Genomic DNA, 57,671 nt, shown 5'->3' with positions numbered 1-57,671 from the left:
AATAGAATTCATAGGTACCACACCCCTGTCGTCATCGGATAAAGCTATAAACGCTCTCGGTGTGAGCGAATCCACCTGATACTCATTACTAAATTCCTTTTTCAATTCCTCCGTTGCTCTTTCACCTAGAAACTGTCTGCACGATCCACCATGCCCGTATTTAGGTTCCATCGAAATTACCGGATAAAAAAGAATCTGAAAAGCAGGACGAAGTTCTTCGGAAGCATGCGTAGCCACTGTAGAGGCCAAATGCCCCCCTGCCGAAAATCCCATGATACCAATGCAATCAGGATTAATATTCCATTCAGAAGCATGTTCTTTCGCATAACAAATAGCTTCGTATGCATCCGACATGGGAACTTCCCGGTTACCATTAGGCATACGGTACTTCAAGACAATAGCAGCTATTCCCTGTTCATTGAAAAACGGTGCCCAGTCATAACCCTCGTGAGCCATTGCCAAATGCCCGTATCCACCTCCCGGACATATAATAACAGCTTTCGCCGGCTGTTGAGAGGCTTCCGGCAGATACACCCGGATACTAGGTTTGAAATTATTCTTTTTATCATCATATCCCTGAGCTTCCATCCCATTCGTATTGGGCAATCCGTTTTGCCACAAATCTATATCAATAGGTGAGTTCTGTTTTTTCATCACTTTATCTTGTGCATTTATAGAAGTACAAGCAGTTGTAAAGCAACTGCTCAAAAGTAATATTTTACAAAAAGAAATCAGTTTCATACTATGCTATTTTAGTTAATCTTATTCTTGTGAATCCTGCGGAGAATCACTATTATTATTCACACCACGCTGATAAACAGACGGTGCTACTCCGAATTGAGCTTTGAAACATTTACTGAAATAGAAAGGATCGCTGATACCCACCTTATAGGAGACTTCTGCAACCGTCAGATTATCTTCCGACAGTAACAACTCGGCTGCTTTCTTCATGCGCACAACACGTAAATATTCATTAGGCGAATATCCCGTTACTCCACGTAGTTTCCGATAAAATACCGTTCGTCCCAACTTCATCATCTGTGCAAACTCATCAATAGAGAATTCAGGCCGGGCGAGGTTCTGTTCAAGGATAGCAGCCAACCGATCTGCAAATTCTTTATCCCGGTCAGTGGTACACATGGCCGGACGCACAATACCCGGTTCACTGGAGAACTTCTCACGCAATTTATCGCGCTGCTCGATCAGGCGGAATACACGTGCCAACAACAATTTTACACTAAACGGTTTGGCTATGTAAGCATCCGCTCCGGCTTCTATACCTTCCAGATGTTTCTCCGGTGAACTCAAAGCAGTCAGCAGAATGATAGGAATATGGCTCGTATCAAAATCCGATTTCAGCTTCTTAGTTACCTCAAATCCCGTCATTCCCGGCATCAGAACATCACAGATAATCAAATCGGCATCATACGTACGTGCCTTCTCAAATCCGGATGTACCGTCAGCAGCAACTTCTACTTCGAAATAGGCTCCGATTTCCTCTTTCAAGAATTCACGAATATCATTGTCATCTTCAATAATCAAGACTTTCCGTTTATTCAGAGGAACAGCCAGTTTTTCCGAGTCAGGAAGTTCTTCCGAGAGCTGCAACAAATGATGCGCATGTCCATCCGCCTCTTTCAGCAGTACATTGCCCGGGACAAGGAAGTCTTTCTCCGAATACACCGTCTTATCCGTCGGAATGCATACGGTAAATACTGAACCACCGCCTTCATTATCCTTATACTCAATCGTTCCTTTATGTACCTGAACTAGTTCATGGCTCAAATGCAACCCTACACCGATACTGTCACCGGAGAAGTTGCTCTGCATAAATCGCTTGAACAATTCGTTCTGCTTCTCTTTAGGAATGCCGACTCCCGTATCCGAAACCTGAATCTGCAAGGTTTGCTTCCCTTCGTCCACATTCACCGAGAGAATAATTGTTCCGTTCGAAGGAGTATATTTAAAGGCATTTGAAAGCAGGTTATAAGTCACCTTATCCAAATTTCCTTTATCAATAAACATTTTATAGGACGGCACCGAAGGCAGGAAACGGAAATTCATATTCTTTTGTTCCGCTACATCTCCGAAGCTCAAAAATATTTCATAAAGGAAAGAGATGACATCCGTTTCCTCTAAAGAGAGTGCCAGCTTATTATTCTGCATCTTTCTGAATTCCAGCAACTGATTGATAAGCCTCAACATACGCTGCGTGCTCTTATCCATTGTTTTCAGCGGATATATCAATTCACGCGGGATATCAGTCACCCGTTGAATCTTCTCCAATGCTCCCTGAATCAAGGTAAGCGGAGTACGGAATTCATGAGAGATATTGGTAAAAAACACCAGTTTATATTCTGTCAACTGCTTTTCTACATTGATGCGGTTACGCAAGCCGTTAAAGTTACGAACGATACGGAAAGCAAAGTACAAGGCTATGATTAATAACAGCACATAACCCAGCATTGCCCAAGTCGTTTTCCAGAATGGAGGGACAATTACAATTTTCAGTGTAGTCTCGCTATCATTCCAAACACCTGATCCATTGCTCGACTTGACGTGAAGTATATAAGTTCCCGGATTAAGATACTTAAACGAAGCAAAATTCAGAGGAGAAGGAGCACTCCATCCCTGATCGTAATTTTCCAGCCAATACATATATTTGGTATGACCGCTATCCGAATAATCAAAAGTAGAGAAATCTATCAGGAATGAGTTCTGAAAAAACTTCAGGGTTATTTCGTCCGAATAAGCCAACGATTGCTTTAACGGAGAGTCCTCCATCTGCGGATTCATCTGCGTTCCATTGACATATAAATCCGTGAAAACAACCGGGGAGAAAGTTTCGTTATCCTGTATCTTTTCAGGATCGATCACTATTAATCCGTAGTTTGTGCCAAAAAGCAGTTTTCCATCTTCGCGCATACAGGCGCTATTCTCACTATACACATTTCCCAGTGTATAAGAAGAAAAGAAGTAGTTTTCAAAAGAATGGGTAATCGGATTAAATTTGGAAATACCATATTCGGTAGCAACCCATAGATTCCCCTTTTTATCTCCCAGAATGGACTGGATTACATCGTTAACCAATCCTTCGGAAGTTCCGTAATGTTCATATTTCAAAGAGCAATAGTTATCCTGCGGCTCACAAAGATTCAGTCCCGAACCGGACGTACCAATCCACATCCGCCCTTCCGTATCCCGGTAGATACACTTGATTTCATTACTGCAAAACTTTCCGTTTGTATAACTGAAAAGATGATAATTATCGGCATCTGCAATCAATGAATCCGGATGAAAAACACAAATACCCTCACTGGTTCCTACCCACACCATCCCATTTGCATCTTCTTCTATCACACGCACCATCCTCATCCCGAATGTTTGCTGGAAGAAATGACGGAATTTATATTTACCGTCGGGAGTAGGTTCAGCCAATTCCAGCCCACCGCCAAATGTTCCTATCCACATGCGGTCTTTACGGTCGCGATAAATGGCAAAAACGTTATTATCGGATAAGGCTGTCAGATCAGAAGGATTATTATAATACCAGGTATCCCCCACTTTGAGACCATTTCCACGAGTTCCCATCCACATTCGTCCCTGCTTGTCTTCGGTGAGAGCATAGATATTAGAATGGAAATATTGATTGGTCATTTTTGAATGAAGGCTCGAATCAAAAGTGTATAATCCCCCCTTACGCGTACCTACACAGATATCTCCATTAGACATTCTGGTAAGCATACGGATGGTGTTCGACCGGTCGAACAAATCACGGGATTCGGGATAGATGCGGGAGGTTCCTTCATTCAATACGGAAATACGGGACAAGCCTGAATATTCCGAAGCTACCCAGATGCCACCAGCACGATCTTCCATCACATATTGCAGGAAATCCGAACTGATATGACTCTGGTCATTAATGTTCGCCACAAAATGCTCCAGTTTATCTTCGGCAGTATTATAAGCGAAAAGCCCATTTCCATAGGTCGAAATCCAAATAATTCCCCGCGAATCATGGACGATATGATAACGTTCAAAGTCGATATAACTTATCTTATCCTGGGGAATCAACTGGAAGTCCTTACTCTCTCCGGTTTCGGCAAGCACATATGTAAGTCGTCCCGTATGATTGTATATCCAATAATCTCCACGATTATCACGTATCAATTCTCCCTTTTTAATATTCAAGCGAGGATCTGCGGCCATCTCTCCGGTAGCAAATTGATAAGTATATACTCCGGTAGTAGTCAGGATCACCCACTTATCTTTCAACAGGAAATTTCCGGTTGGCGATGTCGCCCCTGCCACAGTGGCAAGAGAAGCCAACTTTTGCATTTTTTGAGTAGCCTCCTGATAATAATAGATATCTCCATCTGCTGTAAGGAAATACATATCGTCCTTATAGGACAGCGAAGAAGTGAAGTGGATTAATCGGTCTTCTATCCGATATTGTCCGTTGGAGACAGAAACCAGACCGCATTGAGTGCCGATCCAAATACGCCCACTGGTGTCCTCATTCACGAATTTCACCCGGTTATCCGGCAGGTTTCCACGTTCGGTCCTGAATACGGTAGATGTCATCTCACCATTTTTCTGATGTACCATCTTCCGGCAGCCGTTTCCCGAATGGGAAAGCCAGACATCTCCGTTAGCAGCTACAAATACCCCTGAATAATTCTGTCTTAGTTCGCCACAACCGGTATAGTCAACAAAACGGGCACGTTGCAAATCATAGCAACTATATAATTCAGGTGTAGTGGAAATCCACAAAAAACCATCTTTATCTTCTGTCAGATCGTAGATACGGTTGTCTGCCAAAGACACCTTGTCACCGATTTCCGGACGGAAAGTAAGAAAAGAGTTGCCGTCATAACGACTTAATCCGTTCAAAGTAGCCAGCCACAAAAAACCTTTGCTATCCTGATAAATGTATCGAATAGAGTTATTGGGAAGACCGTCACTCGTTCTCATTTGTGTAGAACGAAGCTCTATCGCACCATAGGCATTCAACACAAAACTAACAAGAAAGGTAAAGATTAAAAGGTGTCTTTGCATCATATAGATTCCAAGATTAATAATTAATGTTGGACAAAAATAATCAAGATAGTTGAGATAATAAAAGAAACAACGAACCTAATTACTAAAAAATCAATCCATGTGAAATACTTCCGGCAAAGGAATGGACACCGGCGAGTTGTCCGGATTCACTTCCATGATATCCGCCATATAGTCCCACCATTTCTGCACAATCTCCGTATTACCCAAGTCCTGCGAACCAGCCTCACCTTCCGTTTTCTGGAAAGCAAACAGGATGTTGGTCTCCTTATCCCAATAAATCGAATAGTCCGACACTCCGTTCTTGGAAAGCAATGCTCTCAATTCGGGCCAGATGGCAGCGTGTCTTTTCTCATATTCAGCTTCACATCCGGGTTTTAAATACATTTTAAAAGCTTCTCGTTTCATGGTTCTATCTATTTAAAGTTAATCTTTCTTTTCTTCTGTATCGATGGCAAAAATAGGTGCAGTCGTCTTCTGTTTCACCTGATAATACTGAACGGCACTGTCATTCATCTGCGGGTACTGATTCTTCAATAGAGAAATCATTTCCGCACCTGCCCAAAGCACCGGTCCGTATCCATGTGCCGCATATACATTGACCGGACGATAGTAATAAAAAGCAGGATCGAAAGCCATCCCCGTACCCACACAAGTGCCTTCCACCTGACCTTCCGCATTGATCTTACCGGCCACGGCATGCCATCCCAAATGAGCGACAGGTCCATAAGCAATGGCATCAATCCAGCCTTTATTGATAGCATGCGCCAAACAGTATACGTAAATAGCCGTAGCAGACGTCTCCAGATAAGAATCATTCCGGTCGAGCAATTGATGCCAAAGCCCTTCTCCACTTTGCAAGGCAGTCACTCCGCGTACATGAGCCCGGAAATAATCCATCACTTTCGCACGCTGGGGGTAATCTTCCGGTAATACATCGAGCAATTCACATGCTGTCAGCATAGCCCATCCATTGGCACGCGCCCAACAAAAGGCAGGATGATCGGTACTGCTTTCCACCCATCCATGACGATACAAATCTTTTTCAGGGATAAACATACGGTCGGCAAATTGCAGGAATTGTCTGACAGCCTCCGCCAGATATATCTCTTTTTGAGCCTTGTCATAACGGCTCATCTGGGCTACTGCCGGAATCCCCATAAACATGTCGTCCAACCAAAGTGTATTATGTTGCGGACGATTGCGGGCAAAAGTACCATCTGCCAACCGGTATTCTTTATTCTGAATAAAATCAAAATAGTTCTCAATTAATCCGTCTACAGGAAGCGAGCGGTCTTTCACACGGACTTTCACCATCGCTGCACACACAGCCCCGGCATCATCCAGGGCATGAGGAGTGAGGATTTGCAGCAGTTGAGGATCTGTCGTGCCTTTCTCTTCGTACACACGCTTAAAATGAGGCGCCACTTCCGCCAGAAAGCGGAAACGGTTCTGCACATAGTCCATGTAACGTTGATCGCCCGTAGCTTCAGCAGCTGCTATCAAGGCTGAATAGGTTACTCCCCATTCGTAACTTGCCAGACGGAAAGCACCACGTTCCAGTTGCGCTTCCTCTCCCATCGTGGTGTAGTCGGTTATCAGTTTACCAGTGTTCTTATCTACCACACGTGCCGGAGTCTCCTTATCAATATAAGCAAATACACGGTCTATATCTTTCTTGACCTGCCTGGGTGTCAGGTCACCATAAGTACCCTGATAGGCAGGTTGCAGCAAATGTAAAGGAGTATTTGAATCATTCACTACCGTTTTCTTTTTCTGTGCACTAACCGGCAAGGTTGCCAGCAATAAAGCAATGGTTATGATACGAATATTCATAATCTATTTTTTAGGTATTTTACATCCTCTGAATACAGTGCCCTGAAGCTCCGGTCCGAAATAGAATCCGGGCTGCGTAGGCTGATTATAAGCAACATTCTGGGTAGCGATACTTATACGATAAATCGGATCTTCGAGGAAAGTATGAAAACGATAGTCGGTAGGAATAGTGGAGACGTAAAGCCGCAAAGCTGTATTATCAGCTGTACGCATCAGTACTTCTTCGCGCCAGTCACCCACGATATCTCCCTGAAGGCAAGGATTCGCTTTGGTTCCATTATTAGAAAGAGTCCCCTCAAAAATAGCTATGCGCTCACAGATTCCTTTTTCCCAATTGTATTTGCTGATCCTATTTCGATCCAGCAATTCACGCAACAAATCTCCATCCCACCAGACAGCCATATTACAGGATAAACCTCTCACCCGGTCTTTTACTACTTCTCCTTTCACATTCCTTATTCCTCCGGAAGCAACAGACCACATTTCAACGCCCGGTTGAGTCGGGTCAATATCGGCTGCCATACAACGCCCCACATCCGTACTGTCTTTAATCTGAAATAAAATTTCTCCGGTAGCTGCATCCCGATAGGTAGAACCGTCACGTTTATTTTCATGGCAATCCCATACTTGCAGCCCTTTACGAGAAGGGTCGAAATGAGTCAGGTGAATGGCATCGCCGTGTCCCATTTTCGTGGTGTAGAGTCCTTTGCCATTATGGTCTATGGCGCATGAACCGTAGATGATCTCATCGCATCCGTCACCGTCCACATCACCTACCCGCAGGTTATGGTTTCCCTGTCCGGCATAATCTTCACAACCGGGATTATTACTGTCGAATACCCAACGTTGTTTCAGTTCCTTTCCATCCCAGTCAAAAGCAGCCAAAACAGTACGTGTATAATATCCGCGACACATCACTACGCTCGGGTGTATGCCGTCGAGATAGGCAACGCAAGCCAGAAAACGGTCGCTGCGATTACCACGACTGTCTCCCCAATCCATCAGGTTTCCTCTTTCGGGCACATAATCAATTGTTTGCATCGCTTCTCCTGTCAATCCGTTGAATACTGTCAGATATTCCGGTCCGGTCAGAATACGCCCCTGCTCACTTCGATAGTCAGCCTGCGCATCCCCAATCACTTTTCCTGTTCCATCCACCGTTCCGTCCGCGGTCTTCATCACTACTTCCGCTTTGCCGTCACCATCGAAATCGAACACCATAAACTGGGTGTAGTGTGCACCGGCACGTATGTTACGTCCCAGATTAATACGCCATAATAGTTTTCCGCTCAACTTATAGCAATCAACATATACTTCTCCCGTATAGCCGTCATGTGAATTATCATGTGCATTACTCGGGTCCCATTTCAGAATAATCTCATATTCGCCATCACCGTCCACGTCACCGATACTGGCATCATTCGGAGTATAAAAATAGTTTTGTCCTAACGGAGTCGTACCATCTTCGGGGCGGTTCAACGGAATATTCAGATAACCCGACGGGGCATTTGCCGGTAATTGATAGCTGCTTTCCGTTTTCCCTTCCCTTGCTTTCACGGTATAAAGTACAGATTCTGTTCCTGTATAAGCATCCTGAAAGAAAGTAGCATCCTTCAACGGATGGTTATTTATCTTTTCACCGTTCCTATAAATATCAAAAGATTCATTCATCGGGTCGGAAGACAAATAACGCCAGGAAACAGCTACAGTAGACGGATTCTCCCGGATAGCAATTACACCACGTCCCAGACGTTCGCGTTTTAACTTCGAAAAGTCATAGTTTGGCTGGGCTATCGAGGAGATAGCTATCAGGCAGAAACTAAAATAAAGAGTTATGCACTTCATAGTTTTATCGATTATCAAATTACAACACAAAAGTAAAGGACGCAGTCCATTCATGAAATAGAATATTGTACAGATATATGTAGAAATCATCATTAGGTATGCATTTTACGCTATTTCCTGCTGCCTTGTGAACGAATTTAAAGACATTTGCACGAAAATCCATTGAAAAAGAAAGGAACGTCTCTTACCTTTGCAATAGAAATTATTGTAAACAGCAAATTAATAAAACAGAACTATTGTACCATGAAGAAACCACTATTCTTACTCTTTACAGGATTGCTTCTTTCTTGTCTGATACCAGTCCATACGGTCACAGCACAAGAGCTCCCGGCACAAAAAGAGACTTTAGAGAATATCATAAAGGTGAATGACTACTTTATGAAGAAGTATGCCGATTACACTACTCCCAGTTTTTATGGTCGTGTACGTCCCAGCAATATCTGGACGCGTGGTGTATACTATGAAGGATTGATGGCTCTCTATTCTATTTATCCGCGCGAGGATTATTATAAGTATACTTACGACTGGGCAGATTTCCACAAATGGGGAATGCGCAACGGCAATACTACCCGTAATGCGGACGATCATTGTTGCGGACAGGCATACATTGATATCTATAAAATCTGTCCGTCAGACCCGAATATGATCCGGAATATCAAAGCGAGCATCGATATGGTGGTGAATACGCCGCAGGTGAACGACTGGTGGTGGATTGATGCCGTACAAATGGCAATGCCTATCTTCGCTAAATTCGGTAAGATGACCGGAGAACAGAAATACTACGATAAGATGTGGGATATGTACTACTACACACGCAGCCAACACGATGAAACGGGTATGTTCAACCCTAAAGACGGTCTGTGGTGGCGCGATCAGGATTTCAATCCTCCATATAAAGAGCCGAATGGCGAAGATTGCTATTGGAGTCGTGGAAACGGATGGGTATATGCTGCTTTGGTACGTGTGTTGGATGAAATTCCTTCTGACGAGAAACATCGTCAGGACTATATCAATGATTTCCTGACCATGAGCAAGGCTTTGAAAAAATGTCAGCGTGAAGATGGTTTCTGGAATGTCAGTCTTCACGACCCGACGAACTTCGGAGGAAAAGAGACTTCCGGTACAGCCTTATTTGTTTATGGTATGGCTTGGGGAGTCCGCAACGGATTGCTCGACCGTAAAGAGTATCTTCCCGTCCTGTTAAAAGCATGGAACGCTATGGTGAAAGATGCCGTACACCCGAACGGATTTCTGGGATATGTGCAGGGAACAGGCAAGGAGCCTAAAGACGGACAGCCGGTTACTTACAAGAGTGTACCCGATTTTGAAGACTACGGAGTCGGTTGTTTCCTGCTTGCCGGAACAGAAGTTTATAAATTAAAATAACATACAGTTTTCGATAAGGTATAAGAGAATAATAAGGCACGGATTACACGGATTAACACGGTTGTTTTACGTAATCATAGCACTAAAACCGTGAAATCCGTGTAATCCGTGCCTAAAAAGAAAACGAACATGAAAAATAAATTGTTTCAGTATACGTGCGGACTGATAATCATTGTATGCAGTTTACAACTGCAAGCGCAAAATAAAGTTTCCGCTCCCATGGCAGACGTCAATCAGGTGGTTGACAACACGCTGGACAGCTTGAATAAGGCACGCACCTCGCGGCCGGAAGCCGGTTCCAGCCGGAAAGGTAACAACCCGGTTCTGTTTCTGGTAGGTAATTCAACCATGCGTACCGGAACTTTAGGAAATGGCAACAACGGACAATGGGGATGGGGCTATTTTGCCGGCGACTATTTCGATTCCAACCGGATTACTGTTGAGAATCATGCGTTGGGAGGTACCAGCAGCCGTACTTTCTACAACCGTCTTTGGCCGGATGTAATCAAAGGGGTACGCCCCGGAGACTGGGTTATCATCGAATTGGGACACAATGATAATGGTCCTTATGACAGCGGACGTGCCCGCGCCTCTATTCCGGGAATCGGCAAAGATACGCTGAACGTAACCATCAAAGAGACCGGAGTGAAAGAAACCGTATATACATACGGGGAATATATGCGCCGTTTTATTCAGGATGTAAAAGCAAAAGGTGCTCATCCTATCCTATTCTCGCTTACTCCCCGCAATGCTTGGGAAGATAAAGACAGCACCATCATCACACGCGTCAACAAGACTTTCGGATTGTGGGCAAAGCAAGTAGCCGAAGAACAGGGGGTTCCTTTTATTGATTTGAATGATATCAGTGCCCGCAAATTCGAGAAGTTCGGTAAGAATAAGGTGAAATATATGTTCTACATCGACCGTATACACACAAGTGCTTTCGGTGCCAAAGTCAATGCGGAATCTGCTGCGGATGGAATACGTGCTTATGAGGGATTGGAATTGGCCAATTATCTGAAGCCCGTTGAGAAAGATACTGTGACAGGTTCAAGCCGTAAAGATGGACGTCCGGTATTGTTTACTATCGGAGACAGTACAGTCCGAAATGAAGATAAAGACAAAAACGGTATGTGGGGTTGGGGAAGCGTAATTGCCGATGAGTTCAATCTGGATAAAATTTCTGTAGAAAACCGTGCCATGGCAGGACGCAGTGCCCGCACTTTCCTGGACGAAGGTCGTTGGGATAAGGTTTATAATGCCTTGCAGCCGGGAGATTTTGTGCTGATTCAGTTCGGACATAATGATGCGGGAGACATTAATGTAGGCAAAGCCCGTGCCGAATTACGTGGTTCCAGTGACGAGAGCAAAGTCTTTTTGATGGAGAAAACAGGGAAATATCAGGTGATTTATACATTCGGCTGGTATCTTCGGAAATTCATTATGGACGTTCAGGAGAAAGGAGCTGTTCCCATCGTTCTAAGCCATACTCCGCGTAACAAATGGAAAGATGGAAAAATAGAACGCAACACAGAGTCTTTTGGTAAATGGACACGTGAAGCAGCCGAAGCTACCGGAGCTTACTTCATTGATCTAAATAAGATTAGTGCCGATAAACTGGAAAAGGTGGGTATCAAGAAAGCAGCTACTTACTATAACCACGACCATACGCACACTTCCCTGAAGGGAGCACACATGAATGCGAAAAGCATTGCCGAAGGACTGAAAAAGACCGATTGCCCGTTGAAAGAGTATCTGAAATAATAATGCAATAAAGACAAAGAAGAAATATCGACCATATCGAATGCTTACATATTCAATATTAAAAAAGGAATATTTAAGCATTGCAGAAAAGGAAGAATGACATAAATGAATAAGGGAGGATGAAATAATCCCTACATTTGCCAATATCTTATTTCTTCATTTCACTTTTCACTGCCGTTAGCTGTCAAATAGGAAATTATTATATATCCATCCCTTGCAGATAGATATCATTTTAGTAAAACACTATTCATAATAGCATTTAGGTTCTTTCTTTATTTTCAATCCAATTAGAGAAATACCACCCCCAAAAGAGCACACTTGCAGCTTCCTCACCGATAAAGGATAGGTTCCTCGGTGGGGAAGACAGCGTTCCTCACCGAGGAACACCTCGTTGGTTTAAACCCAATGAACCATTTATCTATTAGAGAAACAGTATATTCTATCGGTTATCATTCACTTTTCGTCTATATTCCCGTATATTATTGCACCTATTTATACAGTTTTTCTTCCAGTTTACCAATCCTAAAACGATCATTCTCCGGTTTAATCTTAAAAACAGAACATCGAGATAGGATAGAATCGTCTTCTTTTCAAAAAGAGGCAAACAGCTATCCTCTGCAAATACGGCCACAAATCATTGATTTATTCCACAGAATAGATTAACTTTGCCTATACTAATTAAAAGTCTGCCAATATGAGCCAAGTGAAAGGAATACCATACGGAATATCCGATTTCAACCAAATGAGAAATGGAAACTTCTATTTCGTCGATAAAACCATGTATCTCCCCCTTATTGAGGAAATGCCCAGCTACCTTTTCCTGATTCGTCCGAGACGTTTTGGAAAAAGCTTGTTTCTAAGTATGATGCATACCTATTACGACATATTACAGAAAGATAATTTCGACAAATATTTCGGCGACTTATGGATAGGAAGTCACCCGACTGAACAACGCAACAGTTTCCAGGTCCTTTTCTTTGACTTCTCAAAAGCCGGTTGTTCGCTGCCGGGAGCAGACTTGATGAGTAGCTTCAATGAATATTGCAGCATCATCATCAATCAATTTGCACATCAATATGCACCTTTCTATGATGCAGATTTTAAGGAAACGGTTGAAAACATCGAAAGTGCCAAAGCAAAACTCGCTTATATTGAGATAAAAGCAAAAGAAAAAGGATATCCTCTCTATCTGATAATCGACGAATATGACAACTTTACCAACGTCATATTGAGCGAACACGGACAGAAAATGTTCCATGATCTGACTCATGCCAGCGGTTTTTACCGTGAATACTTCAAGCAATTCAAAGGTATGTTCAACCGGATTTTCCTAATGGGAGTCAGTCCTATCACTTTGGATGACTTATCCAGTGGATATAATATCGATTGGAATATATCGACCGATTCCCGTTTCAATGCTATGATGGGATTTGATGAGACAGAAGTACGTGAAATGCTGTGTTATTATCAGCAAAACGGTTTGCTGGTCGGTAATATAGAAGCAATGATTACGGAAATGAAGCCATGGTACAACAATTATTGCTTTGCCAGAATGTCTTTAGACAACGACCGTGTATTCAATTGCGATATGACTTTATATTATCTGCGTAACCAAATTGACTTCCACCGCCCGCCCGAAAACATGGTAGACAAAAATATCCGTACGGATTACAGCAAATTGAAAATGTTGGCACGCATTGACCACGACACCACCCATGAAGGAAGCCGTATGAGCACTATCGAGGAAATTGCGGCAAAAGGCGAAATATTGGTAGACTTGCATACTTCGTTCCCGTCAGAGAAAATAGCGGATATTGAAAACTTCCGAAGCCTGCTCTATTATTATGGCTTGCTCACCATGTGCGGCACCCGTGGCGACCGTTTGAAAATGTGTATACCTAACAACTGCGTACGCGAGCAATATTTAGGATTCTTACGCGACTACTATCAACAAGCCCATAGCCTGAATCTTTCACACCTGAAAGACTTGATAGATGATTTCGCCTTCGATGGTCACTGGCAACCATTCTTTGAAACCATTGCCCGCGCTTATCGGGAAAATTCTTCCATTCGCGATGCCATAGAGGGAGAAAGAAATTTACAAGGCTTCCTGAAAGCTTATCTGGCAATCGCTTCCTACTATCTCGTACAACCGGAACTGGAAATGAATTATGGTTATTGTGACTTCTTCCTATTGCCGGACAAAGCACGTTATTCCGATATAGAACACAGCTATATCCTGGAACTGAAATATGCTCCACGTACAGCTACCGCTGAAGAACTTGAAACTCAAGCAGAAGAAGGAAGAAAGCAATTACTGCAGTACAGTAAAGATAAAATCGTACAGAAACTGGCTACCGGTACGACACTCCACCTGCTGTTACTCCAGTTCCAAGGCTGGGACATGGTGAAGTACGAGGAAATCAACGGTTCTGTTATTCATCCCTCGGAATAACTTCCTGCATATAAATAGCGTCGAGACTCCAAAGGGCAGCATCATTCGTGCTGATGCTTGCACATTCATCTAATGGAGCCGGAACTTCCGGTGGAAGGATGGTCGTGATGCGGAAAGAGGGTGCAGGTGTATGTTCCAAACGGGTGAATAAGTCCGTCCAGGCTTCTTCTGCCATTTGTCTATCACGCAGATGATAAGCCGCATAAGCCATCAGGCGGGATATACGGAAACGGCTGTGACTAAGTTCCCATGCTTTCTTCTTATAACGTGCGGCATGGTCAAGCCAGGCGTCTTTCCATTCGGGTATATCAATCATACGCATCATTTCATTGGCAACCTCAAATCCGCCCATGATCGTCATTAAATGATTAGTCGATTCTAATTTCGGATCACATTCGGTTGTGATGATACCTGTTTCCGGATCAAATCCCAGAGCTTTTGGACCAGTAAAGAGGCGGTTGGGTAAGGCGGAAATACTCTTCATTCCTGCTATAATTTTGTCACGATAAGCCGTGTTACCCGTACGCTCCCACTCTGTCATCCAATTACCGGTATAGGCCAGCCAGTCGGGACCGATACGCAAACGGGCAGGTGCAGTGCAAGGATATTCACTGCGAGGTTGAGCCAGACGCATAGGGTCTAGTTCGTAGAGTTTATGATCGGCATCTTTGACTTCGGTCATTAAGTCTCCACAGCGTTCGTCGGTAGTGAGATAATAGTAGAAACGGTTCCAGGCGGCCTGACTGATTCGTGCTTCTTTTGCACCACACCCCCAATGACTCACATTATGACGGCTACCCAATCCGGCATTCGGACCAATGTGGTAAACGTCGACTTCACCCGTATGCCGGGTCATGGCTTCAGCCATACGCCAGATGTCGGCACGACCGGTACGGAGAAAATTATACCAAAGCCACATATTGGAAGCTAGTTCTGTATTGTCCCAGGCAAAGCCTCCGACGTCATAACGCCAGGTATGACGGACAGGATCATAAGCGTGCATCACATCACCATAATTCCAGAAGCCATACCATTTGTTCTGTTCAATAGCTTTCTGGTAGAAGTGGATGTAAGCATCCAGACGCTCTTCCACACGAATACGAAAGGAAGTACTGCGATCGGGTAGACTCCATATTCCGAAAGCTCGACGGTTATACAGGTATTCCGGAGTTGGCATTAATATGCTGGTGGCAGAGAGCTGTCGGGCGTCATCCGCAAAAGTTTTCTTTCCTGTGTAACCTCCTTGCGGAACGAGAGTGAGCGTGGTGGTGCGGGCAATACCATAGGGAGTACTCATTCCTTCCTGCACATCTTCATAGCTGGCATTCAGACCGTGAGCCACATTATCATAGTGGCGTAAGTCCATCGGTTCTGCATCCGGACTCCACAGCCAGGCAGTAAGCGTGGCAACCGGAGTTCTTGCATCTGAAATTTCGATAGAAGACGGATAAGATTGCCAGAAGTCATGCAGGCAAAGTCCCAGTCCACCTGTTATATCACCGGCAAAAGCATAACCGTCACTACGGGTACCGGAGAAAGTCCCTATCCAGGGAGCATCACCATTGGTACGTTTACGAATGGAGAATGCGTCAGCCGTGAGTTGAGACAGGCGGTAGTCATTCCATGAAGCCCAGTCATTAAGCAATTCCCGGTTTTTCTCGTCAAAAGCTTCATAAGGAGGAATACGTTTGCCCTCCATTTGTTGCTGTTGCAGAGATAGTTCATCTTGTACCTGTGGCATGGTAAGCATACGTCGTCCCACTAATGGTTGCACCGGTTCACTCCAGACTCCTCCATCCGCACACGAAAAAGCGACGTGACGGTTGTACAGGGCTTCACGCATCGGAACATCGAAACGAATGCCCAGACTACGGATGAAATCCATCTTCTGATCGCCGTCATAGATAAAGCTATGCACCATTTTTATCTGTTCACTACCAGCATAAAAATAGAGGCGGACAACAAAAGGAAGCCACTCACGATTATTCTGACTGTTCTCATCAGAGTCATTCGCGTAGTTCCCTTCAGAGTAGTTCGTATCAATCTCCTTATTTCTGTTCCGATGCACGCCTTCCAACTTTATAAGTGCCCGTACTGAACCCAGACGTTCTACGGTTACTGATTTTATTTCTCCTATGTAACGAGTAAAAGATATTTGAGATGTATTTTCTTGAATCGGTTTGCTTTGAGTGCTACAAATAAGATGTGCTTTCTCTCCTACTTTAGTTCCTTTATATAACAGACTATCAATCAGGAAATCTCCGTATCGAGGGATAAAAACAGAAAGTACCCCTGTTTCAATTTGAATATTTTCAGGTGTTTCAGTGATAGAGATAGAAGCCTTAGGCTGTTTATTGGTCGTTTTTGCTTTCTTGGAGGCTTTTTCTAATGTCAATCTTTCCGTTCCGGCAGGAATGACTCCGGCAACTCCGCTCCATTTCACTGAGCCATCCGGCCAATAGGCTAATGGCCAGGTATCCACTGGAATATCTTGATATTCATTCACTTTTAGCCGCAACGGAGTTGCAGGAAATACATCTCCTTCATCAAAAGGAACTCCGAAACTTACCGCTTTATCCTGTTCAGGGGTATCACCGATCCAATGCAAAGGGACGGCAGAAATCTGTTGAGGTGAACATTCATAGCGAAAATTAGTAATGCGGGTACGTGATAAGGTGGTACGAAAACCGAACCATCCTTCAGTCAGAGGTTCGGCATCGCGGAAGTCCACCAGTCGCTCGCCATCTATGTAATAACTAACCCTATTATCTTCATTGGTTATCTTGATGTGATACCAGTGATTTGCCTTTAGCAAATGGTCGGCATCCGTATATTCTTTCCATATAGCAGGACGTATTTTCGGATCTGCGATTCCTGCCTCATTACCGTCATAACGGCGGAAGCGCGTAGTGGAGTTATAATTTCCACCATATCCCATATAGTAGAGTTGCAGGGAATAACAATTCAGAAAGATTCCGTTGCGCCACTTTTCACGTTTCCAGATATTATCAGGACAGGTAGGATCCGAAGCCATCCAGAAACAATTCAAATCACTCAATCGGTCTCCTTCTTTTTCTACAACTACACACGCGTCATATTCAATCGTCACCCGTCCATTCATCTTTTCTTTTCTCCAGAGAGTTAGCCCTTTGGGAGAAACGATTTCGGCTGTATCACCGATAAATGTCACTTTATAATCAGGAGACTCCGATTCGACCTTCCAATATTTATGAAACTGGCGGGCGTTGAGGCCGGAGACTTGATTGTCTTGTGCATTCATGTTCATTCCCAAAGTGATGAAAAGGAACAAAAGAGGAAATATGTTCTTCATACGTCAATAAGCTATGTCACACTGCAAAAATAAGGAGAGCCGATTAATAAAGAAATGGAATATCATCCATTTATATGGCGATTTGTGCAAATATGAAAAAAAGAACAACCCGACAAAATGGTCGGATTGTTCTTTTTACAAACTAATCTTTCAAATAAAGTTCTTCTTATTCTGCATTCTTCATCGTTTCTGCACCGACGTAGTAACCTAAATTAGTCCCCTGGTTATATCCCATATTCTGCATAGCTTGAGACATATCATAAGTGTGGTCTGTCATCAAATGAGGTAAACGATGAGTCGTAGGATGGTTAGTCGAGAATATATAAATAGACTTACCATCACTCGAACCTAAAATGACCTCTTCACGATAATCACCGAGGAAATCGCCATAGTAACAAGGATTATATTTCGTACTGTGATTTCCGTCGTTAGCACCATAAATACCGAAATACACCAAACGATTTTTATTTGTCTTGTTTACATCCGGATTGTTCTTGTAACTAACAACACAAGCACGGTCATACATTTCTCTAGTCGGCTGGCCACTCCAATAAATAGCAGCATTATACATCACACCACTACCAATTCCTTTCGGATAATCAGTAGCAACCACTCCACCACTACTACAACTGTACATACCCGACTGCAAAGACGAATAATATTCAAATCCCGGACTATCCGGATCTACATCTGCTACAATACAACGTCCCACATCACCATTTTTACCTGCTCCATGTCCGGTAATCAGGTTTCCATTTCGCGCATCAATCACCTGACAACCGTATCCAAGCCCTTGTGTACTGTAAGTTTCCTCTTCCTCAAAACAAGCAACAATTTGTAATCCTGCACGGTCTTGAATGAATTTACCCACATACAAACAGTCGCCATGACCATTTCCCGTACACCATAGTTCTACTCCATTATCGTCAATAGCTGCTGATCCATATAATATTTCATCCTTTCCGTCACCATCCAAATCAGCCACACGGAAACAATGTGAACACATCGCTTTCCATTTATCATCATGGTCGGCTGTATCAAATTTCCAACGATTCACCAGTTCGCCTCCTTTCAAGTCGAATGCCCACACCTGCCAATTCGCGTAAATACCCCTACTGATAATCAGACTGGGATTGGCTGTTCTTACACCAGTTGTTTCGTCTGGTATACCGTCCAGATAAGCCACACCAATAAAGAAGCGGTCCATACGGTTTCCATAATCATCCCCCCAATAGCTATTCCAATATTGAGCACGAGAGGTTTTAGATTCATCTTCTTTGCCACGAGGTATATTAGTAACACGCGTGATTTCGCAACCGTCATATCCACGGCAAATAGAAATATATTCAGGGCCTTCCAATATCAATCCACAAGTTGTATACAGGCTTGCTCCCGAATACCAACCCACACCATTCGTGTCACGTATACGATAATCATTCACATTTCCATTCGCATCAGTAATTTGTTTACCATTACCGAACTTCGTTCCTTCGGACGAACGGAATGCGATTTCACACAAGCCATCTCCGTCAAAATCATATAATATATAAGAAGTATAATGCGAACCGGAACGAATATTTATACCTAAGTCTATTTGCCATAATAACGTACCGTTCATCTTATACGCTTCAAGCAAAGTGGTACCATTGCGCCATCCACCTTGATTAGCTCCGTCATACGGTTCTCTTTTCACAACAATTTCCAATTCACCGTCACCATCCAGATCGCCTACCTGAATATCATCCGGAGAGTATGTTAATGATAAATCCGGCACATTCGTATTTAGGACAATTTCATGATAGAATTTGGTTGCCATTTGAGAGGTAAAGGTATAGTCACAAAGCGTTTCTGTCTGACCGGCCAGTGTCACTCGATAATAACTATTCTTATCCGGATCAATATCTGCATCCGTCCAACAAGTAGTATTTGTAATCGCTTCCTCATTCAGCTTTACTTCTATACCACCATTTTCCGATTTATAAATATCAAAAGCCGTATTCGCCGGATCAGTCAACAGTAATCTCCAACTTATTAATGCAGACGAAATACCTGTTGCATTGTTTACATCAGAACTTGACATAGGATCATAACTAACCCACATTGCGCGACTACCTGTGATTACCTCCGTCGGCAAGTCTGGCAAGACTTCCTCCGGTTGGTTTGAATTATTACTGTCGTCGACTATAGGATCACTTTCTGAGCAAGCACCTGACATCAGCAAGCTCAACAATCCCATTGTATATAATATCTTCTTCATATTCAGTACCTTTTTTGTTTAATAATCATTTACCATCCCGGATTTTGCACTAAGTTAGGATTCTTCCCTCTTTCACTCTGCGGAATCGGGAATAAATACATCTTGTCATCCCACTGCCGACTCACCGTATTACGAGTATATTTAAATGAACCATCTGAATTTTTAGTGATTTTCATTTCATCAATACTCTTGAAATAAGTATCTGCTTCTTTCCAACGGCGTACATCCCAAAAACGATGTCCTTCAAAAGCAAGCTCTACCATACGTTCATTTTTATACTTCTTCCACCAATTTGCATTAGTCATACCGGTAGGAAATTCCGGCATTTTAACCCGAATACGAGTCTTATTCACCATATCATTGGCAGAAACTCCAAATTCAGGATCTTTTGTATAAGGATTATCGAAATACTTGAACAATGCTTCCGCATAGTTCAAATAAAACTCACCCAAACGGAACGTAATCCATGTATGATAAGATGTAGAAGCACTTGCAGAAGTTGTATTTACCGCAGCCTGACAATACTTTTTCAAATAGTAACTGGTAGGAGTACCTCCACTTAAAGGTTCACCATTTGCTCCACTCGTATAGGTTTCCAAAGCTGTTTCATTCCAGTTCGGCCACTTTGTATCGCCATTTTTAGCTATTGTTTTTTCAAATCTCGGGTCACGTCCTTCATAATAAGGTTGATTCTTATCATAACCAGTAGTTTCATCCGGTCTCAAACCGGTTGCCTGAAATTCGTATGCATCTACTAACGTTTGTGTAGGACAGTTTCCTCCCTTACAATTTTCCAATCCAATGGGAAAATTATATTTTTCGAATGAGTTGGTACCGGTCGAAGCGCGTTTTCCAAAAATAAGTTCATCAATAGCATCATTATAGCTTGTTGCACTCCACAGAGTTTCATATTCACTGATTAATTTCATCTTGGCTTCGTCACAAGCATCAATCAGTTCTTTGCTTGCCGTCGCAGCACGATACCATAATTCTTTATTATTGTCCGGATTAAACAATGGACTCGCTGCATAAAGGGCAGTACGCGCTTTGAGTGCCAACACAGCACGTTTGTTAGCTCTACCTGTCTCTGTTGATTCACCTGAAGGCATTAAATCTCCCAATTTGGTATAGTCAGGGATAATATCATTTTTTATTGCATCACATTCGGAAATGATGTAATCAAAAATATCTTGCGCAGGTGTACGAGTGAGTGAGTTGACCTCACTCGTTGACAATACATGATCCGTAAAAGGAACATCACCGTATTGTCGCACCAGATTGAAATAGAAATAAGCTCTCAAAAAACGAACTTCATATTGGTAATTGTTATAACGGTACATCTCCGCTTTATAATCTGATATTTGTTCATAATCAGAAAAAGTCAGTCCCGTAAACTCTTCCAAATAAAGATTACAATCGGCAATAGCCTTATAACAGGCAGTCCACATACTGCTTTGTGCATTTGTCGGACTCCAGGAACCATTGTAGAAATACTCAATCGAATTTCCTGTATAGGCATATTCCGCTTCATCCGTAGCAGAGCCTAAAACAGCCCCGCTATAGTTACCGAAGTCAGTGTCGAGTTCTTGATAAATGTTGGACACTAAACCGCCCACATCACCAAAAGTACGTTTCACATAATTCGCGTCATAATTACTGTATTCTTTATATTCCATATTGTCCGCGCAAGAGGAAAGAGCAAAGATGCCCAGAACACTATATATCAATTTATTCAGTTTCATTCTTTCGCATTGTTTTTAGTGATTAAAAACCTATTATCACACCAACTACCACGCTCTTATTCAGCGGGTTTGTCGCACCGTAAGATTCCGGATCCGCCACATCAATGTGGTCAAAACAAAGTAAGTCTACTCCACGGACATACAACTTGGCACTACCTAATATTTTAGTACGCTCCATCAAACGTTTGGGAAATTTGTAGTAAACTTCCAGGTTACGTAATTTCAAAAATGAACGGTCAGCCAGCCAAATGGTATTAGTCTGATAATTATTAGCATTACTTTCTGAACTCAGACGCGGATATTTAGCATTCTGATTCTCCGGCGTCCAACGATTTTCATAATAGTGAGTAGAAAGAGACGAGTTGCTGATTAATGGCCAGAACACGCTTTTTGTATTCAATACGGCAGAGTAATTACCAGCGCCCTGGAACATGGCATCGAAACCAAGTCCTTTCCATTCAGCTCCCAAATGGAATGAATAATAAATTTCAGGAGCAGTAGTGCTATATCCAATAGCTGTCTGGTCGTTGGAATCAATGATGCCATCACCATTTACATCTTTATATTTAATATCGCCTGGTACTACCGTACTGAAATTCTGTGTAAGACTATTTGCTATATCCTCTTTATCTTTGAAAAAGCCCTCTGCTATCATTCCATAAACTTGTCCCAACCGATGACCGGTTTGCACCAAATTGTTATATAGACGTGGTTCTTCTAACTGTTCTTTAATCTCATTCCGATTCCAGGCAAAATTACCTCCGATGTTAAAAACTAAATTACCTATCCGTTTGGTATAGTCCAGACCAATCTCCGTGCCCCAACTATCTACAATACCTGCGTTCTCAAAAGGAGCATCCATACCTAATACCGTGGAATACTGCCCTTCGGAAGATACCCAAATATCTTTTCTACGTTGATAATAGCCTTCCAACGTCAAATTCAACCCTTTAAACAAGGTGGCATCAATACCTACATTATATTTATAAGCCTTTTCATGGGTAGAGTTTACAGTTGCTAAACGACTGACATACGTACTTCCGAAAGCAGAGTTGTAACCGGAATCAAAACGATACATTGTACCGGAAGTCGAATAAATCTGATCCCAATAGTCATAAACCGTATTGCTTCCATCTTTAGGAAGATAATCGGCATTGATAACACCAAATGAAGCCCGTAGTTTTAATAAGTCAATCCACGAAGTGTTCTTCAGGAAGTTCTCTTCCGAAAGCACCCAAGCTGCAGAGATGGTGGGTGAAAAAGCCCACTTATGTCCCGGTGCCAACAGGCTCGATTCAGACCCCAACAGTGCCAAATCTACATAATACCGTTTATTGAACCCGTAGTGAGTATACCATGACACATTCTGACGGTAGATGGTAGTGTTTAACCCGTAACTGTCACGATATTCATACTCCCACTTCAATTGAGAATAGAGATCATGTTTACCAAACGAGCGGTTGTAGTTAATATTACCGGAAAAGTTAAACTGGCGTGTCCAATCGTTTGTATTAGCACTGGTTGACATTTCGCTAGGCGTACCACCCGTAACAGTAGTATACATCGGACCACCGGCACTAGGGTCTGTCCAACTGGCCGTATACCCTTTATAAGAATAAGTCTTACTATGGTCTTCCCAGATAGACGAATAGTTGTCATAGGCCAAACGCAAATCAACTCCTAATCCTTTTACGAAACCGGATAAGTCTTGTGATAAAGTCAAATCAGCAAACAAACTACGTGTATGTCCCTTACTATAGGCCGCGCCTTGTGACTGTGCCACAGGGTTTAATGTGCCTGCCCAAGTGGAATTACCACCCCAAGTTCCATCTTCTGTACGTACGGGGAAAGCAGAGGGAGGCAATGAGTAAACCATATTCCACAAATCTGCCGAAGCTCCCGGACGACTTGATTCCGCCAATGTACCCAGAATATTCAACTTCAATTTAGTCGTATTCGTCAAATCGATATCCAAATTCGAACGCAAGTTGGCACGAGAATATTTATCTTGCGTAGAGTATCCATCGTTCATATTGGCATTCTTTATGAAACCTTTATCGGTTAGTAATCCAACCATCGTGTAGTAACGAAACTTATTACCTCCACCTCGGAACTCAATGGTATATTTATTTGAGATACCTGTGTTTTTGAATGTTTCATCAATCCAGTCCACATTCGGATAAAGATAAGGAAGCATGGCAGATATATTTGCACCAATACCGCTTCCTGTCACCGTTCCATTACGAAACATATTAATTTCATCCGAAGTATAACGTGCGCTCAATCCTTCATAGCCACGTGCTTCATTGATTGCTTCAGCATAGGTTGCAGCATCCGCAAACTCCGGACGACGCACTTGGAAATTCGTCACGTGGTCGTAAGTAAAGTTCACTTCTCTGGTGTTATACTTACCACGTTTCGTAGTCACCAGGACAGCACCATTAATACCTTTGTATCCATATAATGCTACCGCGGCAGCATCTTTCAATATAGATACTGATTCTACTTCTTCCGGGGTTATCAAGCTCATATCACGTTCCAAACCATCTACCAATATAAGCGGTGAACTGCTTGACAAGCTCTGCAAGCCACGTATATAAAAGGTAGGCTCCACGGTGGAGTAGTTACCTGCATTTTGCAAAGTGGTTAGTCCCAGTCCTTGTCCGAAAAGAGAATTAGAAATATCCTTTGAGGCACGCTTGTTGAATTCCTCGTTATACACAGTAGAAACCGCTGCAGTTGATTCGTGACGGGTGAATGTACGATTGGCTCCTACATCAATTGTTTCCGCTCCATAATCCATCACTATCCTCACTGGTTTTCCGTTTTTCTCCACCTTTACAGTGGTAGAACCTTTATCCGATGTCACCACCTGTAAACTCCGCCCTGCCTCGGCAGCAATCTCAAATTTACCATTCTTGTCGGTCTCTACTCTGACAGACGGTAAACCTGCTACTTGTACGGATGCTCCATACACAGGATTTCCCCATTTGTCTACAACAACACCTGTAATATTGTTGTCAGTATTCTGTGCTCCACCCGGAATGCTTAAACATGCCAACAGAGCCAGTACCAGAATCTTATATTTCTTCATATCATTATCTAATATCGTTATTCATATTTGTTGCCTCATTACCATCCCGGATTCTGAATCAACCCATATCCTTTGTTGATTTCACTCTGTGGGAACGGAGAAAGGTACCACTTGGAATCAAAACCTTTTGTCCACCAGACACGCGTTCTGTTTTTCAATTGGAACTTTTTATAACTAAACTTTACAGGCTGCAAAGCACCGCCATTCTTACTTGTTGTTTTATCAGATCCTTCACGCCATGCTTTCTCTATAGGTGAACCATTACTATCCAAACGATAGATCAGCAATCCATGCAAAGGAGTTTCGAATCGATCGGCACGTTTGTAACGAACCAAGTCAAAGTAACGGCTATCTTCCATACCTAGTTCACAGGCACGTTCACGCAATAGTTCTTCCAGTAAAGCGTCTTTGTCAGAAAGCAGATTCTTGTCGGGATTACATTTCACGAGTCCGGGCAGTCCGACACGAGCACGCACAATATCAATTTGGTTTACAGCTCCTTGAAGATCATTGTTGGCTTGAAGCAATGCTTCTGCATAAGTCAAATAAAGGTCGGACAAACGAAGATATACCCAATGTACCCCCTGGCGATTATAATCGCTATCACTCAAGTAGTATTTCATATTCTCGTAACCGGTGGCAAAACGTCCACTCTCCAGGAAAGAGCTTGTTCCGGCATCCGAGCCGCCTACCCAAAGCTCCCACGGGTCACCACTCATGCTGGCAGAAGACCATCCTAGATTTTCAGGTACGTTGTTCACTATCGCCGATTCATATAGACGTGGGTCACGTGTTAAATCAAGATCTGAAAGTGTTTGTTCCCCATCTTTAAAAGTCCCCTTCAGGAACATCTCGTCCAACTTACCTTCTGCTTCAGTCTTATCCCAATCGAAAGGTGTACCATCTGCCCAAGGAAACATTTCCACATATTCTTGTGTGGGGGTATATGAATTACGACCATTGTTACACCAGGCATGCCAGAAATAACTTGAAGAACCACCCGTTGTCTCATACCCATTTACACGGACAGAGTGTAACACTTCGGGACTATTCAGCAATACATATCCCATACGATAAGCATAGCGGTAATCAGCAGGAGTATCACCAGTTGCTTCTTTCAGCTGATAGAATCCATTCACTGCCATAGCGTTGAAGAACTCCTTGCAGGCTGCCAAGCAGTTGTCCCAAAGTTCTGAACGATAGCTTCCGTACCACACCAGATGTTGTTGTTCAGCTTCACTGCTTCCGCCTGCATATCCCTGACTGGCATTAAATAGAGGAGAAGCAGCAAACTGCCAGATTTTACACTTCAGAGCCATCGCTCCGGCTTTTGTCCAATGTCCCGTTTCAGTAGTAGCATCCGCTCCTGTATAAGCCCATTCAAGCCCTCCTGAATTAATAGCTTCATCCAACAGGTTAATCATATATTTTACTGTTTCCTCCACAGTAGCACGCGGTAAGTTATAGCTTGATTCTGTTCCGGAAAATGATTCGTAAACTAATGGTAATCCTCCGTAATGGCGGAACATATCAAAATAGCGGGCAGCCATTATACACTTAGCTTCTGCTTTTATCTTTGTTTTTTCTGTATCGCTCATACCCGGTACATTATCCACATTCTCCAATAACAACCAACACCAGCGTACAACCTGCCACACTACCTCACGAGTGTACCCAAAGATATCACCACGCGTTCCATAATTGGCTGTGTGTGTACCACTATAGTAACTATTGTAAATGGTAGTAGACTCATAATGAAGTTGCCAACAGTCAGTCAACGCATCAAACTTTCCCAGATAAGGATTAGATGAGTCCGGGAAATCGACATTCGAGCTATTTCCATAAGGCAGTCCATAATATTGGCGACTGTAGCAGGAATTCAGAAATTGACGCGTATAGGTAGCACTGTTAAACACCGTATCTTTAGTAGCCGTTCCGCCCGGTGCTTTATCAAGGAAGCTATTTCCAAATTTAATTTCGTCCACACAGGATACAGAACCTATGCAAAGAATCCCCCTATCACTGCTCTGACGAGCCATTTATATCGTTGTTTCATATTTTTTCTTTCTAAAAACGGTTAGAATCCTAATTTCAAACTCACTGTATAGGTCTTAGTCAATGGATAGGAAGGTGCATTACTTGCTGTTGCTTCCGGATCTCCCCAAAGGTATGGGGTAAACGTCAACAGATTGTAACCACTGAATGCCAATTGACAGGTGTTCAATCCTAATCTCTTCATGAAAGGAAACTGGAAGTTATAAGACACGGTAAGCGTTTTCAGACGCAAGTACTTGGCATCTTTCTCATACAGTGTAGAAGTGGCATAGTTATTGTCCGCATTATCCCAAGTTGCACGAGGATATTCCGCATTCTGCGAAGGATTCTCTGTAGTCCATGTATTGGTCAAGTGGTAAGCCAACAGTCCCCCCCGGTCTTGGTAGCAGAAGAGACAAAGGGCTGACGGAATACATCTGAAATCATACGGCTTACATTCCAAGCCCCTGTCCACTGTGTATTTACTTCCCAATTCTTCCAGGCAAATCCGAAATTAAGACCAACCATATATTCCGGATCATCCGTAAATCCATAGTCGTAACTCATATCGTTAGAGTCTATTTGACGGTCACCATTTAAGTCAACGTACACAGCATCCCCATTTTTCAAGTCTACTGAATGTGTTGGGAATGGACGATTGAATGTCTTTTCATACAGTTCGGGAGTACTTTCATCGTAATAACGCCAAAAAACATACTGGCTACGCGAACCAATGCGGTGACCTTTCAAATACTGATAGTCGTAATCTTGCGGTGATTCTTTACGTTCAATGATCTCATTCTGGTTGTAAGAGAGATTAATCCCTGCCCAATAACGGAAATTCTTACCTATTCTATCATTCCATTTCAGTGATAATTCCCATCCCCAGTTTTTCACTTCCCCAAGATTTGAATATGGTGTGGTAAATCCCAGCATACCTGGCGCTGTTCCATCCTGCAACAGAATGTCCCAACGATGTTCCTTGTAATATTCGATTGTAGCGGATAATCGGTCATCAAAGAAGTTGATATCCATGCCATAATTCTGCTTGAAAGCTTTTTCCCATGATACGTCCGGATTATTTTTTGATTTTTCGTAGGCTCCTTTGCTAGTTGTAACATTCAGACCGTCCGTTCCGAAAAAATAGCCATAGCCACCACTACCGGAAGAACTTGCATATCGATTGGTTAAATCATTTAAGTTAACGCTATACGGGTCAGCTGTATACATAAACCGGCTACCACTGATCTTGTCATTACCTACCAATCCGAAACTAGCACGTAATTTCAAGAAACTAACGAACGGTTTTGCACGTTGAAACCAATTTTCTTCGCTCATCACCCAACCCACAGAACCTGCAGGAAAAAGAGCAAAACGTTTATCCGGAGCAAAGTTCTCAGAACCGTTATAACCCATATTAGCTTCAATCATATAACGATTCTTCCAGTCATAAGTGACACGTCCTACCAGTCCGACATAACCACGCGGAACATCCGGATATTCTGTATTTGAATAATAATATTCTTTGGACTGATTGTAAAGTAACAATGCACCTACATTGTGGTTTCCGAAAGAACGATTATAATTCAATCCTGCCTCCATATACCAATCACGCGATTTACCTGTACCACTACTATAACTTACATCTGTATACTTACTCCCATCCACAGGGCGCAGATTTACTATACCCTCACTTGACAATACAGGGTTATAAGTCATTTCTGTTCCACCGGATAGATATTTGTAAACAGTGAATGAACTATTATAAGATCCTTTCAATTTGAATGAAAGTCCCTTCGTGATAAAATCCAATTTCTGATCCAGAACAAGGTCAGCGTTCAATGAGTTATTACTAGTGCGAGTAGCACCACCTCCATAGTAAGTAAATGGGTCGATATCACCAGTAAAAGGCAGGCTCATTCCATCATCATAGCTGTCAGTTGTAGTGTAAACCAATTTATCATTTACAAAACCGGCACTTTTGAATGGAGTGGCATAATAGATATTTTTCACCATACCTGATGAGCCCTGACTTGTACGTGGTTTATCAGAAGAATTAACATTACCCGCCACATTAAAAGACAGAGTGGTTGTTTTTGTCACATCCATATCCAGATTACTTCGGTAGTTGAACCGACGATACTGATAACTGATGTTATAAGGTAACTGAAATTCATTGAAAAGTCCCCCTTGTGTATAAGCTCCGGCAGAAATGAAATAACGTACTTTATCCGTACCTCCGGATATATTAACATTATGTTGACTTTGCAAGGTGGCATCTCCCATGATATAATCGACCCAGTTAATACTTGGGAAACGAATAGGGATCAGATCCATCTTTAAATTTCTGAATTACCGCATCACTAAACATCGCTTCTTTCCCATCATTGGCACGCATCTGATTATAAAACGTTGCATAGTCATACGAATTGGCCGTCTCCACCATTTTAGTCGGCATCAATACGGAAGCTGAAGTAGTAAACGAAATTTTCGCCTTTCCTTCTCTACCACGTTTAGTAGTTATCAAGATAACACCATTAGCACCACGAACACCAAACACAGCAGTTGCCGAAGCATCTTTCAGGATAGAAATGGACTCTATTTCATTCGGGTCAATATCATTCATGCTACGTTCCACGCCATCCACTTGTATCAATGGAGTAGAATCTGCCCACGTTGCTTTACCACGAATAAAAATATCTGCAGCATCCGAACCCGGCTCACCGGAATACTGTACAGTAGTCAAACCTGTCATTTGACCTCCCAATACATTAGAAACAGAACCTACAGATGTACGTGTCAAAGCCTCACTCTTCACACTGGCAATCGCACCGGTCATAGTCACTTTTTTCTGCACACCATAAGCTACGATTTCTACCTCTTGCAAGGCAGTAGCATCTTCGACCAGCACAACCCGCATATCTTTCTTTGCCGCCACTATCTGGTCGCTATATCCAATAAAGGATATTTTCAATTTTGTACCTGGGCGTACATTGACTTTGAACACACCATCAATATCGGTGATTGTACCGATATTAGTGCTTTCAACAACTACATTCGCACCGATCACCGGTTCGCCTTTATCATCTACCACCGTTCCTTTGATGAAGCCTTGCTGCTGGACTACGTCCATGGCAGCAAAGACTTGTCCTTGATTACCGAAACTCGGAAGCAGGGCGAAGGAGAAAAACAGTGCGACAGGAAGAGCAGTTCCTTTTATTAAGTTTTTCTTATTCATATTTATCACTCATAATAGTTTTTTAATCGCATATTGAAAGAGTCGCTCCATTTATTTTAGACAACATCCTCAACATATTTCTTATAGCAAATTATCCTGATGCTTTTAAAATGCAAGCATCATAGGGAAATAACCAGCTGCTCCTCCTTGGTTTCGATATTTATCAACCAGGTATGCTCCTGTAGCCTGAAGTAGATGCTGATATATTACCGTTGTATTTCCTGTACGTTCATTACTACTCCAATGACGACTACCTACAGCCAGAGCCTCTCCACCTGCGTTTTTAATACTTTCTTGAACGGTAGATATAACATTTACGAGTTCATCTAATTCGTATAAAGAGGGAAGATACCAGCTAGAGGCAGAAGCAGGCACGAAAACTGCTCCACGATAAGCCTCAACATAACTTACAGCCTTGTCGCACACAAATGTATTAGGAGACATCGTCATTAATACTGTATTGTTATATCCCAAATATGCTGCAATGGAAGTATTATATGTTGTACAAGCTACAAATTTATCCGACCAATCTTCATCCGTTGAATACCAGCCGCCAAAAAACACATCTCTATTAGTTGAAAATGCAGCAGTTTGTGTTCCACCAACTGACGGGTAAGTTATAGCCAGTACGAGTCCATGCGTACAGCTTGGATAATCACGGCGCAATGCATCATTTGTTTCTGTATATGTAGCAGGAGTTGTTATTGACGGTTGCGGATTACCTACATGATATACAATACCGATTACATTGTCTGGTGCAGTTTCTACATCTTTGCTGACAATAGAACCATCTGCACAATAATAGTCTCCTACAGCCAAAAGATGTGAACTCTTATTTGTGTCCTCGATCACATATTTTTTTGCAGTTCCACTTTCCAAAGTACCGTTAGCAGCATAATCCATTTCTTGTGCTCCAGTATAAGTCCCTTTGATAGAAAAAGCCGTATTGGGTTTCACCAAAAAGCGATAAGTATCTGTACTTGCCTGATAATAAGGAGATGCCTCCACATTATCTATAGTAAAAGAACCTACAGTTACAGGCAATTTATAATCTTCCAGTGTTACATCCGTATTTGTAAAGGTATACACCTTTTCAGGCATTTGTATCACAGCCATCGCCATTCTATGCTGCATGGTAAAAGCAATTGACCCTTTCAAGCGGTCACCTTGTACAGTCCCTGTGCTTGTCATCAAATCATACTTAGTATAGTTATCACCACTTTGGTCTACTCCAACTTTCCAATTGCTGACATATGTAGCGAAAGGATCATCATTCGCAGGTTCGAAAGTAACTTTAGAGTCATAGGGATAATAAGCATAAAAGTTCATTTTAGAGAACTCCGAACCTTTATATTCTATAGCATCTTCACCGTCGGTCAACACCCATTCCCCATCCTGATACGTAAATTGGCGGTTATTTATATCTTCAACAATATTTTCACCTTTGACTGCGAAAATACCAATCATATCGCCTTCGGAAAATTTAGTTGTATAATTATTCTCCGTAGCCCGCGTTCCAGGAGCATTTACAGTTTGAAAGCCATCTTCAGATACGCTGATTTGGAAGCCTTGTAAAGTTCCCATATTTTCACCTTCTATCCCGTCATCCTGCGAACAAGAAGCCAAGGACACTACTCCAAGAAGAAGCATTGATATATAGTTATATACTTTCATAAATCAGATTTTATTTAGTTTTTAGTAATTCTTTCGTTTTATTCAAAATATCATTTTTTGGATGTAGGAGTAATAGTTTCTTCTGTGATATTCCAGCTTGGATTAGTGATGTTCGTACCTGTTCCTGCTACACTCGGATCTGACTCAACAGTTCCGCCATCTTCATTTTTCCATCCAATGATTTGTGTCTCTTCGGTAATAGTTAATACAAAAGGATTATCTTTATACTCATTAGCTTGAATAGTATAATTATAAGAAACCCCAGGCTCCAATTTTGTCAAATTCGGAAAGTGAACTTCGTAATAATATCCGTTCATTCCTGCTTGGATATAGACTTCTTTCTGTGGAGTTTGCGGTAATAAGATAGCCTGTATCGTATAATTATCAGCTGCACCTACTTTAGTCCATACAATATCATCATCCGACGTTACAGATTCTATACTTACAGTTGTTTCTCCTGTATTCGGATTAAATGTCCCGTTCTTCTTCAAATTAATAAGGTAGCATGTGATATCCGACAATGTAACATTCGTACCAGCTGTAAAAGTCAGTTTGATACGACTCATTACATGATTAAATGCTAATTTTACATTGGGAGTTTCGGCAGTTGCCTTTCCTGATGCATAAAGAAAGTCAATCTGTTCACGTTTTTCTGCTGTAGCCTGATTTTCACTATCAGTAGACACTTCAATGGTTTCAGCTTCCGTACCTGATGTTCCAGTGAACGGATAATAAGCTGTCACATCATATTCTTGAGTACCTAATACCCAGATATCTTCAGCATATCCACTTTTTGCGGCAAACAAGCTATTTTCACCACCGGTATATTCATACTCAATATTCACCTGCCGGGATCCGCATGTAATTCCAACCAAGTCACCCATTTCCCAACTTGTTTCCGTAGCTCTAGTCTTAAGTTCGCTTGCCTCTTGATTATTAATCACTGCACTAAAAGAAACTTTTGCACCTGTTTCTCCTGCGAACTTGATATCAGATTCTTTCACGTCATTACTGCATCCCGCCAAAAGCAGCAGAGCAAAAGCAGCCGTTACATAGTTTATTTTCATACCATGTTTTTTAAAGTTAAACAAATATATTCTCATTTATAGATTCTCCATAAGTAATAAAGAATAGCCCTCGAAATTCATCCTTTCTAATGACTATAAGTGAAAGGCTGTGTTTTCCATAGTTTATCATACTTCAAAATATTAAGTTAAACAAAAGTTAGATTCTCTTTTGACTTGAAACCTTTTTACAAAGCATTACCAGGAAAAAGTTGTTGACAAAAATAACGAGCTATTGAAGATCTTCAATAGAGAAAACGTGAAAACAGGAGAAATGCCGTCATGCACGATGCATGAATCAATGCGTTTTATAATAACTGATTTAATATTTCCTATCTTTATCAGCATTTTATTGCATAATTTTGATATAATTGAATATAGGACGATTGTTTTTCATATTGTGCCTATGCAATACTCTATTTCTCAATTTGGATCCTAAATTATATCCATGTTGTGCAAATGTCTTTCGCAAAGCAGAATAGTAAGTACACCGCTTTTTACTTATCCCTGAAAGTCGTGCCACCTTGTCTATATGTCGAAAATCAAACTGTATATCTGTCTAGTAAGGCATGAGAATACTTTCCAAATTTTAAAATCCGTCTCTAGTCAGATATTTATCTATGATAGATTTTTACATCGGCGCTATGTACAGTAAAATTTCATTCTCTCCTCTTTTACGTATTACTGTTTTATGAACATATATATCAATATACTTTTTATCTTTAAAATTATATGCCAACAAATTCTCAAGTTAATACACCTAAATAATAAGTAAGCATAAAAATATCTCTTACTAGATAGATTGAGAGAGGTTTAAAAAAACGAGTGTCTCGTATTTCCTTAATTCATCTACTGACAAATCGAGTTCTCGTCCATATACTTGCAGGCATTTTCAAAGACACTCCGTAAAGGAATGGATAGAATAAGTTACTATAGGTCATATTTGACTCTGCATAATGTCGATACTGACTTTTATCAGAGTCAAATATATCTGATAGTAGCTATCTGTCCAGATTCCTTTTGAGCTCTTTTTAAAATCCTTAAGTATATGTACGAGAACTCGATTTGTCATTAGAGGAATCTCCAAAGAATTACGAGACTCTCTTTGTAAACCTTCTCAATCTATAAGTTTGTCCGATATTTTTTTCTTACTTATTATTTTCGTAACATTGAGAGATTTGTTTCCTTATTTCTTTAGATAAAAGTGATAATAGATATATAGCGTCAGTACATGAGTTACAGGTAAAAAGCTGAGTGATATTGCAATTTCCTCATACTACCATTCAAAAGTTATCATAGACAAATATCTGACTAGTGACGGGATTCTCAAATGTTGGAAAGTATTCTTTTTTAGAAGGTTGACAGATTGATTTTTCGACAGTAAGACTGGGTAGATATTTCAGGGTTAAGTAAAAGGTTAGCTTACTATTCTGCCCTTATCGATGTTTGCACATTGATATTTTTTAGTTGGAATCCAAATTGACAATTGAAAAATTCGCCATATCGTTTTTTATGTTTATCAATGTACTATTTTCAATTCATATAAAATTATGCAACAACAGCTGCATAAGTATTTAGGCACCAATATTAAATCGCTACTCATAACATGTGATTCTTGTGCCAAGTCTTGAGGCATTTCTTCATGCATTTGTACGTTTCTGCTATTGCTGATATCTTCAATAGCGCTCGTTATGTCTGCAAACTTTCTAATCCTAGTAGAATGCTTTGATAAACAAGGTTCTTTCAAGAAAAGAGAATCTAACTTTTGTTTAACTTAATAACAATAAATACACTATGTAAATATATAAATATTATATAATACATTACATTACCAATCCTCTATAAAATCCTATATTACAGGAATATCCCCATATAATAAAGCAAGAGATAAAAAGTCCTCAAAAGAAGACGAAAAGAAAATGAACAATAAAGGCTATATAAACCAATATTTATAACTTAATAATTAAAGTATGAAAAGCAACAAAAAAGGTAATCACCTGTACGCCTATAAGGATACTATCCGACGGCTATTTCTCCTCACTTTGTTTTCTTTTTTAATAGTAGAATCTTATGCCCAGAATAAGACAATTTCGGGCACAGTTACAGATTTCACCGGAGAACCGGTTATTGGTGCCAGTGTATTGGTTAATGGTACTACTAATGGTACAATTACCGATTTAAATGGCAAGTTTTCTCTTTCCAATGTGCCAATGAAAGGTACAATCACTATCACTTATATAGGATATAAAAAACAAGAAGTATCCGTGGCCGGAAATACTAACTTCCAAATTACTCTTCAAGAAGATACGGAAACCTTAGACGAAGTAGTAGTTGTAGGATATGGAGTCCAGAAAAAAAGTGACGTAACCGGTGCTATGGCTCGCGTAGGAGAAAAAGAACTGAAAGCAATGCCTGTAAGAAACGCACTGGAAGGAATGCAAGGCAAAACAGCCGGTGTAGATATCACGTCCAGTCAACGTCCCGGAGAGGTCGGTAACATTAATATCCGTGGACAACGCTCCATTAATGCGGAACAGGGTCCGTTGTATGTGGTAGACGGTATGGTCATTCAAAATGGAGGCATTGAAAACATCAATCCTTCCGATATTGAATCTATTGACATTCTGAAAGATGCTTCAGCCACAGCAATTTATGGTTCACGTGGTGCCAATGGTGTCATTCTTGTGACTACTAAAAAAGGAAAAGAAGGGAAGGTAACCCTGAACTATTCCGGTACTGTCACTTTTGAAACACTACACGATGTAACAAAGATGATGTCTGCCTCCGAATGGCTGGATTATGCCCGCTTAGCTAAATACAATGCAGGATCTTATGCTTCCACCACTCCGACTTATGGAAGCAGATAAAGCTGCATTCGGCAGTGTAACCTCTTCATGGCAGAACATCGAGAAGGCATGGGTAAACGGAGTTTACGATCCATCTTTAGTAGGTTCATACGACTGGACTTCTCACGGCAAACAAACAGGGATCACTCACGAACATACCTTAAGCGCATCCGGAGGGTCTGACAAATTTCAAGGCTATACCTCATTCGGCTATCTGGACCAGAAAGGTACACAACCGGGACAAGCATACGAACGCTATACATTGAAAACCTCATTTGACGTAACTCCTGTCGATTGGTTCAAAATGGGTTCTTCAATCAATGCATCGTATTCAACTCAAGACTATGGATACAGTTTCTCAAAATCTGTAACCGGTTCGGGTGATTTCTATAGTGCATTAAGAGGTATGATCCCCTGGACAGTGCCTTACGATGAAAACGGTGAATATGTCCGTTATCCGAGTGGTGATGTAAATATCATCAACCCTATTCGCGAATTGGACTATAATACTAATCAACGCCGCACTTTCCGCGCTTCTGCCAGTTTGTATTCACAAATTGATTTCGGTAAAATCTGGAAACCATTGGAAGGTTTGTCCTATCGTCTTCAGTTTGGCCCTGAATTCCAATTCTACACCTTAGGAGTTGCTAACGCTGCTGATGGTATTAATGGAGACGGTAACAATGGTGCACAATATAAAAACGAACAAAAACGTGCATGGACATTAGATAACCTGATCTATTACAACAAGTCTCTGGGACAGCATAATTTGGGAATGACATTGATGCAATCCGCTTCTGCCTACCATTACGAGATGGGAGATATGAGAGCCACTAATGTAGCCTCATCGGATGAGCTTTGGTATAATATAGGCTCTGCCGGCACACTGAACTCTTTCGGCACAGGACTGACTGAAACTCAAATGGCTTCTTATATGATTCGCCTGAATTATGGTTATAAAGATAAGTACTTGCTAACAGCATCTATGCGTTGGGACGGTGCCTCTCAATTAGCCGAAGGACACAAATGGGCCAGTTTCCCCTCTGCTGCTATCGCATGGAGAATGGATCAGGAAGATTTCCTGAAAGACATCAGTTGGCTGAATCAGTTGAAACTTCGTGTAGGTATGGGTGTTACAGGTAATGCGGCAATCAAAGCATATGCAACCAAAGGTGCCATCACAGGTTTATACTATAACTGGGGACAGAATGACTCATCTCTGGGTTATGTACCTTCAGATCCTTCACAGAAGGAACCCGCCAAAATGGCTAATCCGACTCTAGGCTGGGAAAGAACTACACAATACAATGTCGGTGTTGACTATGGTTTCTTTAATAACCGGCTTACCGGTAGTGTCGATGCATACAAAACGAAAACAGATGATTTGTTACTGGAAATGTCAATTCCTTCGCTAACGGGTTATGTTTCCACTTATGCGAATGTGGGTAAAACATCCGGATATGGTATTGACCTACAAGTAAATGCAATACCTGTACAAACAAAAGATTTTTCTTGGAGCACTACTTTAACATGGTCAATGGACAGAAACCGAATTGACGAATTGTCCAATGGTAGAACGGAAGATGTGAACAATAAATGGTTTGTCGGTGAAGAAATCGGCGTTTATTACGACTGGGTATATGATGGCATCTGGAAAACAGAAGAAGCTGAAGAAGCTGCCAAATATGGACGTAAACCGGGACAAATCAAAGTGAAAGATTTAAATAATGACGGCAAAATTGATGCTAATGACGATAAGAAAATTGTAGGGCACACACGTCCACGCTGGACAGGTGGATGGAGTAATACTTTCAGTTATAAGAATTTTGAACTGTCCTTCTTTATTCTATCACGCTGGGGTTTTACAGTTCCACAGGGAGCCGTTACTCTTGACGGTCGCTATATGCAGCGTAAAGTAGACTATTGGGTGGCCGGTACCAATGAGAATGCAAAATACTATTCACCCGGTTCTAACGGTGAAGGAGCCGATGCCTTTAACAGTGCAATGAACTATCAGGATGGCTCATACATCAAAGTTCGTAATATTTCATTGGGTTATAACTTTGCCCCACAGCAATTAAAGAATTTGGGTATCAATAATCTGAAGTTGTATGTTCAAGCCATGAATCCATTCAACATCTATAAGGCATGTGACTTTTTGGATACTGACTTGGTAAACTATGACAATAACACCAAGACATTTGGCTCACCTACCACTTTGAAGAGTTTTGTAATAGGTGTCAACATTGGATTCTAATAAACAAATTAAAGTAAAGACATTATGAAATTAAATAGAATATTATTTGCAGCTCTAATAGCCGGCGCAACAGGAAGTTCGATCACTTCGTGCAGTGAATCTTTCCTTGATGAGAATTTAACAACTCAATATAGTACTGACCGCTTTAAGACACAGGAAGGACTTGATGAATTAGTGACTGGAGCCTACCAGAAACTAAAATTCAAATTCAACTATATATGGGGTATTCAGTGTTACAACATGGGAGTGGATGAATTTACCGATGCTAACAATGTTATCCCTGCATGGAACCACTATAGCCAAGATTTAAATTCATCTGAGAAAGATGCCAACCAACCTGTCTGGGACAATTACTACGGACTGGTTGAACCCGCAAACATATTGATCCAGAATATACCTCAATATTATAACCAAAGTTCACCCTCATATAACACACGTCTGGGAGAAGCGCATTTTCTAAGGGCTTATGCTTATTTCGAATTAGTGAAGCAATTTGGTGGCGTACCGTTAAAATTAGTTCCGTCCACAAGTGCGGAAACATATTTCACACGAAATTCTGCTGAAGAAATATACACCCAGATTATATCAGATTTTGGAGAAGCCTACAGACTACTTCCGGATAAAGGTGAATCGATTGGACGAATCAATAAATACGCTGCCGCCCATTTCCTCGCAAAAGCGCATTTATTCCGGGCATCCGAATTGTACAGTGACTGGAACAGTAATTATGTAGCATCCGACCTTGATGCTGTGATTCAATATGGTTCGGAAGTGGTAGATGCACATCCGTTGTGCAATGACTATGTAGAACTTTGGGACTATGAGCAGCCGAACGGAGCCAATGAAAAAGTAAGTGAAGTGGTTCTGGCAGCTCAATTCTCTAACGACGAATCAACATGGGGACGTTATGGAAATCAGATGCATCTTTATTATCCGGCCGTATATCAAGGTAATGATATAGGTGGATGTAAACGCGACATCTCCGGAGGACGTGAATTCTCATATGTGAGTGCCACAGAATATACTATGCAGGTGTTTGACCGTGTCAATGACTCTCGTTTCTGGAAATCATTCATTACCTGTTATGGAGCCAACGAGACCAAAAGTGCTCCCACCTGGACAGCAGAAGATATGCCATATGCCCCGGCAGGTGTAAAAGAAGGCGACAAACGTTTTAGTGGAGGTGAACTCGGTATGAAATACATCGTTAATGACCCGGGAGACAACCGATATGAGAAATATTCCAACGCTCCGGCATATACTGTTTTGAAAGATGGAAAAATGTGCAATACATATACATATGTACGTTATTTCAAAGGACAGGAACACAGCTGGAATATAAATGAGAAAACGGGCAATTATTACGATATCATACCTCACAAGCGTTCAGTAGCTTTATCTAAATTCCGGGATGGTTACCGTGTTTCCATTGCATCTCAATTCGGTACTCGCGATGCCATCATCGCCCGTTCGGCAGATGATGTATTAATGGTTGCCGAAGCGTATATTCGTAAAGGGGAAGCCAATTACGACAAAGCTATCGAATGGATAAATAAACTGCGTGAACGTGCCGGTTACGAAACAGGTGAAGACCGTAGTAAGAATGTAGATGGCGGACAAGCTTATAAGAATAATCCTTATTGTTCCGGAAAAGGTGGCGGGCATTCTTCCGAAGGTGCTATTTACTGGGAAGAGAACACTTATTATGAGTCAAACAATATCGGACAGGAGACTACTGCTTCTACTAAAACAACAATGAAATTAAATAGTGTGGCAGATGTTTATAACTCTACAGTCGACACCCCTATCTACAACGAACTGGGCTGTACATCCAATGCAGACAAAATGATGTGCTTCCTATTAAATGAACGTACCCGTGAGCTTTGTGGCGAATTGCAACGCTGGGAGGATCTGGCGCGTACCAAAACATTAGACGCACGTTGGCATAAATTCAACGATGGTGTCAGCAGAGGTCTTGGTGAATTCAAACCGGAGAAACATTACTATCGTCCGATTCCTCAAGCCTTCCTGGATGGTATCACCAATTCAAATGGTTCTGCACTAAGTAATGAAGAAAAGAAAGCAATGCAGAATCCGGGATATTAAGATAAACAACTAAACTTATTGCCACTTGACACTCTTTGAAATAGTATTCCTAATCAAAGAGTAGCAAGTGGCAATATCATTATCTTAATTCCCGATATATTTTCACTTCGTCTTCTTCATAAACATCTTAATCTGATCGCTAATCTGCTCCATCCCCTTTATCGAAGGATGACCGCTCTTTTTATCAATATCATGCAGTTCAATACAATCAATATTATAGTGATGACAGATAGCTCTGACCGACTCATTAAACTCTTCCTTTAAACCTGAATTCAGCAGAAAATAGATCTCAACATTAGGATAACGATCAATCATGTGGTCGAGCAGATATGCCATGGCCGGACGGAATGTATATAAATCTTCCTTGGTCCATCCTTCATACTTGTAATCCCCAAGCGGTGAACCGGCCCAACAATCATTCGTTGCACCGAAAATAAAGATGATATCCGGACATCCCAACTTATCCATACGGGTAATAAAAGAACGATCCGAATAATCAGCCTGATTATAACCGGTATTACAAATTGTTGCGCCGGAAAATGAGTTATTGATACAAAGGCGGTAGTTATTCTCTTTGATGAATTTATGCCACCAAGTCTGCTTTACGGAAGTTACGTCCGTTTGCTGTTGCGGAGAAACGTAATACCAAATGCTATTGGTATCGGGTTGCAGGTATCCTTCAAATGTTGAATACGAATCGCCTAAAATAGATATAGATTTCAGGCTTTGGGCAAAGCTGATACTGCTATATAGAGTGATTAGCAGTAATAAATAAAAGGATTTCTTCATCTTAGCATAAAGTTTTCAATTTTGCTGCTAAGATACTACATTATACTAAAATTATAGCATGAAATTTTCCGCTACTTTCAGGAAAGGGTTATTTCCCTTTCCTATCATAAGTCACATTCTTTTCCACTACATTCTCTACATTATTCACTTTCTTCACGAACTCTTTCACCTCACCCACTTTCACATTCTCAATCGTTACATTCTTAACCGGCAATTTGGCATTCCCCTTCAATTCATAGATGGCATCTGCCGACTCACAAGTCACCTTATCCATATAAATGCCATCAATACGGGTAATCCGTTCCTCATAAGTAGGTACCAGATCTTTCCATTGATACAATACTTCCGTATCTATTTCAAGCACCCGTTGAGCGATGCCTGCCTGTACATTTTTCATGTAAACGTTTTCTATAAATCCACCCCGGCGATGATTGGTCTTCACGAAGAAAAGACGCATTACCGAATTAGGAGCCGTGCAATCGTGCATATAGATATTCCGTATGCCTCCGGATATTTCACTTCCGATGCCAAGCAAAGTATGCCCTTTAAGAATTTGACAACGACGGATAACAATATTTTCACAAGGAGTATTCAATCTCCAGGCATCCTGATTGCGTCCGGCCTTGATAACTACCGCATCATCCCCCTGATCGAAAGAACAATCCTCCACCAGAAAGTTGCGACTCATTTCAAAGTCGATACCATCGTTATTATGTCCATGAGCTTTCACATCCAGATTGCGTACCACTCCCCCGTCACACATATAAAGGTGAATGGTCCAGAACGGACTTTCCCGTATCTTAAATCCATCCAACAGCACATTCTTACAACGATTGAAATGAATCAGATGCGGACGAAGATGATTCTCCCCTATTGCCATCTGACGTTCTATCACAGGGACATTAGTCGAAGCTTTTGTATACAACTCCTTCAACGCTTCCAAATGAGGCTGGGGACGTTTGAACCAAACTCTCCAGGCATCCATTTTCGGCTGGAGAGTTCCTTTACCCGTAATCGCCACATTCTCACATTCAAAAGCATAAAGTAAAGGAGAATAGTTATAACATTCCAAGCCTTCCCAGGAAGTCATCACTGCCGGAAGATAATCAGAAGGATTATCCGTGAAATTCAAAACTGCATTCTCTTCCAAACAGAGGTTTACATTACTCTTGAAATGAATAGGCCCGGTCAGCCATGTACCAGCCGGAACAACCACACGTCCACCTCCCGCTTGATTACATGCCTCAATAGCGGCAGCAATGGCTTTGGTATTATCCGTCTCACCTCCCGGTTGTGCACCGTAATCCGTTATCGGGAAATCTTTATCGGGATAAATAAAGATTTTAATAGGCTGCATGGGAAAAGGCGCTTTCACCTTTACCGTCTTATAATTATCACCGGCAAAAGCCAAAGAAGCTGTCAACAGACAAAAGCAGATACCTGCCATATATTTCAATAAGTTCGTCTTCATCGTATGATTCTATTTTTAATTCATTCAAATCCTGCAAAGATAAAAATATCTATTTATTGTTACATTGAAAAGACCAATACACCTGCCGTAGGAATTTCCGTAGTTCCTATCAGTGCCTTGCCCCCTTTCGGTAAGTTAAATGTATAAGGACGATCCGAATAGTTCAATACAATTCCCAATCCATTACGATATTCCATTGTCACACCAGATGGCAGGTCCATCACCGGGATATTCAGTTGTACATATAGTTTCTTCAATATATCTTTTTCCAATGCTCCATCATGACTGTCCACTCCAACATAAGTGATTGTTCCCTTTCCTAATTTACGGAAAGTAACAGCCGGACTTCCTTCATAGAATTCGTTTTTATAAGTAGCCCAGACCTGTGCGTCAGTGGGAGGATTCAGAATTTCTCCCCATGTATTCCAAGCATACTCCTTTCCATCCATCATTACAGTACCGGGATCTTCAGGAAGAAGTAAATCGTAAAAGTTCATTTCGTTTCCTGTCAAAGGAGTAATCATGAAGCCCAAAGGAGCTTCAGGAAGACGGCCATAACGATCCTTTTGTGCCGTACGACAGGTTAAGATTAGATTTCCGCCATTTTTCACGTATGCAATCCATTTATCCACCAGTTCCTTATCAGCCAGTTGATAAGCCGGTATTACGACCACCGGATAATCGGATAAATTCTTTGTCTCTGATATAAAATCGACAGGAGCTCCGAATGATTTTAGGGTACGGTAGTACTTTTCGATGTGTGCAAAAGTGTCCCATGTACGATTCTGCTTCTGCCGCTCGATACTCCAGGAGTTTTCATGATTGAAAAGAATTGCAGTACGACGGGCAAGGTAATCGGCAGGTTTGGTTTCACGGGAAGAGCAATGTTTACGAAGTTCACGAATCTCCTTTATAAATGTCTCATATTCTCTTCCGCCGGGAGTAACAGTCACTCCGTCCGTGCCGACAATTCCGTAATGATATTGTTCCGTGCCGTAAAGAGGCTGGCGATAACGATAGGTGCAGATAAAATCACTTCCACCGGCAAACACACTCCACATCCACAGACGAACTGCGCCCGGAAGAGGTTGGGGATTGATACTGCCCCAGTTCACCTGTCCCGGCTGTAATTCCATCACACCATAAGTACCCTGTATCGGACGGAAAAAATCATTTGCCCAAGCTATCCGCAACGGATTACCTACCCGGTAGCCTCGACGACCAATCCCCTCATTATCACCATATACCATATAGCGGGTGTAACTCTGGAAATCAAGTGCGGGGCTACCACCGATGTGACCTTCATCATAATTCGGTATATAATTCGTAGTCACCCATTGGTTCTTTGCATATTTCTTAATCAACAGACATTGTTCGTTCAGGAAATCATTGGTTTGTGATGCAGCAAAACGGCGGTAATCCAAAATTTGATGATGATTCATAAACATCTGTACGCGCTTGGGAAGCGTTATTTCATCAAAAGACGAATAAGCCTCACTCCAGAAAGCAGTGCCCCATGCATCATTTAAAAGTTGGATATCATTATTGTATTTGGCACGGAGAAAATCACGGAAAGCAAGCTCCGCTTTCGGATTATAATCAAACTGTACAGCAGGTTCGTTGTCGAGTTGCCATCCGATAATACGGGAGTCATTTCCATAATGTTGCGCCAGTTTTTCAATCATCTTGTATGATAATTCCCTGTAAAGAGGCGAAGCAAATGGAAGCATGCTGCCGAGCACCGTGGTCAAGTATCGTTCCATCCTCATTCTTCAATAGAATTTCGGGATATTTCCGGCTCATCCATACAGGAGGAGTGGCAGTAGAAGTACACATGATTACTTTCAAATCATATTTGGCAGCTAAAGCCACGGCTTTATCGAGCCAAGCAAAATCATAGCGTCCCTCTTCCGGTTCCAGTTGCGCCCAGGCAAACTCGGCAAAATGGGTAAATTCAAATCCCAGTTCATGCATCTTCTTGAAATCACGTTCCCACTGGCTTTCATCCCAATGTTCGGGATAATAATAGACTCCTGTCAGTGTCAGGTCTTTGTCGTTAAACCAAGACTTCTTTTTTAGTGCCTCCACAACAGAAGCATCCACCGCAAACGCCGTTCCATGACGGATGCCTCTCGGGAAAGAGACCTGATCGGACACATCTTCCCATGTTTCACCATGATCCAAAGAACGAACAGCTCCATAACGATGGTCACGGTATTTATCAAAATAGACATAAAGCGTATCACCTACAAAAAGAGGAGCCGGACCCTCCGCCCAATATTTTCCTGTAATAGATGCTGATACTTGGGTCGGGAATCCTTTTTCTATCTTCTTTGTACGTGTCACACGCAAATTCTTTTCCGGTGGATTGGAATTTTCATTCTTGACTACCATTATCAGATCTTCCCGCTTCGGATCTTTCACAATAGCGGCATCAATCACACTGAAATCAGGATTGAAGAACATCTTCGTCTTCGAGAAAGTACGAAAGTCCTTCGTTGTTACATAATAAATACGATGATTCAGTCCTTTCTCACTTTCACTGGTAGCCACTTCTTTGTGACGACCGGGAATCGTAGTTGTCCAAAAGATATAATAGGTTTGTGAAGGTTCATCGTAAAACAGTTCGGGAGCCCAACAGTTATGTGCATCCGGCTCGTGCATCATCACAGGAATTGCTTGTTGCTCACTCCAATGAACCAAATCTCGGGAAGAGGCATATCCGATAATCCGGTCCGTCCAACTGGAAGTCCAGACCATGTGAAAAGTTCCGTCCGGCGACTGGCAAATACTGGGGTCACGCATTAATTTATCTTTACCAACCGCAGGGGTAAGATAAGAACGTCCGCCATGTAAAGGCAGCCAGTTCAATCCATCATAACTATATGCTAAATGCAGTCCGTCTTTACTGTCATTGATAAAATAAGAAAAGAGGTAAGCTGTCTCACCGGCAAAGATTGTCATCACCGACCAAAGACTTAGAGCTATCCAGATTACTACTTTTTTCATGGTTCCTTATTAAGATTAAAAAGTTTACCCTGCAAAGATAAGGCATCTCCGCCCCTCCTCAAAGATAAAGAGCATGGACAATATTTCAAATCCATGTAGTTTTGTACACGAACGCTTTTAGATGTCCATTTTGATACAATATTCTATGTATCTGTACATCTTTCTATTTACTAAACCCTTAAAAAGCTCTACTTTAGCGGCAGATTTTAAAAAAGAATGAAAAACATATCAATTCTATATATCATGAAACGACTTTTAGTAAGTATTGCTATCGTATTTATCTCCATACTGACCGTAGCGGGACAAAATCACTCTTTCAGCTTATCCGGCAAATGGAATTTCCGGATAGATCGGGAAGATACCGGCGTCAAGGAACAATGGTTCAAAAAATCCCTCGACGATTCTATCAACCTGCCCGGCTCCATGCCCGAAAAATGGAAAGGAGATGAAGTGACCGTCCGTACCCAATGGACCGGAAGCCTCTACGACAGTTCTTACTACTTCAACCCATATATGGAAAAATACAGGATAGAGGGACAAGTAAAACTACCCTTCTTTCTGACTCCCGACAAACATTATGTAGGTGTGGCTTGGTATCAAAAGAAAGTGACAATTCCGGCTGACTGGAAAGGAGAAAGAATCACTCTTTTTCTGGAACGTCCGCACATCGAAACTACTGTATGGGTAAATCAGCAGGAGCTTGGTATGCAAAACAGTCTTTGTGTTCCCCATGTCTATGACCTGACTGCTGCAACCACCCCCGGAAAAACGTACCTGATTACCATCCGTATCGATAATAGAATCAAAGAAATCAACGTAGGTCCCGATTCTCACAGCATCACCGACCAGACACAAGGTAACTGGAACGGTATCGTCGGACGAATCGAATTACAAGCTACTCCCAAAGTCCATTTAGAAGATATTCAGGTATATCCCGATTTGAGCAATCAGAAAGCGCTGGTTCGCATGAATATACGGTCTGCTTCTTCCATCAAGGGAGAGATCACCCTTTCCGCCGAGAGCTTTAACACTGATATTCAGCACAAAGTGGCTCCCGTACACCAAAGTTTCAACATCCGTCCGGGAGATAATCCGGTGGAAATGGAACTTCCGATGGGAAAAGAGTTTCTGACATGGGATGAATTCAGTCCGGCACTTTATAAACTGACGGCAAAGCTGGTCAACGGCAAACAGTCTGATACGAAACAGGTACAGTTCGGTATGCGTGATTTCAAGATCGAGGGAAAATGGTTCTATGTGAACGGTCGTAAGACAATGCTTCGCGGTACAGTGGAAAACTGTGATTTCCCGTTGACAGGCTATGCTCCGATGGATGTGGCTTCTTGGGAACGGGTATTCCGCATTTGCCGCAGCTACGGCTTGAATCATATGCGCTTCCACTCTTTCTGTCCGCCGGAGGCAGCTTTCATTGCTGCCGATCTGGTTGGTTTCTATCTGCAACCGGAAGGACCGAGCTGGCCGAACCACGGTCCGAGACTGGGTAACGGACAACCGATTGACAAATACCTGATGGACGAAACCATTGCACTGACCAAGGAATATGGGAATTACGCTTCATACTGTATGCTAGCTTGCGGCAATGAGCCTTCCGGTCGTTGGGTGGCATGGGTCAGCAAGTTCGTGGATTATTGGAAAGCAACCGATCCGCGTCGTGTATACACAGGAGCTTCCGTTGGAAACAGTTGGCAATGGCAACCTCACAATGAGTATCATGTGAAAGCAGGTGCACGCGGATTAAGCTGGGCAGGTGCGCAACCGGAAAGTGAATCGGATTATCGTACAAGGATTGACACGGTGAAACAACCGTATGTATCACACGAAACGGGTCAATGGTGCGTATTCCCGAATTTCAATGAAATCCGTAAATATACGGGAGTTAACAAAGCGAAGAACTTTGAAATCTTCCGGGATATTCTGAACGATAACCACATGGGAAGCCAAAGCTACGATTTCATGATGGCTTCGGGCAAATTGCAGGCACTCTGCTACAAACATGAGATTGAAAAGACCTTGCGTACTCCGGACTATGCGGGATTCCAGTTGCTGGCTCTCAATGATTATTCCGGTCAGGGAACTGCATTAGTCGGTGTACTGGACGTGTTCTTTGAAGAAAAAGGATATATCAACGCAGAGCAATTCAGACGCTTTTGCAGTCCGACCGTACCTTTGGCACGTATTCCCAAATTTGTATATACCAACAATGAAACATTCCATGCCGACATCGAAGTATCCCATTTCGGAGCTGCTCCCTTAGAAAGCGCAAAAACAGTTTATACCATTAAGGATAAATTCGGAAAGGTATATGCTCATGGAACTGTCGGTACCCATCGCATTCCCATCGGTAATCTTTATTCCTTAGGTAGTGTAGATATGACTCTGGAAGGAATCGATACACCGCAGAAACTAAATCTGGAAGTGCGTATCGAAGGCAGTGATGCCGTAAACGACTGGGATTTCTGGATATATCCGGCACAAGTGGAACTGGTACAAGGAACAGTATATACCACCGACACCTTGGACGCCAAAGCATTGGCAGTGTTGCAGGACGGAGGAAATGTGCTGATTACGGCTGCCGGAAAGATACAATACGGCAAGGAAGTCAAACAATATTTTACTCCCGTATTTTGGAATACTTCCTGGTTCAAGATGCGTCCGCCACACACAACAGGTATTTTCCTGAATGAATATCACCCTCTTTTCCGTGAATTTCCTACTGAATATCATAGCAACCTGCAATGGTGGGAACTGCTGAACAAAGCGCAGGTGATGCAATTCACCGACTTCCCGGCAACATTCCAACCTACGATTCAAAGTATTGATACCTGGTTTATCAGCCGGAAAATTGGAATGTTGTTCGAAGCAAAGGTGTTGAACGGCAAACTGATGATGACCAGTATGGATATTACCTCCCAACCGGAAAAACGGATTGTAGCCCGCCAGATGCACAAAGCAATCCTGGATTATATGAATTCGGATGCTTTCCGTCCGGCAGAAAAGATAGCTCCGGAGCTGATACAGGCATTATTCACCAAAGTGGCGGGAGATGTGAAATCTTATACCAAAGATTCACCTGACGAACTCAAACCAAAAATTAACTAAATGGGAAATTATCAGGCACGGATTACACGGATTACGCTGTTGCTCTATAGAAAGCGTAATTCTAAAAACCGTGAAATCCGTGTAATCCGTGCCTAAACTCCATAAACAATATACTTTTATATTATTTACATGAAAACAACTATTATAGGTTTGCTAGTCCTGGCAACGGCAAGTATCAACGCACAGGAGAAAGCCCAAACATACCAGTTGGCAGACGCTCCCCGTTACAGTGAGGAGACAGGATACGGATATGATCTCGTCGCTACTCCCGCAAAAGGCAGTAAGACACCCTTCTTCTTTTCTGTCCGTGTGCCGGATGGTAACTACCAAGTAACCGTTCGCCTGGGAAGCAAGAAACAGGCAGGGGTGACCACTGTAAGAGGCGAGTCACGCCGACTGTTCATTGATAACCTCGCGACCCAAAAGGGACAATTCGTAGATAAAACATTTATCATCAACAAACGCAATCCCCGCATTTCCGAGAAAGAATCCGTACGTATCAAACCCCGCGAAAAGACTAAACTGAACTGGGACGATAAACTGACTCTGGAATTTAACGGCGATGCACCCGTATGCCAGAGTATCAGTATCAAGCCTGCTGATCCGTCGGTGATTACCGTTTTTCTATGCGGCAACAGTACCGTAGTCGATCAGGACAATGAGCCATGGGCGAGCTGGGGACAAATGATACCTCATTTCTTCGGCACGGACGTTTGTATCGCCAATTATGCGGAATCGGGCGAATCAGCCAATACTTTTATTGCCGCAGGACGTTTGAAAAAAGCATTGAGCCAGATAAAGAAAGGAGATTATCTTTTCATGGAATTCGGACATAACGACCAAAAGCAGAAAGGGCCGGGCAAAGGAGCCTATTACTCTTTTATGACCAGCCTGAAAACATTTATTGATGGAAGCCCGTGCACGGGGAGCATACCCCGTACTAGTCACTCCCACCCAACGCCGGAGTTTCGATGCCACCGGACATATCCGTGACACACACGAAGATTATCCGGAAGCCATGCGCTGGCTGGCAGCAAAGGAAAATGTTCCGTTGATCGACCTCAACGAAATGACCCGTACGCTTTATGAAGCCTTGGGGCCGGAAACGTCCAAACGCGCTTTCGTGCATTATCCGGCAGGCACTTATCCGGGACAGACCAAGGATTTTGCCGATAACACCCACTTTAATCCTTACGGAGCCTATCAAATAGCCCAATGTGTGATTGAAGGAATGAAAAAAGCCGTACCGGAACTGGCTAAACACCTGAAAATAGACCCATCCTATAACCCGGCACAACCGGACGATGTGAATGTTTTCCATTGGAACGAATCACCATTCACGGAAATAGAGAAACCGGACGGAAATTAGGAGATAAGTATTAGGTATCAAGTATTAAGTATCAGGCATTAGATAAATATGAAAACCAAAGGTATCTTTCCCCTGCTCCTACTAGCAGGCACACTTTTGACAGCAGCTTGCGCCACCCCAACGGCCAAACAGGCAGGAAACAACAGCTTCGAATGGGGGCAGGTTCCGCAGCAACCGGATTTGTCGTGGGCCGACAGTGTAGGCAGCCGGCAAATGCCCGGAAACAATGTAATTTTATCCGCTAATTCTTTTGGCGCAGTAGCAGACAGCACGGTGCTTAGCACGGAAGCTATCCAGAAAGCAATTGACAGTTGTGCCGTCAGCGGTGGAGGAACGGTAGTTCTCCAACCGGGATATTACCAGACAGGAGCACTGTTCGTAAAAAGCGGTGTCAACCTGCAACTGGACAAAGGGGTGACTTTATTGGCCAGCCCATCCATTCATCATTATCCCGAATTCCGTTCACGGATTGCAGGAATCGAGATGACATGGCCCGCGGCAGTTATCAACATTGTCAATGAAAAGAACGTTTCTGTCACCGGAGAAGGAACGCTGGACTGCCGGGGAAAAGTATTTTGGGATAAATATTGGGAAATGCGGAAAGAATACGAAGCAAAAGGATTGCGCTGGATTGTGGATTACGACTGCAAACGGGTACGGGGCATCCTCATAGAACGTAGCTCGGACATTACATTGAAAGGATTTACCCTGATGCGTACCGGTTTTTGGGGATGTCAGATTCTTTACTCCGATTATTGCACGATAGACGGACTGACAATCAACAACAATATAGGCGGACACGGTCCGAGCACGGACGGTATCGACATTGATTCTTCCTGCAATATCTTGGTCGAAAACTGCGATGTAGACTGTAACGATGATAATATCTGTATCAAATCGGGACGGGATGCAGACGGACTGCGGGTGAACCTTCCTACAGAAAATGTGGTCATACGGAATTGCATCGCCCGCAAAGGTGCCGGACTTATCACCTGCGGAAGCGAAACTTCCGGCAGCATACGGAATGTATTGGGATATAATCTGGAAGCAATCGGCACCTCGGCCGTACTGCGGTTGAAAAGTGCCATGAACCGTGGAGGAACAATCGAAAACATTTATATGACTGAAGTAAAAGCGGCAAACGTCCGTCACGTACTGGCAGCAGACTTGAACTGGAACCCCAGTTACAGTTACAGCACTTTACCCAAAGAGTATGAAGGGAAAGAAATCCCGGAGCACTGGAGAGTCATGCTGACCCCGGTAACGCCTCCCGAAAAAGGTTATCCGCGTTTCCGCAATGTCTACGTATCAAAGGTAAAAGCGGAAAATGTGGACGAATTTATCTCCGCTTCGGGATGGAATGACTCGTTACGTCTGGAAAATTTCTATCTTTATGCCATCGAAGCGCAGACCGACAAACCGGGCAAAATCTGCTATACGAAGAATTTCAACTTATCTGAAATCACGTTAAAGACAGAAGAAAAGAATGTCATTGAACTAAAAGAGAATGAACAAAGTAATATCAACTTCAACTATGTTAAGACATCTCCTGACCATCGCACTGCTGGGAATCTTGCTCATTGATGCGCAAGCACAAGCACTGACGCCACCTGCCGGCACTTTCCGGTTGGGTGTATCGAAGAAAGGAAACGAAAGCCACTGGCTAAAGCCTGAAGAAAAGATACAGGGAGTATCCTTCCAATGGAAAGCACTGCCCGATAGTCGTGGATTTATCCTGGAAGTAGAAGTCACCTCTGCTTCGGAAGCCGAGGCTCTATTTTGGAGTTTCGGCGATTGCCAACCGGATTCGGACATCAATGTATTCAGTGTGGAGGGACAAGCCTTCACTTGCTACTACGGAGAAAGCATGAAGTTGAAAACGCTGCAGGCTGTCACTCCTACCGATGATATTCGCTTGAGTGACGGACATAAGGATGCAACCCCCCTGATGATTTACGAATCAGGCAAACAAACCGACCGCCCTGTACTGACCGGACGTTGCAGTCTCTCCCCGGCTTCTTCCCAAAATGAAGGAAACAAGCCTTTCCGGCTTTATTTCTGTTTCTACGAACAGAATAAAAAAGCGGATTACAACTACTATATGTTACCGGATATTTTTGCCAAAATCGACAAAAAATGAAAAGGATCTATTTATTATTCAGTCTGTTAATAGGTTGCATTTATCTACATGCAGCCATTTATAATGTAATGGACTTCGGAGCCAAAGCGGATGGGAAAACAATTGATTCGCCTGCCATCAATCGTGCGATTGAAGCGGCCGAACAGGCCGGAGGAGGCACAGTATATCTACCTGCGGGAGAATATGCATGCTATTCCATCCGGTTAAAAAGTAACATTCATATCTATCTGGAACAGGGCACCCGCATCATTGCCGCCTTTCCCGGAAAAGAGGAAGGATATGATACCGCTGAACCGAATGAACATAACAAGTATCAGGATTTCGGTCACAGCCATTGGAAAAACTCTTTAATTTGGGGAATCGGACTGGAGAATATTACGATCAGTGGTCCCGGCTTAATCTACGGTAAAGGCTTGACCCGTGAAGAGAGCCGCCTGCCGGGTGTAGGCAATAAGGCGATCAGCCTGAAAGATTGTAGAAATGTGACCCTGAAAGATTTATCCATGCTGCATTGCGGGCATTTCGCCCTGTTGGCTACCGGAGTGGATCATCTGACGATTCTGAATCTGAAAGTAGACACCAACCGGGACGGCTTCGACATTGATTGCTGCCGGAACGTACGTATCAGCCAATGCACGGTGAACTCCCCCTGGGATGATGCCATTGTCTTGAAAGCCTCTTATGGATTAGGACGCTTCCAAGACACGGAAAATGTGACGATCAGCGATTGTTATGTCAGCGGCTTTGACAAAGGAAGCGTAATGGACGGCACTTGGCGGCTGGACGAACCGCAGGCTCCCGATCATGGTTTCCGTACGGGACGCATCAAATTCGGCACAGAAAGCAGTGGAGGTTTCCGCAATATTGCGATTACGAATTGTATCTTTGAACATTGCCGTGGGCTGGCATTGGAAACGGTAGACGGAGGACATCTGGAAGATATTGTAATCAGTAACATCACAATGAGAAATATAGTCAACGCGCCTATTTTCCTCCGGTTGGGTGCACGTATGCGCAGTCCTGAAGGTACTCCTGTAGGCACCATGAAACGTATTCTTATCAGCGATATCAATGTATGGAATGCCGACAGCCGGTATGCTTCTATCATCAGCGGCGTACCGGGAGCCTGTATCGAGGATGTGACTTTCCGTAATATTCACCTTTATTATAAAGGTGGCTACAGTGAAGAGGATGGCAAACGTGTTCCTCCTGAACAGGAAAAAGTATATCCCGAACCGTGGATGTTCGGCACGATTCCCGCCAAAGGATTTTATATCCGTCATGCACGGAATATAACCTTCGACGGTGTCCGTTTCCACTTTGAACAGCCGGACGGACGACCGCTTTTTGTTACTGATGATGCAGAAAACATAGAATATTATAATACGCCGAACGAATGATGACTAAAAGACAATGGATAGTCCTTTGCCTGCTTGCCGCAGGTGGAGTAATGCAAGCACAGCAATGGCCGGATGCTCCGGTGGAAGCACGTCCCGGTGCCAGATGGTGGTGGCTGGGAAGTGCCGTAGACGAAAAGAACCTGACATACAATCTGGAAGAATATGCACGCACCGGAATGGGGGCAGTAGAAATTACTCCCATCTACGGTGTGCAGGGCAATGATGCGAATGAAATTCAATTTCTCTCTCCCCGCTGGATGGAAGTTCTCAAACATACACAGGCGGAAGGAAAGCGTACCGGTATCGAGATTGACATGAATACCGGAACCGGATGGCCTTTCGGCGGACCGGAAGTCAGTATTGAAGATGCAGCCACTAAGGCTATCTTCCAGACATACAACCTAGAGGGAGGCAAAGAGATTGAACAAGATATCAACGTGACCGACCCTAAGCAACAGGCTTATTCCGTACTAAGCCGGGTGATGGCTTACGATGAGAAAGGTAAATGTATCAACCTGACCGCCCACGTAAAAAAAGACAAACTACAATGGAAAGCACCTGCGGGCAAATGGAAAATCGTAGCTCTTTATATTGGTAAGACACGACAGAAAGTGAAACGTGCCGCTCCCGGAGGTGAGGGATATGTGATGAACCACCTCTCAAAGAAAGCTGTAAAGAACTATCTTTCCCGTTTTGACCGTGCTTTCAAAAGCAGCAAGACGAGCTATCCCCATACATTCTTCAACGACTCTTACGAAGTGTATCAGGCAGATTGGACAGACGATTTCCTGGAACAATTCACTCGTCGACGGGGGTACAAACTGGAAGAACATTTCCCTGAATTTCTGGACGAAAGCCGTCCGGAAGTCAGCAGACGTATCGTATCCGATTACCGGGAAACGATTTCCGATTTATTATTGGAGAACTTTACCTGTCAGTGGACGGACTGGGCACACAAAAACGGTAGCATTACCCGCAATCAGGCACACGGTTCGCCCGGCAATCTGATTGATATTTATGCTGCCGTGGATATTCCCGAATGTGAGGGTTTCGGACTGTCGCAATTCCATATTGAAGGATTGCGTCAGGACTCTTTGACCAAAAAGAATGATTCCGACCTGTCTATGCTGAAATACGCCTCTTCGGCCGCTCACATTGCAGGAAAAACATATACTTCTTCCGAAACATTCACGTGGCTGACGGAACATTTCCGCACTTCTTTGTCGCAGTGCAAACCGGATATGGATCTGATGTTCGTTTCGGGTGTCAATCACATGTTTTTCCACGGCACTCCGTACTCTCCGAAAGAAGCCGAATGGCCCGGATGGTTATTCTACGCTTCTATCAATATGAGTCCGACAAACAGTATTTGGCGTGATGATCCTTCGTTCTTCAACTATATCACCCGTTGCCAAAGCTTCCTGCAAATGGGACAGCCGGATAATGATTTCCTGATTTATCTTCCGGTATATGATATGTGGAATGAGCAGCCGGGACGATTGTTATTATTCACGATACACCACATGGATAAACTGGCTCCTAAGTTTATCGACGCTATCCATCGCATCAACAACAGCGGGTATGACGGGGATTATATTTCCGATAACTTTATTCGCAGTACACGTTTCAAAGACGGACAGTTGGTTACTTCGGGCGGAACGGGCTACAAAGCATTGGTAGTGCCTGCTGCGCACCTAATGCCGAGTGATGTATTGGCACATCTTTATGAACTTGCCAAACAGGGAGCTACTATCGTATTCCTCGAAAATTATCCGACAGATGTACCGGGATACGGTCAGTTGGAACAAAAACGCCAAAGCTACCAGCGTACGCTCCGGCAACTTCCGGCTGTTTCTTTCTCGGAAACAACCGTTACTCCAATCGGAAAGGGGAAGATTATCACAGGAACGGATTATGCACGCACATTGGCCAGCTGCAATATCTCTCCCGAAGAAATGAAAACCAAATTCGGACTACAAGCGATCCGGAGAGTGAATGATACGGGACACCACTATTTCATCTCTTCCTTGCAAAATAAAGGAGTGGACGGTTGGATCACATTGGGAACGAATGCAGCCGCCGCCGCTCTCTTCAATCCCATGACCGGAGAATGTGGTGAAGCTAAAGTGAGACAGGCAGACGGCAAAACACAAGTCTATTTGCAATTAAAATCCGGTGAATCGATTATTCTGCAAACGTATCAACAATCTTTGCAGACATCCAAACCGTGGAAGTATGTAAAAGAACAACCTTTCAGCCTTCGTCTGGATCATGGTTGGAAGTTGCACTTCGCCGAAAGCAAACCGGAAATTCAAGGAACATTTGATATAGATCGCCCCTGTTCATGGACCCATATCAATCATCCGGCAGCCCAAACGAACATGGGAACCGGTGTTTATTCCTTAGACATCGAATTGCCGGCTTTGCAAGCTGACGACTGGATTCTTGATTTGGGAGATGTACGCGAAAGTGCCCGTGTCCGCATCAACGGACAGGAAGCGGGATGCGCATGGGCAGTGCCTTATCAACTAAAGGTAGGCGAGTTCTTAAAACCCGGAAAAAACCACATCGAGATAGAAGTCACGAATCTCCCTGCAAATCGAATTGCAGAATTAGACAGGCAGGGAGTGCAGTGGCGCAAATTCAAAGAAATCAATATTGTTGATTTGAACTATCGTCCGGCCAATTATGGGCATTGGAGTCCATTACCCTCCGGCTTGAATAGTGAGGTACGGCTGATTCCGGTAAATGTGATGCCATAGTTGAGGCATTGTCATATCATCATACTGCAACAAACTATTTTTTCAATCTTGTACTTAAGACTTTTCAGTGCAAAGATTAAGGGTTTTCAGTGCAGAGATTAGTAGTTTTTTATGCAGTCGGTAAGTCGTCCCGTTACAACGGGACAATAGGCACATTGCAAAGTGACCAATATCACCTTATAAGATGACAGGGCAGACGCATTATATTTTTTACTATCCTACTCCTGTTTTCATTCTATTTATATAATTGATTATTAACTTATTAATTCTTTCTTATTTCGACTATTTTCCTTATCTTTATAAGATATTATAAAACATAAACTAACATGAAAATAGGGATAATTGACCTTTGTAAACAAATAGAAGATCCTAGAATGAACCGTAAAAAAGTCCATAAAATGGAAACCATCGTCTATATATCCATTGCTGCTGTAATTTGTGGTGCCCAATCCTGGAATGAGATTGAGGAATTTGGCAATGCCAAAATTGCTTTTTTCAAAAGTCGCATACCTAATCTGGAGTTCATCCCCAGCCATGATACTTTTAATAGATTCTTTAGCATCATAAAGCCCGAATATTTTGAGTTGATCTTCCGTAATTGGGTCAAACAAGTCTGTCAGGAGGTGAAAGGGGTTATAGCTATAGATGGCAAACTTATGCGTGGTCCAAGTAAATGTGACGGAGAACATACGACGGGAAAGGAAGGATTCAAATTATGGATGGTTTCCGCATGGTCCGCTGCCAATGGAATTTCTTTAGGACAAGTGAAGGTGGATGATAAAAGTAATGAAATTACCGCTATTCCATTGTTACTAAACTCTTTGGATCTCAATGATTGCATTGTCACAATTGACGCGATGGGCTGCCAGACAGATATAACACGGACCATCATTGAGCGTGACGCAAATTATATTATAGCTATAAAGGATAACAAGAAGAAAAACTATCAACTGGCCAAACAGATCATTGAAGATTATCAGGATAAAGACGAAATAATCAATAGAGTCACCAGGCATGTGTCTCAAAATACCGGACATGGAAGGATAGAGACAAGAACTTGTACTGTAGTTAGTTATGGACCTATAATGGAAAAAATGTTTAAAAAGAAACTTGTGGGACTGAAGTCTGTTGTTGGGATAAAATCGGAAAGAACAATAGTGGCAACAGGAGAATATACACAAGAGGTAAGATACTATGTAACTTCAATGGATAATACCAAACCGGACGAAATTTCCTCTGCCATCAGACAGCATTGGTCTATTGAAAATAATCTGCATTGGCAACTGGATGTTACCTTTCGAGAAGACTATAGTAAAAAGGTCAAAAATGCAGCCAGAAACTTTTCCGCAGCAACAAAAATGGCACTTACTATCCTGAAGAAGGATAAAACAACTAAAGGAAGTATGAATCTAAAAAGGCTAAAAGCTGGGTGGGATGAAAAATATTTATCAAAACTTTTACAGGATAATGATTTTTAATGCGTCTGCCCTGTATAAGATGATATTGGTCACTTTGTAATATGATTACCTGTCTTTGGAAAGATGGGAAGCACTAAAGATACAAAATTAAATAGTAAAAAGCAAGAGTGAGACAGTAAATATAGCTTTATCCCCTGAACGGATTG

Annotated in this window: 25 protein-coding genes and 4 pseudogenes (1 of these 29 running past the window's edge); 12 read left to right on the top strand and 17 right to left on the bottom strand. The window is 42.5% G+C overall.

What is annotated here, in order from left to right; translation table 11 throughout:
* The 5 genes from NXX38_RS12335 to NXX38_RS12315 all read right to left on the bottom strand — a co-directional run.
* Positions 1-741: the 5' portion of an alpha/beta hydrolase gene (locus NXX38_RS12335; RefSeq protein WP_258979606.1), read on the bottom strand. The gene continues 147 nt to the left of window position 1, outside the view; 741 of the gene's 888 nt are visible here — the first part of the coding sequence; the start codon lies at positions 739-741; the stop codon falls past the left edge of the window.
* Between the two features lie 21 nt (positions 742-762).
* Complete coding sequence (locus NXX38_RS12330; protein WP_258979605.1) at positions 763-5,061, bottom strand: two-component regulator propeller domain-containing protein; 4,299 nt, start codon at positions 5,059-5,061, stop codon at positions 763-765.
* 90 nt (positions 5,062-5,151) lie between these two features.
* Positions 5,152-5,466: an L-rhamnose mutarotase gene (gene rhaM / locus NXX38_RS12325; RefSeq protein WP_258979604.1), complete on the bottom strand. Its 315-nt coding sequence runs from the start codon at positions 5,464-5,466 to the stop codon at positions 5,152-5,154.
* An 18-nt stretch (positions 5,467-5,484) separates the two neighbouring features.
* Positions 5,485-6,894, bottom strand: coding sequence for a glycoside hydrolase family 105 protein (locus NXX38_RS12320; RefSeq protein ID WP_258979603.1), 1,410 nt, complete (start codon positions 6,892-6,894; stop codon positions 5,485-5,487).
* A 3-nt stretch (positions 6,895-6,897) separates the two neighbouring features.
* Positions 6,898-8,739: a rhamnogalacturonan lyase gene (locus NXX38_RS12315; protein ID WP_217721960.1), complete on the bottom strand. Its 1,842-nt coding sequence runs from the start codon at positions 8,737-8,739 to the stop codon at positions 6,898-6,900.
* 243 nt (positions 8,740-8,982) lie between these two features.
* Here NXX38_RS12315 and NXX38_RS12310 point away from each other — a divergent pair, with 243 nt between their 5' ends.
* From NXX38_RS12310 to NXX38_RS12300, 3 genes are all read left to right on the top strand, one after another.
* Positions 8,983-10,125, top strand: a complete 1,143-nt coding sequence (locus tag NXX38_RS12310; protein ID WP_167511721.1) for a glycoside hydrolase family 88 protein — start codon at positions 8,983-8,985, stop codon at positions 10,123-10,125.
* 129 nt (positions 10,126-10,254) lie between these two features.
* The gene (locus NXX38_RS12305; RefSeq protein ID WP_217721964.1) at positions 10,255-11,889 is read left to right on the top strand and encodes a rhamnogalacturonan acetylesterase; all 1,635 of its coding nucleotides are present in this window, start codon (positions 10,255-10,257) and stop codon (positions 11,887-11,889) included.
* 694 nt (positions 11,890-12,583) lie between these two features.
* On the top strand, positions 12,584-14,344 hold the full coding sequence (locus NXX38_RS12300; protein WP_195648503.1) for an ATP-binding protein: 1,761 nt from the start codon (positions 12,584-12,586) through the stop codon (positions 14,342-14,344).
* Here NXX38_RS12300 and NXX38_RS12295 read toward each other — a convergent pair.
* The 8 genes and pseudogenes from NXX38_RS12295 to NXX38_RS12260 form a co-directional block, all read right to left on the bottom strand.
* Positions 14,325-17,675 carry a DUF6250 domain-containing protein gene (locus NXX38_RS12295; protein WP_258979602.1) on the bottom strand — a complete coding sequence of 1,117 codons (3,351 nt, stop codon included), beginning with the start codon at positions 17,673-17,675 and terminating at the stop codon, positions 14,325-14,327. The two genes, NXX38_RS12300 and NXX38_RS12295, sit on opposite strands and share 20 nt — an antisense overlap.
* A 166-nt stretch (positions 17,676-17,841) precedes the next feature.
* Positions 17,842-19,932, bottom strand: coding sequence for a hypothetical protein (locus NXX38_RS12290; protein ID WP_148364274.1), 2,091 nt, complete (start codon positions 19,930-19,932; stop codon positions 17,842-17,844).
* Between the two features lie 29 nt (positions 19,933-19,961).
* On the bottom strand, positions 19,962-21,674 hold the full coding sequence (locus NXX38_RS12285) for a RagB/SusD family nutrient uptake outer membrane protein (protein ID WP_148364273.1): 1,713 nt from the start codon (positions 21,672-21,674) through the stop codon (positions 19,962-19,964).
* Positions 21,675-21,696: 22 nt separating this feature from the next.
* Positions 21,697-24,768: a SusC/RagA family TonB-linked outer membrane protein gene (locus NXX38_RS12280; RefSeq protein WP_148364272.1), complete on the bottom strand. Its 3,072-nt coding sequence runs from the start codon at positions 24,766-24,768 to the stop codon at positions 21,697-21,699.
* A 38-nt stretch (positions 24,769-24,806) separates the two neighbouring features.
* A pseudogene (locus NXX38_RS12275) lies at positions 24,807-26,824 on the bottom strand (RagB/SusD family nutrient uptake outer membrane protein).
* A gap of 21 nt (positions 26,825-26,845) precedes the next feature.
* Positions 26,846-30,040 (bottom strand): annotated as a pseudogene (locus NXX38_RS12270) (SusC/RagA family TonB-linked outer membrane protein).
* Between the two features lie 105 nt (positions 30,041-30,145).
* Positions 30,146-31,714: a fimbrillin family protein gene (locus NXX38_RS12265; protein WP_195648506.1), complete on the bottom strand. Its 1,569-nt coding sequence runs from the start codon at positions 31,712-31,714 to the stop codon at positions 30,146-30,148.
* A gap of 50 nt (positions 31,715-31,764) precedes the next feature.
* Positions 31,765-32,781, bottom strand: coding sequence for a fimbrillin family protein (locus tag NXX38_RS12260; protein WP_167511718.1), 1,017 nt, complete (start codon positions 32,779-32,781; stop codon positions 31,765-31,767).
* Between the two features lie 1,967 nt (positions 32,782-34,748).
* Here NXX38_RS12260 and NXX38_RS12255 point away from each other — a divergent pair.
* Together NXX38_RS12255 and NXX38_RS12250 are read left to right on the top strand one after the other, a co-directional pair.
* A pseudogene (locus tag NXX38_RS12255) lies at positions 34,749-37,881 on the top strand (SusC/RagA family TonB-linked outer membrane protein).
* Between the two features lie 24 nt (positions 37,882-37,905).
* Entirely contained in the window at positions 37,906-39,987 is a 2,082-nt protein-coding gene (locus tag NXX38_RS12250; protein WP_148364267.1) for a RagB/SusD family nutrient uptake outer membrane protein, read from the top strand.
* Between the two features lie 102 nt (positions 39,988-40,089).
* On the opposite strand, the gene NXX38_RS12245 is transcribed toward NXX38_RS12250, so the two are convergent.
* The 4 genes from NXX38_RS12245 to NXX38_RS26900 all read right to left on the bottom strand — a co-directional run bounded on the left by NXX38_RS12245 (position 40,090) and on the right by NXX38_RS26900 (position 45,256).
* Positions 40,090-40,776, bottom strand: a complete 687-nt coding sequence (locus NXX38_RS12245; RefSeq protein WP_195648510.1) for an SGNH/GDSL hydrolase family protein — start codon at positions 40,774-40,776, stop codon at positions 40,090-40,092.
* Positions 40,777-40,864: 88 nt separating this feature from the next.
* A complete protein-coding gene (locus NXX38_RS12240) occupies positions 40,865-42,247 on the bottom strand; it encodes a glycoside hydrolase family 28 protein (protein ID WP_167511717.1) in 1,383 nt (460 codons plus the stop codon).
* A 59-nt stretch (positions 42,248-42,306) separates the two neighbouring features.
* A complete protein-coding gene (locus tag NXX38_RS26905) occupies positions 42,307-44,010 on the bottom strand; it encodes a beta-galactosidase (RefSeq protein WP_409013807.1) in 1,704 nt (567 codons plus the stop codon).
* Entirely contained in the window at positions 43,925-45,256 is a 1,332-nt protein-coding gene (locus NXX38_RS26900) for a beta-galactosidase (RefSeq protein WP_409013806.1), read from the bottom strand. Before NXX38_RS26900 ends, NXX38_RS26905 begins: the two co-directional genes overlap by 86 nt.
* A gap of 243 nt (positions 45,257-45,499) precedes the next feature.
* Between NXX38_RS26900 and NXX38_RS12230 the strand changes: the two genes are divergently transcribed.
* The 7 genes and pseudogenes from NXX38_RS12230 to NXX38_RS12200 all read left to right on the top strand — a co-directional run bounded on the left by NXX38_RS12230 (position 45,500) and on the right by NXX38_RS12200 (position 57,525).
* Positions 45,500-48,376: a sugar-binding domain-containing protein gene (locus tag NXX38_RS12230; RefSeq protein ID WP_258981941.1), complete on the top strand. Its 2,877-nt coding sequence runs from the start codon at positions 45,500-45,502 to the stop codon at positions 48,374-48,376.
* 129 nt (positions 48,377-48,505) lie between these two features.
* A pseudogene (locus tag NXX38_RS12225) lies at positions 48,506-49,745 on the top strand (rhamnogalacturonan acetylesterase).
* Positions 49,746-49,793: 48 nt separating this feature from the next.
* A complete protein-coding gene (locus NXX38_RS12220) occupies positions 49,794-51,329 on the top strand; it encodes a glycoside hydrolase family 28 protein (RefSeq protein ID WP_195648512.1) in 1,536 nt (511 codons plus the stop codon).
* Complete coding sequence (locus NXX38_RS12215) at positions 51,280-51,885, top strand: DUF4450 domain-containing protein (protein WP_258979601.1); 606 nt, start codon at positions 51,280-51,282, stop codon at positions 51,883-51,885. The genes NXX38_RS12220 and NXX38_RS12215 overlap by 50 nt, the downstream gene beginning before the upstream one ends.
* Positions 51,882-53,285: a glycoside hydrolase family 28 protein gene (locus tag NXX38_RS12210; protein ID WP_258979600.1), complete on the top strand. Its 1,404-nt coding sequence runs from the start codon at positions 51,882-51,884 to the stop codon at positions 53,283-53,285. Before NXX38_RS12215 ends, NXX38_RS12210 begins: the two co-directional genes overlap by 4 nt.
* Complete coding sequence (locus tag NXX38_RS12205) at positions 53,282-56,047, top strand: glycosyl hydrolase (RefSeq protein WP_258979599.1); 2,766 nt, start codon at positions 53,282-53,284, stop codon at positions 56,045-56,047. Before NXX38_RS12210 ends, NXX38_RS12205 begins: the two co-directional genes overlap by 4 nt.
* A 326-nt stretch (positions 56,048-56,373) precedes the next feature.
* Complete coding sequence (locus tag NXX38_RS12200; RefSeq protein ID WP_099147672.1) at positions 56,374-57,525, top strand: ISAs1 family transposase; 1,152 nt, start codon at positions 56,374-56,376, stop codon at positions 57,523-57,525.
* The last annotated feature ends 146 nt before the right edge of the window (positions 57,526-57,671 follow it).

The organism is Bacteroides sp. BFG-637, from assembly GCF_024793605.1.
GTDB lineage: Bacteria > Bacteroidota > Bacteroidia > Bacteroidales > Bacteroidaceae > Bacteroides > Bacteroides vicugnae.
The sequence above is the reverse complement of the archived record's forward strand: the minus strand, read 5'-3'. Positions and strand labels throughout refer to the sequence as shown.

Bases quoted from the DNA above. Each gene is read 5' to 3' on its own strand.
- NXX38_RS12330 (WP_258979605.1), bottom strand. From the start codon at position 5,061: ATGATGCAAAGACACCTTTTAATCTTTACCTTTCTTGTTAGTTTTGTG.
- rhaM (WP_258979604.1), bottom strand. From the start codon at position 5,466: ATGAAACGAGAAGCTTTTAAAATGTATTTAAAACCCGGATGTGAAGCT.
- NXX38_RS12320 (WP_258979603.1), bottom strand. From the start codon at position 6,894: ATGAATATTCGTATCATAACCATTGCTTTATTGCTGGCAACCTTGCCG.
- NXX38_RS12315 (WP_217721960.1), bottom strand. From the start codon at position 8,739: ATGAAGTGCATAACTCTTTATTTTAGTTTCTGCCTGATAGCTATCTCC.
- NXX38_RS12310 (WP_167511721.1), top strand. From the start codon at position 8,983: ATGAAGAAACCACTATTCTTACTCTTTACAGGATTGCTTCTTTCTTGT.
- NXX38_RS12305 (WP_217721964.1), top strand. From the start codon at position 10,255: ATGAAAAATAAATTGTTTCAGTATACGTGCGGACTGATAATCATTGTA.
- NXX38_RS12300 (WP_195648503.1), top strand. From the start codon at position 12,584: ATGAGCCAAGTGAAAGGAATACCATACGGAATATCCGATTTCAACCAA.
- NXX38_RS12295 (WP_258979602.1), bottom strand. From the start codon at position 17,675: ATGAAGAACATATTTCCTCTTTTGTTCCTTTTCATCACTTTGGGAATG.
- NXX38_RS12290 (WP_148364274.1), bottom strand. From the start codon at position 19,932: ATGAAGAAGATATTATATACAATGGGATTGTTGAGCTTGCTGATGTCA.
- NXX38_RS12285 (WP_148364273.1), bottom strand. From the start codon at position 21,674: ATGAAACTGAATAAATTGATATATAGTGTTCTGGGCATCTTTGCTCTT.
- NXX38_RS12280 (WP_148364272.1), bottom strand. From the start codon at position 24,768: ATGAAGAAATATAAGATTCTGGTACTGGCTCTGTTGGCATGTTTAAGC.
- NXX38_RS12265 (WP_195648506.1), bottom strand. From the start codon at position 31,714: ATGAAAGTATATAACTATATATCAATGCTTCTTCTTGGAGTAGTGTCC.
- NXX38_RS12260 (WP_167511718.1), bottom strand. From the start codon at position 32,781: ATGAAAATAAACTATGTAACGGCTGCTTTTGCTCTGCTGCTTTTGGCG.
- NXX38_RS12250 (WP_148364267.1), top strand. From the start codon at position 37,906: ATGAAATTAAATAGAATATTATTTGCAGCTCTAATAGCCGGCGCAACA.
- NXX38_RS12245 (WP_195648510.1), bottom strand. From the start codon at position 40,776: ATGAAGAAATCCTTTTATTTATTACTGCTAATCACTCTATATAGCAGT.
- NXX38_RS12240 (WP_167511717.1), bottom strand. From the start codon at position 42,247: ATGAAGACGAACTTATTGAAATATATGGCAGGTATCTGCTTTTGTCTG.
- NXX38_RS26905 (WP_409013807.1), bottom strand. From the start codon at position 44,010: ATGGAACGATACTTGACCACGGTGCTCGGCAGCATGCTTCCATTTGCT.
- NXX38_RS26900 (WP_409013806.1), bottom strand. From the start codon at position 45,256: ATGAAAAAAGTAGTAATCTGGATAGCTCTAAGTCTTTGGTCGGTGATG.
- NXX38_RS12230 (WP_258981941.1), top strand. From the start codon at position 45,500: ATGAAACGACTTTTAGTAAGTATTGCTATCGTATTTATCTCCATACTG.
- NXX38_RS12220 (WP_195648512.1), top strand. From the start codon at position 49,794: ATGAAAACCAAAGGTATCTTTCCCCTGCTCCTACTAGCAGGCACACTT.
- NXX38_RS12215 (WP_258979601.1), top strand. From the start codon at position 51,280: ATGTTAAGACATCTCCTGACCATCGCACTGCTGGGAATCTTGCTCATT.
- NXX38_RS12210 (WP_258979600.1), top strand. From the start codon at position 51,882: ATGAAAAGGATCTATTTATTATTCAGTCTGTTAATAGGTTGCATTTAT.
- NXX38_RS12205 (WP_258979599.1), top strand. From the start codon at position 53,282: ATGATGACTAAAAGACAATGGATAGTCCTTTGCCTGCTTGCCGCAGGT.
- NXX38_RS12200 (WP_099147672.1), top strand. From the start codon at position 56,374: ATGAAAATAGGGATAATTGACCTTTGTAAACAAATAGAAGATCCTAGA.